At 40.4% G+C, this 55440-nt stretch carries 70 protein-coding genes (1 of these 70 only partly in view); 5 read left to right on the forward strand and 65 right to left on the reverse strand.

The window, feature by feature from the left end:
• Positions 1-2: 2 nt before the first annotated feature.
• Both QEZ38_RS06300 and pbp2a read right to left on the reverse strand, forming a co-directional pair.
• A complete protein-coding gene (locus tag QEZ38_RS06300; protein WP_281335369.1) occupies positions 3-467 on the reverse strand; it encodes a sigma-70 RNA polymerase sigma factor region 4 domain-containing protein in 465 nt (154 codons plus the stop codon).
• A 172-nt stretch (positions 468-639) separates the two neighbouring features.
• Entirely contained in the window at positions 640-2865 is a 2226-nt protein-coding gene (gene pbp2a / locus QEZ38_RS06305; protein WP_153224703.1) for a penicillin-binding protein PBP2A, read from the reverse strand.
• An 88-nt stretch (positions 2866-2953) separates the two neighbouring features.
• On the opposite strand from pbp2a, the gene QEZ38_RS06310 reads away from it, so the two are divergent.
• Positions 2954-3829 (forward strand): RluA family pseudouridine synthase, encoded by an 876-nt coding sequence (locus QEZ38_RS06310; RefSeq protein ID WP_342760440.1) that lies wholly within the window; start codon positions 2954-2956, stop codon positions 3827-3829.
• A gap of 73 nt (positions 3830-3902) precedes the next feature.
• Here QEZ38_RS06310 and gap read toward each other — a convergent pair whose 3' ends face one another.
• The 61 genes from gap to QEZ38_RS06615 form a co-directional block, all read right to left on the reverse strand.
• Positions 3903-4913, reverse strand: coding sequence for a type I glyceraldehyde-3-phosphate dehydrogenase (gene gap, locus QEZ38_RS06315; RefSeq protein ID WP_000260668.1), 1011 nt, complete (start codon positions 4911-4913; stop codon positions 3903-3905).
• Positions 4914-5178: 265 nt separating this feature from the next.
• Positions 5179-7830: a bifunctional acetaldehyde-CoA/alcohol dehydrogenase gene (gene adhE / locus QEZ38_RS06320; RefSeq protein ID WP_281335424.1), complete on the reverse strand. Its 2652-nt coding sequence runs from the start codon at positions 7828-7830 to the stop codon at positions 5179-5181.
• 300 nt (positions 7831-8130) lie between these two features.
• Positions 8131-8544 (reverse strand): MORN repeat-containing protein, encoded by a 414-nt coding sequence (locus tag QEZ38_RS06325; RefSeq protein ID WP_281335370.1) that lies wholly within the window; start codon positions 8542-8544, stop codon positions 8131-8133.
• On the reverse strand, positions 8519-8974 hold the full coding sequence (locus QEZ38_RS06330) for a low molecular weight protein-tyrosine-phosphatase (RefSeq protein ID WP_281335371.1): 456 nt from the start codon (positions 8972-8974) through the stop codon (positions 8519-8521). Before QEZ38_RS06330 ends, QEZ38_RS06325 begins: the two co-directional genes overlap by 26 nt.
• A 48-nt stretch (positions 8975-9022) precedes the next feature.
• Positions 9023-9343: a preprotein translocase subunit YajC gene (gene yajC, locus QEZ38_RS06335; protein ID WP_281335372.1), complete on the reverse strand. Its 321-nt coding sequence runs from the start codon at positions 9341-9343 to the stop codon at positions 9023-9025.
• Positions 9344-9459: 116 nt separating this feature from the next.
• Entirely contained in the window at positions 9460-11436 is a 1977-nt protein-coding gene (gene tkt / locus QEZ38_RS06340; protein WP_281335373.1) for a transketolase, read from the reverse strand.
• 114 nt (positions 11437-11550) lie between these two features.
• Positions 11551-12642: an L-ascorbate 6-phosphate lactonase gene (gene ulaG / locus QEZ38_RS06345; RefSeq protein WP_006153413.1), complete on the reverse strand. Its 1092-nt coding sequence runs from the start codon at positions 12640-12642 to the stop codon at positions 11551-11553.
• A 116-nt stretch (positions 12643-12758) separates the two neighbouring features.
• Positions 12759-14432, reverse strand: a complete 1674-nt coding sequence (locus QEZ38_RS06350; protein WP_281335374.1) for a BglG family transcription antiterminator — start codon at positions 14430-14432, stop codon at positions 12759-12761.
• A 166-nt stretch (positions 14433-14598) separates the two neighbouring features.
• The gene (locus QEZ38_RS06355) at positions 14599-15306 is read right to left on the reverse strand and encodes an L-ribulose-5-phosphate 4-epimerase (protein WP_281335375.1); all 708 of its coding nucleotides are present in this window, start codon (positions 15304-15306) and stop codon (positions 14599-14601) included.
• A gap of 1 nt (position 15307) precedes the next feature.
• Positions 15308-16171, reverse strand: a complete 864-nt coding sequence (locus QEZ38_RS06360) for an L-ribulose-5-phosphate 3-epimerase (RefSeq protein WP_281335376.1) — start codon at positions 16169-16171, stop codon at positions 15308-15310.
• Positions 16172-16174: 3 nt separating this feature from the next.
• The gene (locus QEZ38_RS06365) at positions 16175-16840 is read right to left on the reverse strand and encodes a 3-keto-L-gulonate-6-phosphate decarboxylase UlaD (protein WP_281335377.1); all 666 of its coding nucleotides are present in this window, start codon (positions 16838-16840) and stop codon (positions 16175-16177) included.
• Positions 16841-16856: 16 nt separating this feature from the next.
• Entirely contained in the window at positions 16857-17342 is a 486-nt protein-coding gene (locus QEZ38_RS06370; RefSeq protein ID WP_001049925.1) for a PTS sugar transporter subunit IIA, read from the reverse strand.
• Positions 17343-17417: 75 nt separating this feature from the next.
• Complete coding sequence (locus tag QEZ38_RS06375) at positions 17418-17699, reverse strand: PTS sugar transporter subunit IIB (protein WP_281335378.1); 282 nt, start codon at positions 17697-17699, stop codon at positions 17418-17420.
• A gap of 23 nt (positions 17700-17722) precedes the next feature.
• Positions 17723-19180 carry a PTS ascorbate transporter subunit IIC gene (locus QEZ38_RS06380; protein ID WP_281335379.1) on the reverse strand — a complete coding sequence of 486 codons (1458 nt, stop codon included), beginning with the start codon at positions 19178-19180 and terminating at the stop codon, positions 17723-17725.
• A 130-nt stretch (positions 19181-19310) separates the two neighbouring features.
• A complete protein-coding gene (locus QEZ38_RS06385) occupies positions 19311-19934 on the reverse strand; it encodes an HI_0552 family protein (RefSeq protein WP_281335380.1) in 624 nt (207 codons plus the stop codon).
• Between the two features lie 55 nt (positions 19935-19989).
• Positions 19990-20946, reverse strand: coding sequence for an RNA-binding cell elongation regulator Jag/EloR (jag, locus tag QEZ38_RS06390; RefSeq protein WP_049504883.1), 957 nt, complete (start codon positions 20944-20946; stop codon positions 19990-19992).
• 14 nt (positions 20947-20960) lie between these two features.
• Positions 20961-21788, reverse strand: a complete 828-nt coding sequence (locus QEZ38_RS06395) for a YidC/Oxa1 family membrane protein insertase (RefSeq protein WP_281335381.1) — start codon at positions 21786-21788, stop codon at positions 20961-20963.
• Positions 21763-22134, reverse strand: coding sequence for a ribonuclease P protein component (rnpA, locus tag QEZ38_RS06400; protein WP_153224692.1), 372 nt, complete (start codon positions 22132-22134; stop codon positions 21763-21765). The genes QEZ38_RS06395 and rnpA overlap by 26 nt, the downstream gene beginning before the upstream one ends.
• Before the next feature lie 329 nt (positions 22135-22463).
• The gene (locus QEZ38_RS06405) at positions 22464-23801 is read right to left on the reverse strand and encodes a PFL family protein (protein ID WP_049504880.1); all 1338 of its coding nucleotides are present in this window, start codon (positions 23799-23801) and stop codon (positions 22464-22466) included.
• Positions 23802-23810: 9 nt separating this feature from the next.
• On the reverse strand, positions 23811-24077 hold the full coding sequence (locus QEZ38_RS06410; protein ID WP_000644115.1) for an ACT domain-containing protein: 267 nt from the start codon (positions 24075-24077) through the stop codon (positions 23811-23813).
• A 464-nt stretch (positions 24078-24541) separates the two neighbouring features.
• Positions 24542-24928 (reverse strand): 50S ribosomal protein L17, encoded by a 387-nt coding sequence (gene rplQ / locus QEZ38_RS06415; protein WP_000331493.1) that lies wholly within the window; start codon positions 24926-24928, stop codon positions 24542-24544.
• Between the two features lie 11 nt (positions 24929-24939).
• Positions 24940-25875 (reverse strand): DNA-directed RNA polymerase subunit alpha, encoded by a 936-nt coding sequence (locus QEZ38_RS06420; RefSeq protein WP_000568996.1) that lies wholly within the window; start codon positions 25873-25875, stop codon positions 24940-24942.
• Positions 25876-25917: 42 nt separating this feature from the next.
• Positions 25918-26301, reverse strand: coding sequence for a 30S ribosomal protein S11 (gene rpsK, locus QEZ38_RS06425; protein WP_001118385.1), 384 nt, complete (start codon positions 26299-26301; stop codon positions 25918-25920).
• A 17-nt stretch (positions 26302-26318) separates the two neighbouring features.
• A complete protein-coding gene (gene rpsM / locus QEZ38_RS06430) occupies positions 26319-26684 on the reverse strand; it encodes a 30S ribosomal protein S13 (RefSeq protein ID WP_000090783.1) in 366 nt (121 codons plus the stop codon).
• 17 nt (positions 26685-26701) lie between these two features.
• Positions 26702-26818 (reverse strand): 50S ribosomal protein L36, encoded by a 117-nt coding sequence (gene rpmJ, locus QEZ38_RS06435; protein WP_001808836.1) that lies wholly within the window; start codon positions 26816-26818, stop codon positions 26702-26704.
• A 24-nt stretch (positions 26819-26842) separates the two neighbouring features.
• On the reverse strand, positions 26843-27061 hold the full coding sequence (gene infA / locus QEZ38_RS06440) for a translation initiation factor IF-1 (RefSeq protein WP_001029883.1): 219 nt from the start codon (positions 27059-27061) through the stop codon (positions 26843-26845).
• Positions 27062-27178: 117 nt separating this feature from the next.
• Entirely contained in the window at positions 27179-27817 is a 639-nt protein-coding gene (locus tag QEZ38_RS06445; protein WP_281335382.1) for an adenylate kinase, read from the reverse strand.
• Between the two features lie 155 nt (positions 27818-27972).
• Complete coding sequence (gene secY / locus QEZ38_RS06450; protein WP_281335383.1) at positions 27973-29283, reverse strand: preprotein translocase subunit SecY; 1311 nt, start codon at positions 29281-29283, stop codon at positions 27973-27975.
• Positions 29284-29295: 12 nt separating this feature from the next.
• Complete coding sequence (rplO, locus tag QEZ38_RS06455; RefSeq protein ID WP_000766078.1) at positions 29296-29736, reverse strand: 50S ribosomal protein L15; 441 nt, start codon at positions 29734-29736, stop codon at positions 29296-29298.
• Between the two features lie 146 nt (positions 29737-29882).
• Positions 29883-30065: a 50S ribosomal protein L30 gene (gene rpmD, locus QEZ38_RS06460; RefSeq protein ID WP_000057241.1), complete on the reverse strand. Its 183-nt coding sequence runs from the start codon at positions 30063-30065 to the stop codon at positions 29883-29885.
• 13 nt (positions 30066-30078) lie between these two features.
• Positions 30079-30573, reverse strand: a complete 495-nt coding sequence (gene rpsE, locus QEZ38_RS06465; RefSeq protein ID WP_000874203.1) for a 30S ribosomal protein S5 — start codon at positions 30571-30573, stop codon at positions 30079-30081.
• Between the two features lie 17 nt (positions 30574-30590).
• On the reverse strand, positions 30591-30947 hold the full coding sequence (rplR, locus tag QEZ38_RS06470; RefSeq protein ID WP_000624044.1) for a 50S ribosomal protein L18: 357 nt from the start codon (positions 30945-30947) through the stop codon (positions 30591-30593).
• Between the two features lie 83 nt (positions 30948-31030).
• Positions 31031-31567, reverse strand: coding sequence for a 50S ribosomal protein L6 (gene rplF, locus QEZ38_RS06475; RefSeq protein ID WP_000086625.1), 537 nt, complete (start codon positions 31565-31567; stop codon positions 31031-31033).
• A gap of 187 nt (positions 31568-31754) precedes the next feature.
• Entirely contained in the window at positions 31755-32153 is a 399-nt protein-coding gene (gene rpsH / locus QEZ38_RS06480; RefSeq protein WP_000245504.1) for a 30S ribosomal protein S8, read from the reverse strand.
• A gap of 284 nt (positions 32154-32437) precedes the next feature.
• Positions 32438-32623: a type Z 30S ribosomal protein S14 gene (locus QEZ38_RS06485; RefSeq protein ID WP_001085699.1), complete on the reverse strand. Its 186-nt coding sequence runs from the start codon at positions 32621-32623 to the stop codon at positions 32438-32440.
• A 17-nt stretch (positions 32624-32640) separates the two neighbouring features.
• Positions 32641-33183 carry a 50S ribosomal protein L5 gene (gene rplE, locus QEZ38_RS06490; protein WP_000013542.1) on the reverse strand — a complete coding sequence of 181 codons (543 nt, stop codon included), beginning with the start codon at positions 33181-33183 and terminating at the stop codon, positions 32641-32643.
• A 23-nt stretch (positions 33184-33206) separates the two neighbouring features.
• Complete coding sequence (gene rplX / locus QEZ38_RS06495) at positions 33207-33512, reverse strand: 50S ribosomal protein L24 (RefSeq protein WP_000497691.1); 306 nt, start codon at positions 33510-33512, stop codon at positions 33207-33209.
• Between the two features lie 78 nt (positions 33513-33590).
• Positions 33591-33959 carry a 50S ribosomal protein L14 gene (gene rplN, locus QEZ38_RS06500; protein WP_000616548.1) on the reverse strand — a complete coding sequence of 123 codons (369 nt, stop codon included), beginning with the start codon at positions 33957-33959 and terminating at the stop codon, positions 33591-33593.
• 25 nt (positions 33960-33984) lie between these two features.
• Positions 33985-34245, reverse strand: coding sequence for a 30S ribosomal protein S17 (gene rpsQ, locus QEZ38_RS06505; protein WP_000440801.1), 261 nt, complete (start codon positions 34243-34245; stop codon positions 33985-33987).
• A gap of 24 nt (positions 34246-34269) precedes the next feature.
• Positions 34270-34476, reverse strand: coding sequence for a 50S ribosomal protein L29 (rpmC, locus tag QEZ38_RS06510; RefSeq protein ID WP_000772918.1), 207 nt, complete (start codon positions 34474-34476; stop codon positions 34270-34272).
• A 9-nt stretch (positions 34477-34485) separates the two neighbouring features.
• Positions 34486-34899 (reverse strand): 50S ribosomal protein L16, encoded by a 414-nt coding sequence (gene rplP / locus QEZ38_RS06515; RefSeq protein ID WP_000960948.1) that lies wholly within the window; start codon positions 34897-34899, stop codon positions 34486-34488.
• 3 nt (positions 34900-34902) lie between these two features.
• Positions 34903-35556, reverse strand: a complete 654-nt coding sequence (gene rpsC / locus QEZ38_RS06520) for a 30S ribosomal protein S3 (RefSeq protein ID WP_000529936.1) — start codon at positions 35554-35556, stop codon at positions 34903-34905.
• Between the two features lie 12 nt (positions 35557-35568).
• The gene (rplV, locus tag QEZ38_RS06525; RefSeq protein WP_000818137.1) at positions 35569-35913 is read right to left on the reverse strand and encodes a 50S ribosomal protein L22; all 345 of its coding nucleotides are present in this window, start codon (positions 35911-35913) and stop codon (positions 35569-35571) included.
• Positions 35914-35924: 11 nt separating this feature from the next.
• Entirely contained in the window at positions 35925-36206 is a 282-nt protein-coding gene (gene rpsS, locus QEZ38_RS06530) for a 30S ribosomal protein S19 (protein WP_000533766.1), read from the reverse strand.
• Positions 36207-36310: 104 nt separating this feature from the next.
• On the reverse strand, positions 36311-37144 hold the full coding sequence (rplB, locus tag QEZ38_RS06535; protein ID WP_000512914.1) for a 50S ribosomal protein L2: 834 nt from the start codon (positions 37142-37144) through the stop codon (positions 36311-36313).
• A 17-nt stretch (positions 37145-37161) separates the two neighbouring features.
• Positions 37162-37458: a 50S ribosomal protein L23 gene (locus QEZ38_RS06540; protein ID WP_001055347.1), complete on the reverse strand. Its 297-nt coding sequence runs from the start codon at positions 37456-37458 to the stop codon at positions 37162-37164.
• A complete protein-coding gene (rplD, locus tag QEZ38_RS06545) occupies positions 37458-38081 on the reverse strand; it encodes a 50S ribosomal protein L4 (protein ID WP_000024549.1) in 624 nt (207 codons plus the stop codon). Before rplD ends, QEZ38_RS06540 begins: the two co-directional genes overlap by 1 nt.
• 24 nt (positions 38082-38105) lie before the next feature.
• On the reverse strand, positions 38106-38732 hold the full coding sequence (gene rplC, locus QEZ38_RS06550) for a 50S ribosomal protein L3 (protein WP_000160197.1): 627 nt from the start codon (positions 38730-38732) through the stop codon (positions 38106-38108).
• A gap of 216 nt (positions 38733-38948) precedes the next feature.
• Positions 38949-39257, reverse strand: coding sequence for a 30S ribosomal protein S10 (rpsJ, locus tag QEZ38_RS06555; RefSeq protein WP_001284513.1), 309 nt, complete (start codon positions 39255-39257; stop codon positions 38949-38951).
• 264 nt (positions 39258-39521) lie between these two features.
• Positions 39522-40145, reverse strand: coding sequence for a uridine kinase family protein (locus tag QEZ38_RS06560; RefSeq protein ID WP_281335384.1), 624 nt, complete (start codon positions 40143-40145; stop codon positions 39522-39524).
• Positions 40142-40738 carry an anaerobic ribonucleoside-triphosphate reductase activating protein gene (gene nrdG / locus QEZ38_RS06565; RefSeq protein ID WP_075230997.1) on the reverse strand — a complete coding sequence of 199 codons (597 nt, stop codon included), beginning with the start codon at positions 40736-40738 and terminating at the stop codon, positions 40142-40144. Before nrdG ends, QEZ38_RS06560 begins: the two co-directional genes overlap by 4 nt.
• A 5-nt stretch (positions 40739-40743) precedes the next feature.
• Positions 40744-41244: a GNAT family N-acetyltransferase gene (locus tag QEZ38_RS06570; RefSeq protein WP_281335385.1), complete on the reverse strand. Its 501-nt coding sequence runs from the start codon at positions 41242-41244 to the stop codon at positions 40744-40746.
• A gap of 37 nt (positions 41245-41281) precedes the next feature.
• A complete protein-coding gene (locus QEZ38_RS06575; RefSeq protein ID WP_000521611.1) occupies positions 41282-41422 on the reverse strand; it encodes a hypothetical protein in 141 nt (46 codons plus the stop codon).
• A gap of 11 nt (positions 41423-41433) precedes the next feature.
• On the reverse strand, positions 41434-43641 hold the full coding sequence (gene nrdD, locus QEZ38_RS06580) for an anaerobic ribonucleoside-triphosphate reductase (RefSeq protein WP_281335386.1): 2208 nt from the start codon (positions 43639-43641) through the stop codon (positions 41434-41436).
• 118 nt (positions 43642-43759) lie between these two features.
• Positions 43760-45313 (reverse strand): damage-inducible protein CinA, encoded by a 1554-nt coding sequence (locus QEZ38_RS06585; protein ID WP_281335387.1) that lies wholly within the window; start codon positions 45311-45313, stop codon positions 43760-43762.
• 44 nt (positions 45314-45357) lie between these two features.
• Positions 45358-45492, reverse strand: coding sequence for a hypothetical protein (locus QEZ38_RS06590; RefSeq protein WP_265586415.1), 135 nt, complete (start codon positions 45490-45492; stop codon positions 45358-45360).
• 90 nt (positions 45493-45582) lie between these two features.
• The gene (mnmG, locus tag QEZ38_RS06595) at positions 45583-47499 is read right to left on the reverse strand and encodes a tRNA uridine-5-carboxymethylaminomethyl(34) synthesis enzyme MnmG (RefSeq protein WP_281335388.1); all 1917 of its coding nucleotides are present in this window, start codon (positions 47497-47499) and stop codon (positions 45583-45585) included.
• On the reverse strand, positions 47489-47920 hold the full coding sequence (locus QEZ38_RS06600; RefSeq protein ID WP_153224683.1) for an NUDIX hydrolase: 432 nt from the start codon (positions 47918-47920) through the stop codon (positions 47489-47491). Before QEZ38_RS06600 ends, mnmG begins: the two co-directional genes overlap by 11 nt.
• Before the next feature lie 8 nt (positions 47921-47928).
• Positions 47929-48384 carry an NUDIX hydrolase gene (locus tag QEZ38_RS06605; protein WP_194251812.1) on the reverse strand — a complete coding sequence of 152 codons (456 nt, stop codon included), beginning with the start codon at positions 48382-48384 and terminating at the stop codon, positions 47929-47931.
• Positions 48385-48524: 140 nt separating this feature from the next.
• Complete coding sequence (mnmA, locus tag QEZ38_RS06610) at positions 48525-49646, reverse strand: tRNA 2-thiouridine(34) synthase MnmA (RefSeq protein ID WP_153224681.1); 1122 nt, start codon at positions 49644-49646, stop codon at positions 48525-48527.
• A 378-nt stretch (positions 49647-50024) separates the two neighbouring features.
• On the reverse strand, positions 50025-50231 hold the full coding sequence (locus QEZ38_RS06615) for a hypothetical protein (protein WP_281335425.1): 207 nt from the start codon (positions 50229-50231) through the stop codon (positions 50025-50027).
• Between the two features lie 843 nt (positions 50232-51074).
• On the opposite strand from QEZ38_RS06615, the gene QEZ38_RS06620 reads away from it, so the two are divergent.
• Positions 51075-51938: a helix-turn-helix domain-containing protein gene (locus QEZ38_RS06620; protein ID WP_281335389.1), complete on the forward strand. Its 864-nt coding sequence runs from the start codon at positions 51075-51077 to the stop codon at positions 51936-51938.
• A gap of 52 nt (positions 51939-51990) precedes the next feature.
• On the opposite strand, the gene apf is transcribed toward QEZ38_RS06620, so the two are convergent.
• Positions 51991-52608, reverse strand: a complete 618-nt coding sequence (gene apf, locus QEZ38_RS06625; protein WP_281335390.1) for an aggregation-promoting factor — start codon at positions 52606-52608, stop codon at positions 51991-51993.
• A 241-nt stretch (positions 52609-52849) separates the two neighbouring features.
• Here apf and sdaAB point away from each other — a divergent pair, with 241 nt between their 5' ends.
• The 3 genes from sdaAB to QEZ38_RS06640 are packed head-to-tail and all read left to right on the forward strand — an operon-like array spanning position 52850 to position 55067.
• Positions 52850-53521: an L-serine ammonia-lyase, iron-sulfur-dependent subunit beta gene (sdaAB, locus tag QEZ38_RS06630; RefSeq protein ID WP_001191178.1), complete on the forward strand. Its 672-nt coding sequence runs from the start codon at positions 52850-52852 to the stop codon at positions 53519-53521.
• Positions 53522-53529: 8 nt separating this feature from the next.
• Positions 53530-54402 (forward strand): L-serine ammonia-lyase, iron-sulfur-dependent, subunit alpha, encoded by an 873-nt coding sequence (gene sdaAA, locus QEZ38_RS06635; RefSeq protein ID WP_281335391.1) that lies wholly within the window; start codon positions 53530-53532, stop codon positions 54400-54402.
• A 23-nt stretch (positions 54403-54425) separates the two neighbouring features.
• Positions 54426-55067, forward strand: a complete 642-nt coding sequence (locus QEZ38_RS06640) for an HAD hydrolase-like protein (protein WP_281335392.1) — start codon at positions 54426-54428, stop codon at positions 55065-55067.
• 86 nt (positions 55068-55153) lie between these two features.
• On the opposite strand, the gene QEZ38_RS06645 is transcribed toward QEZ38_RS06640, so the two are convergent.
• On the reverse strand, positions 55154-55440 hold the 3' portion of the coding sequence (locus QEZ38_RS06645) for a DUF805 domain-containing protein (protein WP_281335393.1). 127 nt of this gene lie beyond the right edge of the window; only the last 287 of its 414 coding nucleotides appear in the window; its start codon lies beyond the right edge, outside the window; it ends in the stop codon at positions 55154-55156.

Raw genomic sequence — 55440 nt, forward strand, 5'->3', positions numbered from 1 at the left:
TTTCATTTCTCCTGAATTACTTCCTTCAGCTCTCTGAGAAGGGCTTTGCGGCCTTTAAATCGTTCGTCTGCCCAGAGGCGTTCATAGGCTTCTTGCTTATCTTCTGGTAACTTTCTTCTATAAGTATTCAACAATTCATGGAGGGCGTAGTAATCATCCAGCCACAATCCTCCTTCTGGTAGGCGATGGCTAATCTCCCCTACTTCTTCATAGGCCATCCGGTCTAGGCGACGTTTTTGACTCTCTTGTTTTCTGACGCTATCAAGGATTCGATTGCGAAATTTTGTTTTGAAGTAGACGTAGAGTTTCTTTTCTTTTTCCACTAGTTCTGGATGGTGTTCTAGAAGTTCATGGAGACAGATCATGCCTTCTTGATCCCAATCCTCTTTCTCCCACAGGTGGAGATAATAATCTTTTCGGCATCTATGGACAATTCCTTTTACCTTCTCATAATACTTTTCAAGCATTTGCTTTCCCCCTTTCTCTGCTTGTAGTATAGCAGAGAAAGGGGGAAAGAAGGGCTTTGGTTTCTGTCTTGTGCTTTTTTTACTCTCTAATGTTATGGAAGTTTTGAATGCTGACAAGTGAGAGTGAAAAAAGACAAAGATTTGAATCCTTGTCTTTTAGCTTATAAACGTATTAGTGAAACAGATCTACAATGGTATCCCAAACTGTCTGGGCTTTTTCTTTAATCTTAGCATCTGAAATAGCTTTGCCTGCTTCATCGACCAGATTTTGTGCTCGTCCACGAATATCTGCTAATATATCATCCGACTGCGTACTAGTATCACTTGTAGTTTGTTTCCGTGTGTTTTCTGGTGCAATACCATTCATTTTATAAGCATTTTCAACTGTAAAAGTGCTTCCTGGTGTATAAGGAAGAATTGTTTCTGCCATACTTCTAAAAATGTGAGCAGCACCATTCGAAGTCGAACCTGCCAGATAATGATTTTCGTCCGTAGTCGGGAAACCAAGCCAATGACTTATCACCACATCAGGCGTATATCCGATAACCCACTGGTCACTTGTATATACTGGGTTAAAAGCTGCTTCAGTTGTACCAGTTTTCCCAGCCATAACATAGTCATCTGGCGAGGAGCTTATTCCTGTACCGTTTGTAAAAGTACCTAACATCATACTGGTCATTTTATCGGCTACTGACTTATCTATTATACGTTTTTGAGAATTTTTGTGGGTTGCAATGACTTGGCCGCTCGCATTTTCAATACGAGTAATAAAATGCGCTTCAGGTATCAAACCTTCATTTGCAAACGCTGCATAAGCCTGCGCCATTTGTAGCGGACTTGTCTCCACCCCACCACCTAGAGCTACACCTAACACACGATCAACATTCGTTAAATCAAGTCCGAATCTTTCACCTGATTCAAAAGCCTTATCGATACCAAGTTGCTTGACTGTCGCTACAGCAGGAAGATTTAGAGACTCGGCTAAGGCTTGATACATTGGAACTTCTGGTGATGTCTTGATTCCTGCGTAATTGTCTACTTTATAATCACCATATTGCATGGTATGATTATCCAGCTCCTTATTAAGAGACCAACCCGCTTCGACTGCTGGTGTATAGACTACTAAAGGTTTAATCGTTGAACCTGGACTTCTTTTGGTCTGGGTTGCATAGTTAAAATTTCTGAAACCTGTCTTATCATCCCCTGCCACTCGACCAACAACTCCTCGAACTCCACCCGTTTTTGGCTCCAAAGCGACACTACCAGACTCTGCATGTGTCCCATCTTCAGCTGTCGGAAAGAGCGAAGTATTTTGATAGATAACCTGCATATTTGCTTGGTAATTTTGATCTAGCTCCGTATAAATTCGATAACCGTTATTAACGATTTCTTCCTCTGTTAGATTATACTTTTCAATAGCTTCATTAACAACTGCATCAAAATAAGAAGGATAACGGTAGTCTGATATTTTCCCTTCATAACTATCTTTCAATTGAGAAGCCATATCAACACTTGCTGCTTCTGCTTCCTTATTTTTATCAAGGTAGCCGGCAGCCACCATATTTTGCAAGACAGTATCTCTTCGATTAGTTGAATGCTCAATGGAATTCAGAGGATTGTACAATTCTGGGCCTTTAAGCATGCCTGCTAAAGTGGCAGCTTCATCAAGAGTTAATTCCGATGCCGAAACTCCAAAGTACTTCTTACTAGCATCCTCAACACCCCAAACTCCATTACCGAAGTAGGCATTGTTCAAATACATGGTTAGAATTTCTTTTTTACTGTATTTTTTGGTTAATTCTAAAGCAAGGAAGAATTCTTTGGCCTTTCTCTGAACAGTTTGGTCTTGTGAAAGATAAGCATTTTTCGCTAACTGTTGGGTAATTGTAGAACCACCACCCGAGCGACCAGCTGTTAGGATCGCTAGGAAAAAGCGACCATAGTTAATTCCACTATTTTTATAGAAGCTCCTATCTTCTGTCGCAACAACAGCATTCTGCAAGTCTTCACTAATTTCCGAGAGCTCAACATAGGTTCCTTTTTGGCCTGACAAGGCACCAGCCTCATTCTCTTCTCTATCAAAAATCACCGTTCTTGTTTTCAAAGCATTCTGCAAGTCTGTAACATTTGTCGATTTAGCCAAGGCAAATAGATAGACCCCAACAAACAAGCTTGCACTTAGTCCAAGAATTAGAAAGATTTTGGTCAGATGATAGCGACGCCAAAATTTTCGAATAGGTCCGACTTGCCCAACTTTCTTTCGCCCACCTCTTGACCGTCTTAAATTAGTCGAGGTATTTTCTTCATTATTAGCTTCGTCGATTTCTATTTCTTCCATTTCAGCTTCTTCTTTTTTAAATAAAGAAAGAAACTTTTCAAATAATGTATCTAATTTCATGCGTTTATTTTATCATCTTCCCCATAGGAAGACAAGAATTTAGCTAGATTCTCTATCCAAATAATCTATTTTTTGTTACAATATCTGTATGAAATTTACCTTTGTTATCCCTGATTCTCTTCCTGAAATGACTGTCAAAATCTTCTTGGAGGAGCAACTACTCATTCCGAGAAAAATACGGCATTTCTTGAGAATTAAAAAGCACATTCTCATCAATCAAGAAGAAGTCCACTGGCATCAAACTGTCAAAGTCGGAGATGAATGTCAACTGATTTTCGATGAGGAAGATTATCCTACAAAAGAAATTGTTTGGGGGAATCCTAATCTTGTTCAAGAAGTTTACCAAGACCAACATTTGATTATCGTTAACAAACCTGAAGGTATGAAGACTCACGGCAATCAACCAGATGAGATTGCTCTTCTCAACCATGTCAGCGCCTATGTAGGCCAGACTTGCTATGTCGTTCATAGACTAGACAAAGAAACAAGTGGACTCGTACTATTTGCTAAAAATCCATTTATACTGCCCATCCTCAATCGATTATTGGAGAAAAAAGAAATCTCCCGCGAATACTGGGCTCTGGTTGAGGGAAAAATAAGAACTAAAGAGCTTGTCTTTCGAGACAAAATCGGTCGTGATCGTCACGATCGTAGAAAACGGGTGGTGGATTTCAAAAATGGTCAATATGCTGAAACTCATGTAACTCGATTGAAACAATTTCAAAACAAGACCAGTCTTCTTCGTTGTCGATTAAAAACAGGACGTACTCATCAGATTCGAGTTCAGCTATCTCACCACGGTCATCCAATCCTTGGAGACCCTCTCTACAATCCACATTCAAAAGCTAAGAGACTAATGCTTCATGCATTTAAACTTTCCTTTGTCCATCCTCTGACCTTAAACAAATTAAGCTTTACTGCGCTATCAGATACATTTGAAAGAGAATTAAACCAAAATGGATGACACTATCATCCATTTTTTCTTATAGATACAAAAAAAGCAAGACCAGTTAGCCTTGCTTTTATCAACTCAAGAATTATTTAGCGATTTTAGCGAAGTATTCAAGAGTACGTACAAGTTGTGCAGTGTATGACATTTCGTTGTCGTACCATGAAACAACTTTAACCAATTGTTTACCGTCAACATCAAGAACTTTAGTTTGAGTTGCGTCAAACAATGATCCGTAAGACATACCTACGATATCTGAAGATACGATTGGATCTTCTGTGTAACCGTATGATTCGTTTGAAGCTGCTTTCATAGCTGCGTTCACTTCATCAACAGTAACGTTCTTTTCAAGAACAGCTACCAATTCAGTAACTGATCCAGTTGGAGTTGGAACGCGTTGTGCAGATCCGTCAAGTTTACCGTTCAATTCTGGGATTACAAGACCGATAGCTTTAGCAGCACCAGTTGAGTTAGGAACGATGTTTGCTGCACCAGCGCGAGCACGACGAAGGTCACCACCACGGTGTGGTCCGTCAAGGATCATTTGGTCACCAGTGTAAGCGTGGATAGTAGTCATCAATCCTTCTACAACACCAAAGTTGTCTTGAAGAGCTTTAGCCATTGGAGCCAAGCAGTTTGTAGTACATGAAGCACCTGAGATAACTGTTTCAGTACCATCAAGGACATCGTGGTTAGTGTTGAATACAACTGTTTTAACGTCGTTTCCACCAGGAGCAGTGATAACAACTTTCTTAGCTCCACCTGGGTGCAAGTGTTTTTCAGCAGCTGCTTTCTTAGCAAAGAAACCAGTAGCTTCAAGAACGATTTCTACACCGTCGTTAGCCCAGTCGATTTGTTCTGGATCACGTTCAGCAGAAACACGGATGAATTTACCGTTAACTTCAAATCCACCTTCTTTAACTTCCACAGTTCCGTCGAAACGACCTTGAGTTGTGTCATATTTCAACAAGTGTGCAAGCATAACTGGATCTGTAAGGTCGTTGATGCGAGTAACTTCAACACCTTCTACGTTTTGGATACGGCGGAAAGCAAGACGACCGATACGTCCGAAACCGTTAATACCAACTTTAACTACCATTAGTGATTTCCTCCTTATGAAAATCATGAAAATTTTATTGTGAAAAGAGTAACTTGAATCACTACAAATCACCTTTCAACATACCTATTATATAACTATTTGAGTTTAATTGCAAGCGCTGGCCTTGTTTTTCTGATAAGCTTTGGTAATATTTTCATTTCTTTACTTAGCCTTGCATCTGACTCTCATCCTTGCAATTTTTTATGAAAATACACTCTCTAACCATAAAAAACCGAGGTTCCCCTCGGTTTTGGCTGATAATCAATTATTTACGGCGTCCTGGTCTTTCTTTGTAACCATAGTATGCATCTTCGATGATTTCTTGCATATGGTCAACCATTGGAAGACGTGGGTTTGCAGGTGAACATTGGTCTTCATAAGCAAGGAAGGCCAACTCACGTGAATGTTCTTTCCATTCTTTTTCGTCAACACCTTGTGCTTTGAAGTTCATTTGGATACCTACGCGCTCACCGAGTTCGTAAACAGCTTTTGCAAAAGATTCAACCCCTTCTTCTGGTGTAGAAGCTGGAAGTCCAAGCATACGAGCGATATCTTGATATTTCTCGTCTGCACGGTAGTAGTTGTACTTAGGCCATGTAGCTGTCTTAGCTGGGCGAGTACCGTTGTAACGGATAACATATGGAAGCAAGATTGCATTTGTACGTCCGTGAACTGTGTGGAATTGCGCACCAATCTTGTGAGCCATTGAGTGAGAAATACCTAGGAAGGCATTTGCAAAGGCCATACCAGCGATTGTTGAAGCGTTATGCATTTTCTCACGTGAGTGGAAGTCTGCATTCTTAACTGAACTTTCAAGGTTTTCGAATACAAGTTTGATAGCTTGAAGCGCAAGACCGTCAGTGTAGTCGCTAGCCATTTGTGATACGTATGCTTCCGTTGCGTGAGTCAATACGTCCATACCAGTATCCGCCGCAACAAATCCAGGAACTGTCAATACCAAAGCTGGGTCTACGATTGCCACAGTTGGTGTCAATGAGTAGTCAGCGATTGGGTATTTACGGTTGTTTGCTTTATCAGAGATAACGGCAAATGGAGTTACTTCAGATCCTGTACCAGATGTAGTTGGGATAGCGATGAATTTAGTTTTCTTACCAAGCAATGGGAATTTGAAGGCACGTTTACGGATATCCATGAATTTTTGTACAAGGTCACGGAAGTCTACTTCTGGTTGCTCGTAGAAGAGCCACATTACTTTAGCAGCATCCATTGGTGATCCACCACCAAGAGCGATGATTGTATCTGGTTTGAAAGAGCGCATAATCTCAGTACCACGTTCAACTGTAGTGATATCTGGATCTGGTTCTACATCTGCAAAGATTTGGTAAACAACCTTATTGCGACGAAGGTCAAGTTGTTCGATGATACGATCAAGGAAGCCAAGCTCTACCATAGCGTGGTCAGTAACGATCATGACACGCTCAACGTCACGACATTTTTGAAGGTATTGAATTGAATCACGTTCAAAGTATGTTTTTGAAGGAAGTTTCATCCATTGCATGTTATTTCTCCGTCTTCCGACTTTTTTGATGTTCAAGAGGTTAATGGCGCTAACGTTATCCCCAACTGAGTTACGTCCGTAAGAACCACATCCGAGTGTCAATGATGGCAAGAAGGCATTGTAAACGTCCCCGATACCACCGAAAGTAGAAGGTGAGTTACAGATAACACGAATAGCTTTAACAGCTTTACCAAATTCTTTAGTCAATTCTTCATCGGCAGTATGGATGGCTGCTGAGTGCCCAAGACCGTTAAATTCAACCATTTGACGAGCTTTAGCAATACCATCTTCACGGCTTTCAGCTTTCAAAACTGCGATAACTGGTGACAATTTTTCACGAGTTAATGGCTCGTTTTCACCAACTTCTTTACATTCTGCAGCAAGAATGTTTGTTCCTTCTGGAACAGTAAATCCTGCTTGTTCTGCAATCCAAGTTGCTGGTTTACCAACGATGTCAGCGTTCAATTTTGCACCAGCACAGTTTTTGCTGTTTGCTTTCACGCCGAAGCAGAACTCTTCAAGAAGTGCTTTTTCTTTTTTGTTTACAAAGTAAGTGTGGTAAGATTTGAACTCTGCTACAAATTCATCGTAAATTTCTTTATCAATGATAACCGCTTGTTCAGATGCACAGACCATACCATTGTCAAATGATTTAGACATTACGATATCGTGAGCAGCTTGGCGGATGTTAGCTGATTTTTCAACATAAGCTGGAACGTTTCCGGCACCTACCCCAAGAGCTGGTTTACCACATGAGTATGCAGCTTTAACCATGGCATTACCACCTGTTGCAAGGATTGTTGCAACACCTTCGTGGTTCATCAATGCGCTAGTTGCTTCCATAGATGGTTCAGTAATCCACTGTACACAGTTTTCAGGTGCACCTGCTTTAATCGCTGCATCACGAACGATTTGAGCTGCGTGAGCTGATGATTCTTGAGCTGATGGGTGGAATGCAAAGACAATAGGATTACGAGTCTTCAATGAAATCAACGCTTTAAAGATTGCTGTTGAAGTAGGGTTTGTTGTTGGAGTGATACCACAAACAACACCAACTGGTTCAGCGATAAGAGTCAATCCTGTTACATCATCTTCTTCGATAACACCAACTGTTTTAGTGTGGCGCATGTTATTTACTACGTGCTCACAAGCAAATAGGTTTTTAGTTGCTTTATCTTCAAATACTCCACGTCCTGTTTCTTCAAAGGCATGTAAAGCCAATTCTCCGTGAGCATCAAGTGCTGCAACTGAAGCTTTTGCTACGATATAATCGACTTGATCTTGGTCGAGTTTACGCATTTCTTCAAGAGCAACTAAAGCTTTTTGCACCAAACCATCGACATGCTTTTCAGCAGCGAGTTTCTTTTCTTCTGGTGTTACAGTTTTTTTATCAGCCATATTTTCCTCCATAGCTTTCAAGGATTGTAAGTCCTTTGTTAATTTTTTCACAAGTTTATTATAACTCTTTTTTAAACGTTTGTAAACAGTTTCATATACATTTCACAAACTTTTTTTATTTGTTTGTGAAAACAATTTTAAATATACCCATACATGCACTTTTTCACTTAAAGTTTGTGAATTATTTCATAAAAGTTTTATTTTTCACAAACTTAGTTGTAAAACAGTCTTGTAAGCCGTTTTTATTTCCATGTAAGCGCTTTCTAGCGTTCTGGAAGAATACCTCCTTCTAGGAGGAGGTTATTGTGCTTGTTGAAATAAACCTTGTTTGAAGTCCCCTTCATAGACTACTTCTTGTTCTGTAGTCAGTTTTCCTTTTCCTTCAGCTTGGCCATTTACAAAGTCTCCCTCATATACCCAACCTGCTTTAGCTTGGTAGGTACCTTTACCATTGAAGGCTCCATTACTGAATTCTCCGGTATAGCTATCACCATTTGCAAAGGTAACAGTTCCCTGACCATTCATCTTACCACGAACTAGGCTTCCATCGTAAACAATGGTATCACCATCAAGTTTGAGAACTCCCTGCTTGGGAAGATTTGTCAGAAATACTGACCCTGCGCAGACAATGATGACGATTACTGTCGCGATTTCTAGTCGAGGTCGTGTCAAATGGACACTGTATTTTTCATAGAGTTTCTTTATATTTTCCATTTTCACTCTCATTTTCTAAGCGACTTAACCAAGCCTGGCAACCAGTTAAAACCCGATCGTAAGTTTCTTCAAAATCACCTGTATACCATGGGTCTGGAACGCTTTCAGATGCAAACGCTTGTATCTTATCTTGTTGATCTTGTGGGCACATCTGATATAAGTCAGCGAGGTTAGACTCATCCATACCAATGATATAGTCAAAATACTCAAAGTCATTTTTAGAAATTTGTTGGGAAGTTTTTGAAGTATCATAAGGAACTCCATGGCTTCGAAAAATTCCTTGTGTCCCTTTGTGGATCGGATTGCCATGTTCCCAGGAAGAAGTCGCTCGGCTTTGAATCTCATATTTGTCAGTCAAGGATTTCATCACAAATTCCGCCATAGGACTACGACAAATATTACCAAGACAGACAAAAGCAATTTTTTTCATTACTCTTCCTCTCACTTATAGAAAAACGGGAATGAGATCCACCCCGTTTTATTCTTCAATAGCACTGCCGTCTTCAATAACAGCTCCTTCAGGTGTCACAGCTTCTTTGACTGGCAAAACAGTTCGAATTGCACCTAATTCGAAAGTCAAGTATACTCCGTCTACATCAAGTACAATCGTTTTGTTTTCAGTATCAACTTCGTCGACTGTACCGTAGAGACCACCGATAGTGATGACTTCGTAGCCTTTTTGAAGTTTGTTGAGGCTCTCCATACGTTTTTCAGCTTGTTTTTTTTGAGAACGTTGCATGAAGAACATCAAGCCGAACATCAAAACAAGCATAATCAAGAATGTTAAATTCCCACCCATTATTTTTTCTCCTTTGTAATTCAGATAAAACTACTATATCAAATTTCACTTGTTTTTACAAGATTGCACCTTGATTTTAGGTCAATAAAAAACCAGAGCAAATGCCCTGATTTTTCTTATTTCAAGTTGTTTACAAGTTCTACTAAGTTTTCAACTGTAAATCCATATTCTGCTAAAACTTTTGGTGCTGGGGCAGATGCTCCAAAGGTATCAATACCAAGAACTGCTCCATCAAGACCAACGTATTTATACCAGTTTTGAGTTGCTCCCATTTCAACTGCTACACGGCGACGAACTGCATTTGGTAAGATTTCTTCTTTGTAGGCTGCATCTTGTGCATCAAATACATCTGTAGATGGCATGCTGACTACGCGAACTTTTCCACCTTGACTTGCCAATTCTTTAGCAGCTGCAACAGCAAGATTGACCTCTGAACCTGTCGCAATCAAGATTGTATCAAAGTCTGCTGCATTTTCATAGACAACATAGGCACCTTTTGCAACCTTGTCAAAGTCTGTTCCTTCTTCGACAGTCAAGTTTTGACGTGTCAAGACAAGGGCAGTTGGTGTTTTCTCACTTGTCACTGCAAGGTACCAAGCTGCTTGAGTTTCACGCGCATCTGCTGGGCGGAAAACATTTAGATTTGGCATAGCACGAAGACCTGCTAGGTGTTCAACTGGTTCGTGCGTTGGGCCATCTTCACCAACTGCGATTGAATCGTGGGTGAAGACATAAGTTACAGGAAGACCTTGTAGAGCTGACAATCGAACCGCTGCCTTAAGATAGTCTGAGAATACAAAGAATGTTCCACCATAAACACGAAGTCCACCGTGAAGAGCCATTCCGTTCAAGACAGTACCCATTGCAAATTCACGAACACCAAACTGGATGTTACGATTTAAGCGATTTGCATCATCTTGAAGTCCATCAGTTTTGATGTAAGTCATATTTGAATGAGCAAGGTCAGCTGATCCACCGAGGAAGGTTGGCAATTTAGCAGCCACAACATTCAAGGCATCTTGGCTTGAGTTACGTGTAGCTTGAGAGAAGCCATTTTCTAAAGCTGGGAAGTCTTCTGGAGTCACCTCAACTGGATCGTGCCCTTCGATGATTGCTTCCACTTCTGCAGCAAGTTCTGGGTGAGCTTCTTTGTAATCTGCGACTAGTTTTGTCCATGCTTCGTATGCTGATGCACCACGGTCTGCAACATTTTCTTTGAAATCAGCATAAACTTCTGCCGGGATTTCAAATGGTTCGTATTCCCAACCAAGGGCTTGGCGAGTTGCTGCAGTTTCGTCTGCACCAAGAGGAGCACCGTGTACGGCATTAGTCCCTTGTTTGTTTGGAGAACCATATCCAATAACAGTTTTCACTTCGATCAAAGATGGTTTGCCTGAAGCCTTAGCTTCTTCAATAGCAGCATGAATAGCTTCTAAATCTGTTCCATCTTCTACCAAGGCTGTATGCCAACCGTAGGCATTGTAACGATCGCGAACACTTTCTGTGAATGAATCTTTTGTCTCACCATCCAAGTTGATATCATTTGAATCATAAAGAACAACCAACTTGTCTAGTTTTTGCAAGCCTGCATAAGAAGCAGCTTCACTTGAGACACCTTCCATCAAGTCACCATCTCCACAGATAACGTAAGTATAGTGGTCAAAGATGTTATAACCTTCACGGTTGTACTTAGCTGCAAGGAAACGTTCTGCTTGTGCAAAACCTGTCGCAGTCGCAATCCCTTGTCCTAGAGGACCTGTTGTTGCATCAACCCCTGCTGTATGACCAAATTCTGGGTGACCTGGAGTTTTAGACCCCCATTGACGGAAGTTCTTCACTTCATCCATACTCACATCTTCAAAACCAGAAAGGTGGAGAAGGGCATAAAGAAGCATTGATCCGTGACCAGCTGAAAGAATGAAACGGTCGCGGTTAATCCAGTTTGGTTGAGCTGGATTGATACGAAGTTCTTTAGTGAATAGGCTGTATGCCATCGGTGCAGCTCCCATAACCACCCCTGGGTGACCTGAGTTGGCTTTATTGATAGCGTCAATACCTAGAAAACGAATCGCATTAACAGATAGATTTGACATAGAATTTCCTTTCTCTTTGAGGTGATAGGTCTATCACATATTCTATTTGTACTATTATATGAAAATTATCCGTATCGTGCAACATACGGATAACCTCCAGAAAAAATTTTTATATTAAAGCAAGGCTTTGAATTGGATATTTGAGTCTTGTTCGAAGCAGTCATCAAAACCACGTGGGTGATGATATTCTATTAAGTGTTGGTCTTGAGGATAAGTGTATTTACCACCAACTTCCCAGATAAATGGATGGAAATCGTATTGCAAGCGATCTTTTCTCATTTTCCAAAGTTCTAGGATTTCATTCGTAGAAGCCATGAAGTTAGACCAGATATCATAGTGAACTGGGATAATGACTTTAGCACGTAGATTTTCTGCCATGCGAAGTAGGTCGATAGAGGTCATTTTATCTTGGATACCTACTGGGTTTTCACCATAGTTATTCAAAGCAACATCAATTTTGAAGTCTTTACCATGTTTCGCAAAGTAGTTTGAGAAGTGAGAATCCGCACCATGATAGATGGTTCCACCTGGTGTTTCAAAGACATAGTTAACAGCCTTTTGAGCCATTTCTTCATCTGTAACAGCCAACCCAGCAAGTTCACCACCTGTTTCGTCAGCTCCATTTACTGGTAGAGTTACCAAGCAAGTACGGTCAAATGATTCTACTGCATGAATCTTCATGTCTTTTAGTTCGATAGTATCACCTGGCTTCACAACGATGATTCGTTCTTTTGGAACACCCCAGCCTTCCCAGATTCGACCACAATGGTAAGGACCGATAAACTTAACATGCTCTAACTTAGGATTGTTGAGAATCGCTGCAGCTGTGTATGGGTCGATATGGTCACTGTGGAAGTGTGAAACCAAGTAGTAATCTAGTTCGTTAATTGCAAATGGATCAATAACCATTGGTTGAACACGCAAGTTTGGTTGCAATTTACGAACACCTGCCATATTTGCCATTTGGTGTCCACGAACCATATCTTTCACTTTTTTGGTTGATTTTCCACGGTTTGACCAAAGGTCCATGACAACGTTAGCACCACCTGGTGTCTTAATCCAAGTACCACAGTTACCTAGCCACCACATGGCAAAGTTGCCTTCAGGCACGACTTCTTCTTCGATTTCTTCGTTCAACCATGTTCCCCACTCTGGGAAAGTAGCTAAAATCCATGATTCTCTTGTAATTTCTTTTACGTTTGGCATTTGAAATCCTCCATATTTTGTTCAAGTTTTCATTTCATACTTAGTATAACACCGACCGAAATATTAAAAAAGACCAAGAAAAACACAGGTTTGTGTTCATCATTGGACTGTGATATTTATGATTCATCTAAAAAAGCTTGTATGACTAATTCTTGGTTGATTAAGAGTTGAATTTCTTCCTGTAATTTTGCTGCAACGTGTTTATCAGATATATAGGTGCCGATAATGGTTGATAGATTGTCCTTGAAGGTTCGACCGTCTTTTCTAAGGACCTTATTCTTCATAAAGTCTGTTATGCGTAAAATATCTTCTGCCTCAAGTATAGGATTTACCTTTAATACAGGGAAGCGACTCTCAAGTTCATCGTTTGTTGTGATCAGTAAATCAACCTGAGTAATATCCTCTACGCTTTTGAACTGCTCAGTTGTAAAGACTGCCCCTATCTGTTCATTTGGAAGATAGAATCGACATTGTTTAAGTAAGAGTTTAGAAACGCCCACTCCTTCATCACACACAATATAAATCTTCTTGAAATTGTTTTGAATCGATGGAGTATACTTTAAAAATCCTCCAACGTGAATGGTCAAATAGGCAATCTCATCATCCGTCAATCGAATCTGCCAGGTTTCTTCTAGTACTTCAGCACATTTTTTTGTAATTACGAAAAGTTCACTATACTTGGAACGAATCTGCCGAGTTAAAGGATTTTTTGAGAAAATCCCATAGTTCTTTCTGAATAATAGCGCCTTACAATGAATCACAAGATTCCTCAATAAGTCTTCTTTCTGTTCAATCTCCATTCTGGTTTGGGATTCAAAATACCAAATAAACTCTTCTAAAGCCATTCTCAAATGTTGAAAATCTTTACTTTCTGCATGGATGTCTCGATCTTTTCGATAGGATAACAAAAGAATAGCTAACAGAGATCTATCTAATTCTGAAAACGAGATGCCAAATGTTTCAAACAAGCGTTCTCCTAGTTTATTAGACACCTGGTATTCTATCCTCTTTCGAATCAATGAAAATTCTTGATCAATTTCTTGATGTTTATCTTGATTTCGAGTAACGGTATCACACCCTAGTAGAAGATAGGGAAGGACCTGTAACATAAAGGTGACTTCGTGATGGTTTATTTTTTTCCCCAAATCCTGCTCAACCAATGGAACCTGTTTTTTGAGAAATTGATTGACCTCATCGGAAAGAAGCATCTCACCGTCTAATCGCTCCTTGATTTTTTCCTCTAAAATAGCAACAAAGGCTGGATTTTCCTCCATAAAGATATGATAGAGAAGGGATTGAAGATACTGGATTTTATTAAGAGGGTGCGCATTTAGATAATAGCCTCGAGATTTACTAACTTGAAGCGTTACTTGATACTGCTCCAAGGTTAGTTGGTAACGAATAGTATTTAAATCATTTAGGACCGTATTTCGAGAGACTTCTGTTAATTCCATGAGTTTTTCAAGCGTGATTCTCTCTTTGGAAATACCAATCAGAAGGAGCATCAGCTGCATCCGCTCATTGGCACTCATGATGTAATCATAAGAATCAACTTCGTCTAATAATTGACGACAAGCTTCTCTTTGTTCCTCGGTTAAGTGGATACCAATCCGAGGCAGACTGATGATATGCAACTTCTCATCATCCAAAGCATCATTGATTTTATCAATGTGATAGTAGATTTTTCTTCTAGATTGAGCTAGATCTTTTGAAATGGCCATAATTGTTTTGGACGTTTCTTGATCCATCAAATATTGAAGCAAGTCACAGCTCGCCTTATCTAAAACCATAATTCATACTCCTCTATTTGTCAATCGCTTCCAAAACAACTTTATAATGGTATCACATTCGTACAGACTTTGCAATTATATGCTGTAAACTCTTAACAGTGGATACTGACAACTACAAAAGCGAGGCTTGGATCGAAAGGTCCTAGCCTCTTTTCAATTCAATTTCTTATTTCTTTTGACCGTAATAAGCATTTGGTCCATGTTTACGTTGGTAGTGCTTTTCTAGGATGTACTGAGGAGCAGGTTCAACCCTTGGATTGATTTGCTCTGTAAAGCGATTCATCTTAGATACTTCCTCTAGTACAACAGAGTGATAGACAGCATTCTCTGGGTTTTTGCCCCAAGTGAATGGACCGTGATTTCGTACGACAATTCCTGGTACTTCAACAGGGTTGAGACCACGACGTTCAAACTCTTCTACGATAACTAGCCCAGTATCTTTTTCATAGGCTACTTCTACTTCATCCTTGGTCAAACTACGAGCGCAAGGGATTGATCCGTAGAAATAATCCGCATGGGTTGTTCCATAGAAAGGAATATCACGGCCTGCCTGAGCCCAACCAACGGCTTCCGTCGAATGGGTATGAACCACACTACCAATCGCTGGCCAAGCTTTATATAATTGTACATGAGTTGGAAGATCAGAAGATGGTCTCAAATCTCCTTCTAGAACCTTGCCATCTAGGTCAGTCACCACCATGTTTTCAGGGGTCAATTCGTCATAATCTACACCTGATGGTTTGATAACAATGACACCGAGTTCGCGATTGACTTCCGATACATTGCCCCAGGTAAATTTAACAAGTCCATGTTTTGGCAATGATTGATTGGCATCACAGACTCGTTTACGCATAGTATTAATTACTTGATTCATCTTACATCAAACCTGCTTTCTTAATTAGTGGGTAGAGAAAAGCTTGGGCCTCTTGAATGGCTGCGCGTGTTTCTTCTACAGTTTCACAATTTTCAGACCACATTTCGATTAGGAAAGGTCCATTATAATTGGTTTGCTTTAAAATATCGAAAGCTTCTTCCCATTTGACACAACCTTGCCCAAAAGGTACGTCTCGGAACTGGCCCTTTGAACTTTCTGTAACTGCATAAGTATCCTTGAGATGGAGAGCTGCGATGGCATGATGGCCGAGATAAAATTCACTGTAGACATCATTATGCCAGGCAGACACATTCCCAATATCTGGATATACAAAGAGGTATGGAGAGTCAATTTCTTTCTCTATAGCCAAGTATTTTTCGATGCTATTGATGAAAGGATCATCCATAATTTCGATGGCAAGTACCACCTGAGCTTCTTCAGCCCAGTCACAAGCTTTTCTCAAATTTTTGATAAAACGTTGGCGTGTCTGGGGTGACTTTTCCTCATAGTAAACGTCGTAACCAGCTAATTGAATCGTACGAACTCCCAAATCTTGAGCTAATTCGATACATTTTTTCATGAGTTCCAGAGATTTTTCCTCTAGAACTGGATCATTCGATCCCAATGGGTAACGACGATGGCCTGAAAAACAGATAGAGGGAATACGAACACCAGTCTCATAGATTGCTTTGATAATATCCAAGCGCTCTTCCTTGCTCCAGTCAAGTCTTGCTAAGCGCTCATCACGTTCGTCAATAGACATCTCGACAAAATCAAAGCCTAACTCCTTGGCAAAATTTAAACGTTCTAGCCAGGTAAAGTGTATCGGGGTTGCCTTTTCATAAATTCCAATTGGACGTGCCATGGTTTACCCCCAAATTCGTTTGATTTCATCCTTAAAGGCACGCGCTGCTCCTGCTGGATCGGCAGCCTCTGTAATTCCACGACCTGCGATAAAGGTAAAGACATCAACGCCTTCAAAGAGTTTGAGAGTATCTACATCTAGACCACCTGTTACAGAAACACGGAAGCCCATGTCAATGAGTTTTTTAACCTTATTAAGGTCTTTTTCACCCCAAGTTTCACCAGCAAGAAGGGCATCACGAGATTGGTGATAGATAGCTTGTGAGATACCTGCATCTAGCCAAAGCTGAGCTTGTTCAAAAGTCCAATCACCATAAAGCTCGATCTGGATTTCTCCTCGGTCTCCACGTTCAGCCTTGATAGCCTTTAGAGCTGCTTCCATAGTAGGGATGGTTGCACAACAGATACAAGTCATCCAATCTGCTCCACGAACGGCATTATTTTTGGCAACTGTTCCACCAGCATCGGCACATTTTGTGTCTGCCACAATCATCTTATCTGGGAAAAGGCTACGTAAAACTTCAACCAATTCACTTCCAACTTGAAGCAAGCAAACAGTTCCAGCTTCGATAATATCTACTTCGTGACCAACAGAAACAGCTGCTTTAATCGCTCCTTGCAAGTCTGAATGGTCTAATGCAACTTGTAAATTAGGTATTCTTTTTGTCATTTCTTTATTCCTCTTTCTAACTTTCCAAATCCAATCCTTCAAGATAAGGGCTATCCTTAGATTCTTCAATCATCGCCAAGACATCTTCTTTAGTCTGGCAAGCCTGTAAACGTGCGATAGAATCTTCTAATTCAAACAAGGCAATGATTTGTGGAATGGCTACACTTGTGTGAATTTTTGAGCTTGTTGCTGCTAATGCAAGCAAAACAGAGACCTCTTTCCCATCTGAAAATACAACAGGATTTTGTAAGGTAATCAATGAAAAGGCATCTCTTTGCACCCCAGCTTCTGGTCTAGCATGGGGCATAGCCATACCTGGCATTAAGATATAGTAAGGGCCATACTCTTCAGTTGATTCGATGATAGCATCGTAATACTCTGGCAAAATTGCCCCACTTTCAATCAAGGGATCTACTGCTACCTTGACTGCTTCCTTCCAATCTTTAGCCTCTAACCCTAGTCGGATCGAGTCATTGTCAATTAAAGCTTGTTTTAAATTCATATCTGCCTCCTTTATTTAAAGAGGGGAAGGACAGAAACGATAACTCTCAGTTTCTGTCCAGCCCCCTCCAACCTTTTACTGTAGTGCTTGACTGAGTTTTTCAGTGATTTCTTTATCATCCATCAAATTGTCAAGTCCAATTAACTTCCCATTAGTCCGACCTTCCAATTCTTGAATCAAATGAAGAGAAGCGATTATGATGTCATAGCCTGCTGCTAAACCTTTTGCTTCACCAACACTGCATGAATTGACTGTAAAGTCTGTTTGATTAAGCTTACGGAGGGCATTTTCAACCTTCATCTTAATAACCATAGATGAACCCATTCCATTTCCGCACGCTGCTAATACTTTAACCATTTTATTTTCTCCTTTTCTAGATACTAAGCTTCTTCTTGAACTTCACCGTTATAGTATTTTTCTTTATCTTTTGCTTTGGCAAATTGAAGTTGAGGAATAACGAGCAAGAAGAGACATACAAGTACATAACCAACAATACCGAGGTATTTGAAGATATAGCCAAATCCAAGCCATGGGAATTCAAAGTCGATATTTCCATGGTAACCACCGTAAGATGCTAAGTCGAGAAGGGCTACACATAGAGCTCCTAGGGCAACTTGAAGGACACCTGAAATGAAGGATAGGATAACGGCTGCTTTCCATCCGCCACGCTTATCAGCATAGACCGCGATGGCTGCATTATCAAAGAACACTGGTACAAATCCTGTAATAATAAGGACAGGGTTTTTAAAGACGATGAGCAAGACAATTGTAATCAATTGACCAATCAAACCAAAGGCAAATCCAGACAAGACAGCGTTTGGAGAACCAAATCCATAAGAAGCTGCAACGTCAACTGCTGGGAATGAACCTGGCAACAATTTGTTTGAAATACCTTGGAAGGCATTTGTCAACTCAGATACGAACATACGGACACCTTGCATCAAAACGAACAAGTAAACTGAGAAGGTGAAGGCTGTTTGGATAATGTACATGAAGAAATCTTGTTTTGCAGGATTGAATAGAGTTCCTGAAGTGATGACTTCTTTATTAGACATAATATCTGGACCCAAGATTAACAGAATGGCTCCAAAGAATACGAGCATCAAGGTAGCAGATGCAACAACTGTATCATGGAAGATTGAGAGGAACTTAGGCAATTTAAGATTGTCTAGACTTTCTTCTTTCTTACCAAAGCGTCCTGCCACTTTATCTACAAACCAGATTGCAAATTGTTGTTGGTGACCAATCGCAAATCCGCCACCACCAGTCAGACGTTGAGTTGCCTCAACAGTCATATTTGAACTAATTGCCCAGTAAAGGCCACAGATGATACCGATTGCTGCTGTACCATAAGCATTGCGCAATTGTGGGACTAAGAATAGAACCATAAGAGATACAGTCGCAGCTTGTTGTACCATGATGTGACCAGTAATAAAGAGGGTTCTTACTTTCGTAATCTTGCGTAGAGCTACAAGCAAGATATTTACTCCAAAACCGATCAATAGAGCTGTAGTTGCAGTTCCGACGAAATCTGGAAATTCAGCTGCTATTTTGTTGTTTGCTGCAGCAAGTCCAAAGTAAGGGTCGATAACTGCTGCACCAATTTGGAATTTGTAGTTAAGGGCTGCCAAGATTGGACGGAAGGTTGTAACCAAACCACCAGCACCCACGTTGAGCAACATATAGCCTACTGTTGCTTTAACGAAACCTGAGAAAACGTCATGAGCAGGTTTTTTCAAAAGTGCATATCCTATCAACACCAATAAACCTACGAAAAATGCGGGATTCTGCAAAATATTGCTAGAAAACCAATTTAGAACACTTGAAATGACTTCCATAATTGTTCTCCTTTTGAATTGTTTTTGTAAGTTTATTATATAATGTGAAAACGGAAACAAAAAGACCAAGAATTACACAGCGGACTGTTCACTCTTGGACTGTATGATTTATGATATTTTACGGCTTATCTTATTTTCTCGTAGCTAGATAATAAGGAAGAATTATATTATAAGATTCCAGTAGGGCTTCTAGGATTTCTTCTTCAGATAAATTTTCTGTCACTGGAACATCTATCTTCACCAAAACTTTTCGGACTTCCTGATGGGATAGTTTTTCTCTTAAAATTTGACGATTTTCCTCAGTAGCCTCCATCTTGTGACTTTCTCCATTTGAGTAGACTAGATAGTAAATTCCGTCTAATACTGGAACTTCTAGGACCTTGGCCTGTTTGCCTAATGTTCGCTCATCCTTCTTACGTTCGATAAAACTAACTTCAAGCGAAACTCCAAAATCAGAAGGACTTCCATACAAACGAAGGGCCAACATAGGCTCTGTCACTTCTCCCTCACGCTGTAGATAGGCCCAGAAATGCGGTCGCAAACGTTGGGCTTGATTCATCCACTGACTCGTCCCTTGGAGATCCCATTCTGGATGTCTTTCTTGAAAAGCCTTGGCTAAGTGTGTAAAGACCTTTCTGGCCTCCTGCCCCTTGCTTCTCAAATAAAGCATATTTTCAGCTTCTTGACCTGCCTTCTCGGGTTTTTGATACTGTAAACCAGAGTAAGCTAGATATTCTCTCATTGTATTCAACATAGGATCAACCTCCCTTAGCTAGCAAAAAATCAGGGTGCCCCTGATTTTGCTTTGATTATTCTGTATCAACCACAACGTAACGATTTGGTTCATCACCTTCTGAATAACTAGTGACACCCTCCATACGTGAAATAATACGATGGATGATTTTACGTTCGCTACTAGACATTGGATCAGTCACCTGACTACGCCCCTCTTCTAGGACACGTGTAGCTAACTTCTGTGCATAGCTCTGCAAGACTTCTGCACGGTGCTCTACATAATCATTAACATTGATGGTAATATAGAAGGTTCTTGAATAGCGGTTATAAAGATAATTTTGCGCTAAAAGCTGGAGAGATTTCAAAACCTTACCATGGTAACCGATAATACGGCCTGGTTCATTAGTATCAATTTGCATATTGATAGAACGGCGATTTGAGGTACTTGAAATTGCTCCCTCAACATCCATATCATCAATAATACCTTGAACATAGTTGGTCACTTCTTCGACCACCTGGTCAATATCATAGGTCGGTTCAATCTTCAAACCTAGATTTTCTAAATCATCATTCTGCTCGACTTCTTCCTGCTCTTTAGATTCTTCAGGCAGTAAATCTTTTAGAATGGCAATATGACCAGTCTCCTCTAAAATTGTACTAGCTTCTTTCTCATTTTTTAAAATTTCGGCCTTAACTTCTTCAGAGATCCCTTGTCCTTCTTCCTCGATTTTCTTGATTGCTTCAACAACATGGCCTAAGTCTACTGTTGCTTCACTAACAGTCTTAACGGGTTCGTTCTTAGCATTAACTTCCTTTGGAACTCCCTTAACTGCTTGCTGATTTGCCTTCACAACAGTTGTCTCACTAATTGCTTCGATATCAACTTGCGCTGGTTTCTTCCCAAAAAGGCCAAAGAATCCTTTTTTCTCCCTTGAGACAACCTTGATATGCGCCTTCATTCTAGGAATCCCCAATTCCTTCAATCCCGTTTGGATTGCTTCCTCAACAGTTGAACCTGTAAATAATACCATTACAAGATTCCTCCTTACTTTTTCTTTTTCTGTGCTTTCTTGAGAGCTTTTCTCTTCTTGATTTCTAAATCCTTCTTAGCCTGTACTCCCGCCTCACGCTCTGCAATAATCTTGAATGGATTGTTGAGCAGATAGGTTTGGAGCACCTGATAAGCATTGGATACCGCCCAGTATAAGGCAACCCCACTTGGTGAATACATGGCAAAGAAGAAAATCATGACTGGCATTGCATACATCATCCCTGTCATGGCGCCATTTTTCTCAACCATGGCCTTATTGGATAACCAGGTGCTAAGGAAAGTAAAGATAGCTGCCAGAATAGGCAAAACAAAAGTCGTATCAACACCACCAAGGTTAATCCATAAGAAATGACCCGTTTTTAGAAATTCTACCCTACTCAAAGCTTGGAACAAGGCCAACAAGACTGGCATTTGGATTAAGATTGGCCAAAGAGAAGCTGACTGTTTGACACCATGTTGCTTGAACAACTGACGCATTTCTTGGTCTAACTTGGTACGGCTCTCCATATCCCGTCCCGGATAACGTTCTCGCAACTCCTTAACCAGTGGTTGTACTTCTTGCATCTTTCTAGATGCCACCATTTGTATCTGAAAGACTGGTAAAAGAATGGTTCTGATTAGAAGGGTAAATAAAATAATCCCCAGACCAATACTTGTATCAAATGATAAAAAGCGAATGGTTTCAGCAAAAAAATAAACAAATTTACTCCAAAAACCTGTTGATTCAGCTGTAATCTCACTCGTCGTACCATTAGCCGTGCAGGCGCTCATCACAAATAAAGCAAGCACCACTAAGCTAGTCAACTGTAATTTCTTTTTCACTCCCATTTCCTTCCTGGTAAATCTTTGATAACTTTAATACGTGAAGTAGATTTTTTTTCATTTCCGCGTAGTCCAAGATTTCAACACCTTTTCGAGCAATCACAACAAAATCTACATTTTCAACCAGCTGATTTTTATGTTCAATCAGAATATGTCGAATTCTTCTCTTGATCTGATTCCTCGTGACAGCGTTTCCTAATTTTTTACTGACAGATAGGCCAACTCGAAAATGCTGTTCATTATTTTCTAATCGATAAATAACAAATTTACGATTAGCAAAACTCTCCCCTTTTTTAAATATTGCACTAAAATCTTTCTCTTTTTTTACACGAAAGCGTTTTTTCAAAATTCAACTCCATCTATTAAAACTACTACTATTATACCATAATTTTTCAAAAAGCCAATCATAGCAAGGTTTTAGCCCATTTTACAGAATGAAAAAACTGGTTTTATCCTTTAAATCATCTTATTTTTGAACAAATTTACAAATTTGAACATGCTACTTTCTTTATTTTCTCTTGAGATAAAACAAAAGTCACCCTTTGGAGTGACTTTTGTAGGAGATTATTATGAAAAAGTTAGGATTTTAATTAAATAAAGTTAGGAGGTCTTTATTTAATGATAGTAGTATACAGGTCTATCCTTAAACCCAACTTAAACAGATTCAATTTCTTTTTAATTTTTAAAACTATGGATTGGAGCTGGGATTTGCCCTCCACGTGCAATGAAATCAACAGATGATGCACCGTTGACCTTCATGACTGGAGCTGTTCCTAAAAGACCACCAAATTCAATCATATCGCCTTCTTTTCCTTTTGGAATAATACGTACAGCAGTTGTTTTCATATTGATGACTCCGATAGCAGCTTCATCCGCAATCATTGCTGCAATCGTTTCTGCAGGTGTATCTTCAGGAATGGCAATCATATCCAAACCAACTGAACAGATAGCCGTCATAGCTTCTAGCTTTTCCAAATTAAGGGAGCCATTTTGCACAGCAGCAATCATCCCCTCGTCCTCAGAAACTGGGATAAAGGCACCAGACAAACCACCAACTTGGTTGCAAGCCATCACTCCGCCTTTTTTAACTTGGTCGTTCAAGAGAGCCAAGGCAGCAGTCGTTCCATGAGTCCCAACTGTCTCTAACCCCATTTCCTCAAGGACACGGGCTACAGAATCACCCACTGCTGGAGTTGGAGCCAAACTCAGATCGACAATTCCAAAATCAACTCCAAGTCGCTCACTAGCCATTTGACCGACTAATTGACCAATGCGGGTAATCTTGAAGGCTGTCTTTTTAACAGTTTCAGCAACAACATCAAAGCTCTGACCACGAACCTTTTCCAAGGCACGTTTAACAACACCTGGACCAGAAACACCGACATTGATGATGACATCTGCTTCACCAACACCATGAAAAGCGCCTGCCATAAAAGGATTGTCCTCTACCGCGTTGGCAAATACAACCAATTTAGCCGCCCCCATATCAGATAAAGAAGCTGTTTCCTTGATAATGCGTCCCATATCCGCTACTGCAGTCATATTGATGCCCGATTTGGTAGAACCGATATTTACTGATGAACAAACCTTATCCGTTTCTGCCAAAGCACGAGGAATGGAGTTGATAAGGATTTCATCACCTTTTTGATAACCCTTTTGTACCAAGGCTGAAAAACCACCAATGAAGTCAACACCAATTTCTTTCGCAGCTTTATCCAGTGCTTTAGCCAAGACTACATAATCCGTCGCATCGGTAGCAGCACCAATCAAGGAAATTGGAGTAACTGATACCCGTTTATTTACGATGGGAATGCCCAACTCAGCCGCAATTTCATCCCCAACAGCTACTAAATTAGCTGCTTTTGTAGTAATCTTTTCATATATTTTTTCTGCAGCACGATTGATATCTGGATCGATACAGTCCAAAAGGGAAATCCCCATGGTAATGGTTCTAATGTCAAAGTTTTGCTCCTCAATCATGGCGATTGTTTCGGTAACTTGTCTAATATCCATAAATACCTCCTAGATATTGTACATAGCATCAAAAATAGCTGCACTTTGAATATTGATTTTGACATTCAAAGTCTGACCAAAAACCTCAAATTCGTTTCTAAGATGTGTAAAATCTTGTTTTTCATCACTAGATACCACAGCCATCATAGTAAAGAATTCGTCTAAGACTGTTTGTGAGATATCATCAATATTTAAGCCTAATTCAGCAATTTTTGTCGCAACACCTGCAACAATTCCAGATTTATCTTTACCAACAACAGTAATAATAGCTTTCATGATTAAACTCCATTTCTAACACAGAACGATATCCATTTTGGACAAAAATAAAATGAAAAAGGAGGATAGAATAACTAAATCACTTAATAGTGAACAATTATCCAAGTTGAAATCCTAAAAAAATCTCTTAGTTGATCTTGTACCAGGCTAGTATTTTTTACCAAGTCGCTAGTTTAGAACTTGAAACTGATAATATATTGGCTCATAACCTCTTTATAGAATATTTTTGAAAAAATGAACATTGTCGATTTTCTTTTTCAATAGTATAGCATATTTCTTAATAAAATACTCAAAAACGCCTGCTTACGAAATTGTTCTTAAGTAAAAAACAATTTCGTAAACAAGCGTCTACCTTATCATCTTATGATGAGTGTTCCCGCTAGGACATAAGTCCTAGCGGTAGACCAGAGCTAGACTAAGAGCACAAGACTCCATCATCATAACACTCAACAAAATTGATGATTTTATACTAATTCGATGATCGCCATTGGCGCTGCATCACCACGACGTGGTTCAGTTTTAAGGATACGAGTGTATCCACCGTTACGCTCAGCATAACGAGGTGCGATTTCTGAGAACAATTTTTGAAGTGCTGTAGTAGAAGTGTACTTATCAGTTGCTTCATCATAGTTTTCAGATGCGATTTCATTACGTACGAAAGCAGCTGCTTGACGACGTGCATGCAAATCACCACGTTTACCTAGAGTAATCATTTTTTCAACAGTTTTACGGATTTCTTTAGCACGAGCTTCAGTTGTCACGATTGATTCGTTGATCAAAAGGTCAGTTGTCAAATCGCGAAGCATTGCTTTACGTTGTGAGCTAGTGCGTCCTAGTTTACGGTAAGCCATTTATTCCTCCTTTATTTATCTTTTAATCCAAGACCCAAATCAATGAGTTTGACTTTCACTTCTTCCAAACTCTTGCGTCCAAGATTTCTTACTTTCATCATCTCTGCTTCAGATTTTTCTGTCAAATCATGCACAGTGTTAATACCGGCACGTTTCAAACAGTTATATGAACGCACAGACAAGTCAAGTTCCTCAATCGTACGTTCCAAGATACGGTCGTCCGATTCAGTATCAGCTTCTTTCATCACTTCTGCTGACTTAGCAATCTCTGTAAGATTTGTAAACAAATCAAGGTGCTCTGTCAAGATACGTGCTGAAAGCCCTAAAGCATCTTCTGGAATAATTGTTCCATTAGTCAAGATTTCAAGGGTTAATTTGTCGAAACCATCATTGCTACCTACACGAGCAGGTTCAACTTGATAGTTGACTTTTGTAACTGGTGTATAAATAGAATCTACAGCAAGTGTTCCAACTGGTGCATTATCTTTTTTATTTTCATCAGCAGGTACATATCCACGACCACTGTTAACAGTCATTGTCGCTTTTAGAGAAGAACCTTCACCGATTGTAAAGAGATAATGATCTGGATTTACAATTTCAATGTCGCTATCTGTCAAGATATCTCCAGCTGTAATTTCAGCAGGACCTTGCACATCTAGTTCAATGATCTTTTCGTCTTTAACGTAAGATTTTACTGCAATACCTTTGATGTTCAGAATGATTTGCATCACGTCTTCGCGAACACCCGGAACTGTATCAAATTCATGCAATACACCTTCGATATTGATAGATGTTACAGCAGCCCCTGGAAGAGAAGCTAGAAGTACACGACGAAGAGAGTTACCAAGTGTTGTACCGTAACCACGTTCAAGCGGTTCGATTACAAACTTGCCATAATCTTTATTTTCATCAATTTTTGTTATATTTGGTTTTTCAAACTCGATCATTTAGTTACTCCCTCTTAAACGAAAAGCAGTGTAAGGTTATGATTATACACGGCGACGTTTTGGAGGACGAGCACCATTGTGTGGCACTGGAGTCACATCACGAATTGCTGTTACTTCAAGACCAGCGGCAGCAAGAGCACGAATAGCTGACTCACGACCAGAACCTGGACCTTTAACAGTAACTTCAACTGACTTAAGACCGTGTTCTTGTGCAGATTTAGCAGCAGCTTCAGAAGCCATTTGAGCAGCAAATGGTGTAGATTTACGAGAACCTTTGAAACCAAGAGCACCAGCTGATGACCAAGCAATTGCATTACCATGCACATCAGTAATCATAACAATAGTGTTATTAAATGTAGCGTGAATATGAGCAATACCAGATTCGATATTCTTTTTCACACGACGTTTACGTGTTGGTTTAGCCAAGACTTTTACCTCCTATATTATTTTTTCTTACCAGCAATCGCAACAGCTTTACCTTTACGAGTGCGAGCGTTGTTTTTAGTGTTTTGTCCACGGACAGGAAGTCCACGACGGTGACGGATACCACGGTATGAACCGATTTCCATCAAACGTTTGATGTTCAAGTTAACTTCACGACGAAGGTCACCTTCAACTTTAATTGCATCCACTTCACGACGGATAGCATCTTCTTGATCTGGTGTAAGATCGCGAACACGTACATCTTCTGAAATTCCAGCAGCTGCCAAGATTTTCTTAGATGTTGGAAGTCCGATACCGTACACATAAGTCAATGAAATTACTACGCGTTTGTCATTTGGAATGTCAACTCCAGCAATACGAGCCATGTTTTCTCCTTTCTATCTTATCCTTGACGTTGTTTGTGTTTTGGATTTGCTGGGCAAATTACCATAACACGACCATTACGACGAATTACTTTACAGTATTCGCAAATTGGTTTGACCGATGGTCTTACTTTCATTTCTTATCCCTCCAAGTTTTTCGATTATTTAAAGCGGTAAGTGATACGTCCACGTGTCAAGTCATATGGACTCATTTCGACAGTAACACGATCTCCCGCTAAAATACGAATATAGTTTTTACGAATTTTACCAGAAACTGTTGCTAAAATCTGATGTCCATTTTCAAGTTCAACCGTAAACATTGCATTCGGCATGGTATCAACTACTTTGCCTTCAACTTCAATCACATCGTCTTTTGCCACGCAAAAGTACCTCCATAAATTTCGATTTGATGCCTCTAGACACAGAGACAACAATTATAAGTCAGACTAACTCAGTATAACATTTGTAGAGACATTTTGCAAGCATGAAAAACGCTTTTATTTCAAATTTGTCAATACTTTTTCGATATCTGCAAATACATCATTGATATCTTGATTACCTTCGATATCATGTACCAAACCTTTAGCACGATAGTGGGCAATAATCGGTTCACCTTGGGCAATATTGACATCCAAACGACGTTTTACTGTTTCTGGTTTGTCATCTTCACGTTGATAGTAGTCTTCTTCTTTGTAATCAACTGGTGGATTGAAAACTTTGTGGAAAGTTTCGCCAGTTTCACGGTGAATGATACGACCACTCAAACGTTCGAGTAGGCATGATGGATCTACTTCAATATTAATTACACCCTCAAGTTCTAGACCAAGGTCTACCAAAATTTGATCCAAAGCGTGGGCTTGTTCAATGGTACGAGGGAAACCGTCTAAGAGGAATCCTTTTTCCTTAATGTCACCTTGAGCCAAACGTTCTTTAACGATTCCGTTTGTAACTTCATCTGGAACCAACTCACCCTTATCAATGTAAGACTTGGCTAGAACACCCATTTCAGTTTGGTTAGCCATCGCAGCTCGGAACATATCTCCTGTTGAGATATGAGCTACATGAAATTGTTCCACAATTCTAGCTGCTTGTGTTCCCTTACCTGCACCAGGCAATCCCATAATCAAAAGATTCATGATTCAAACTCCTTTTTTGTTTTTAAATAGAAGCAAAAATTCATTTCAACTCCTATTTAAGAACAAAATAGAAGAGAGGAGTAAAAAATCTGACAAGGTCTTTGATTTTTACACTCCACTCTCTGAGCAATAGTGAATTTTATTTTCTATTACAATTATTCTGTTGTATTCATGAAACCAACATATTTACGTTTCAATAGATAACCTTCCAATTGTTTGATTCCTTCAATACCTGTTGAGATAATGATCAAGAGACTGGTACCTCCAAAAGCAACGACTTCTGAAAGACCAAAGACATCCTTAGCCACAATCGGTAAAATAGAAATCACACCAAGGAAGAGTGAGCCGACTGTGGCAAGACGACGAAGAAGTTTTGACATATATTCTTCAGTCCCTTTACCAGGACGGACACCGTGAATGTAAGCACCGCTCTTTTGTAAATTCTCTGCTGCTTTCTCAGGATTAATCTGTACAAATGTATAGAAGAATGTAAAGAGAATAATCAACAAAGCATATAGAGCAATACCTGTTGGCGCTGTTGTCGACAACAACTCCTGAGCGGTACGAACCCAAGCCCAGTCCAGTCCAGATGCACTAACAAATTGCAAAATTGCTGCTGGTGCTGCTGTGATGGAACTTGCAAAGATAACCGGGATAACTCCAGCAGGGTTAATCTTCAAAGGCAGATATGAACTAGATGGAGCACCTTGCGCTACCTTGGTATACTGAATTGGAATCTTATATTCTGCTTGTTGCACATATGTTGTGAAATAGATAATCAACAAGACAGCTACGATTAAAATTCCTACAAAAATGAGAGATGAGTTCAAGCGGTCACTTGGTACGTTGACAAAATAGTCTACATAGATGCCCTTGATCATATCAGGAATTGAAGCAACAATCCCTGCAAAGATGATCATAGAAACACCATTCCCATATCCCTTATCAGTAATCTGTTCACCTAACCAAGTAACAATCATACTACCTGCTGTTAGGATCCCTCCAATCACAAGGAAAACTTGTGGTGTTAGAGGAACAGTCAAGAGTTTAGCTCCAGATAAAGCATTAAAACCAGCTGTAATCCCGATAGATTGCACAAATGCAAGTACAAGGGCAATGTAACGAGTTGCTTGATTCAATTTTCTACGACCAACTTCCCCTTGTTTGCCCCATTCCACAAACTTTGGTAATAAATCCATTTGTAAGAGCTGGACAACGATAGAAGCGGTAATGTATGGACTAACACCAAGTGCAAAAACTGAGAAGTTTTTCATGGCATTACCAGACACCAAGCTCAACATATTTAGAAAAGATAGACCACTCAAAGCATTCAAGCTGTTGGCATTGACCCATGGAACTGTAATACTAGTCCCGATACGGAAGACCAAAACGATAAAAATTGTAAAAAGAATTTTTGATCGAACCTGCTTAACCTTGAGAGCTTCTCTCAATAATTTAAAAAACATAGGTCACCTCTCTTAGATGACTTCTACTGAACCACCTTTAGCAGTGATAGCTTCTTCAGCTGATTTAGAGAATTTAGCTGCTTTCACAGACAATTTCTTAGTCAACTCACCGTTACCAAGGATTTTGATACCTGATTTTTCAGCTTTAACAATTCCTGCTTCGATAAGAACAACTGGAGTTACTTCTGCACCATCTTCAAAGACGTTCAATTGGTCAAGGTTAACAATTGCGTATTCTTTAGCGTTGATGTTAGTAAATCCACGTTTTGGAAGACGACGGAACAATGGAGTTTGTCCACCTTCAAAACCAAGGCGAACTCCGCCACCGCTACGAGCTTTTTGACCTTTTTGACCACGTCCAGATGTTTTACCGTTACCTGATGAAGTACCACGACCAACACGGTTACGAGTTTTACGAGAACCTTCTGCAGGTTTCAATTCATGAAGTTTCATTATATATTTTCTCCTCTTTTGTAAAATGCTAGCGCCGATAAGAGAGAAAAGGTTGTCTCTCCTATCAACTCGCCTATACCTTTGTCATCAAAGATGACTATATCTAGTTTTAGGGGATGGTATACTGCACATCCCCTAAAATTTCATTAGTTTACTTCTTCAACTGTTACCAAGTGAGATACTGCAGTGATCATACCACGAATTGCAGCGTTATCTTCTTTAATAACAGAGCTGTTCAATTTGCCAAGTCCAAGTGCTACAACAGTTTTACGTTGTGATGGAATGCGTCCGATTGGAGACTTAGTCAAAGTAATTTTAATTTGAGCCATTTTATCCCCTTTCTTATGCCAAATCAGAAACTGAGATACCACGAAGGGCAGCAACTTCTTCAGCGCGTTTCAATTGTTTCAAACCTTCAACAGTTGCGCGAACAATGTTGATTGGAGTATTTGAGCCAAGAGATTTAGATGTAACATCAGCTACACCTGCCAACTCGATAACGGCACGAACAGCACCACCAGCGGCAACTCCAGAACCTTCTACAGCTGGTTTCAACAATACTTTAGCTCCACCGAATTCTGAAATAACTTCGTGTGGGATTGTTGTTCCAACCATAGGAACTTCGATCAAGTTTTTCTTAGCATCTTCTACTGCTTTGCGGATTGCTTCTGGAACTTCTTGAGCTTTACCAGTACCAAATCCTACGCGACCGTTGTGGTCACCAACGACTACAAGAGCTGCAAAACGAAGACGACGTCCACCTTTAACAACTTTAGTAACACGGTTAACAGCAACTACGCGTTCTTCTAATTCAACTGCATTGTCTTTAAATGCCATTTTCTAGTGTCCTCCTATTAGAATTTCAATCCGTTTTCACGAGCTGCATCAGCCAAAGCTTTCACACGTCCGTGATATAGATATCCACCGCGGTCGAACACCACTTCTGAAATACCTTTAGCGTTTGCACGTTCTGCAACGAGTTTACCGACAGCAACGGCTTGTTCAGTTTTTGTTCCTTTTGAAACTTCTTTGTCAAGAGTTGAAGCACTTGCGAGCGTTACACCCGCTACGTCATCAATAACTTGAGCGTAGATGCCTGTATTAGAACGGAATACGTTCAAACGTGGGCGATCAGCAGTTCCAGAGAGTTTTCCGCGAACGCGACGGTGGCGTTTTTGGCGGAGTTTGTTTTTATCTGGTTTAGAAATCACAGTTTTCACCTCTTTAGTTTTAAATCGTGTGCTATGCACAAAGTTGGAAATGATATTGGTGGCTGAAAATCAACCACTCAATATTATTTACCTGTTTTACCTTCTTTAAGACGAACATATTCGCCAACGTAACGGATACCTTTACCTTTGTATGGTTCTGGTGAACGAAGGCTACGTACGTAAGCAGCTGTTTGACCAACTACTTCTTTTGAAATTCCGCTAACAACGATTGTTGTTGGGTTTGGAAGTTCAAAAGTAATTCCTTCTGGAGCTTCAACTTCGTCTGGATGTGATTTACCAACAGCCAAAACAAGTTTTGATCCTTGAAGTTGTGCACGGTAACCAACCCCACGCATTTCAAGTTGTTTCTTGAATCCTTCTGATACACCAATAACCATGTTGTTCAAAAGAGCACGAGTAGTTCCGTGGATAGTTTTCATTTCTTTTGAATCGTTTGGACGGTGAAGAGTTACTTCAGTACCTTCCACACGAATTTCAATATCTTTTGAGAACTCACGAGTAAGTTCTCCTTTAGGTCCTTTTACAGTTACAACGTTGTCATTGTTAGTGATTTCAACACCAGCAGGCAACACGATAACTTTATTACCAATACGTGACATGTTTTTATTCTCCTGTTAAATTGTCAGGCCATGTTGGCCAGTTTTCACGGGGTTAAATCGATTTCTCGATTTAAAGGAATATTTAGGTTTCAATTTCAAAGTGAATCTAGGCATAGTCTAGCAGACATAACTTTGGGTTAGGCAAGAGACGATAACGACGAGTCACAAAGAAATTGGGAGCTAAATATTACCAAACGTAAGCGATAACCTCACCACCAACGTTCTTTTGGCGTGCTTCTTTATCAGTAAGCAAACCTTCAGAAGTTGAAAGGATAGCAATTCCAAGACCGTTAAGTACTTTTGGAAGGTCTTCACGTTTTTTGTAGACACGAAGTCCTGGTTTAGAAACACGTTTCAAGTTTGTGATAACTTTTTCACCGTTTGGTCCGTATTTAAGGAATACACGGATGATGCCTTGTTTGTCATCTTCGATGATTTCTACGTTCTTAACAAAACCTTCGCGTTTAAGGATTTCTGCAATCCCTTTTTTGATGTTTGATGCAGGTACTTCAAGTACTTCGTGTTTTGCTTGGTTAGCGTTACGAATACGAGTTAGGAAGTCTGCGATTGGGTCAGTCATAACCATTTTATTTTTCTCCTCTTACTAGTAGTTTGCAAGTTGCACTTGCTAGTTAATACATGATACAAAGAGCGTAACAGCAAGAGCAAAAATAGGCAATTTGATGCAGGAGCGATGCTCCAAAGCAAATTGGTCTTTTTTGCCAAAGCTGTAGCTCGTGTTCAAATTGGCAAGCCCAACTGAACCCGGGCTAAACTCTGTGTGAAAAAGATAAACTTTCCTAGAAACTTCAGTTTCTTCGTCAAGTTTCCTATTTTCACTTGGAGTTTTGACGCCCTTGATATCTTAAATTACCAAGATGCTTTTGTTACACCAGGGATTTGACCTTTATATGCCAATTCACGGAAGCAAACACGGCAAAGTTTAAACTTGCGGTAAACTGAGTGTGGACGTCCACAACGTTCACAGCGAGTGTATGCTTGAGTAGAGAACTTCGCTGGGCGTTTGTTCTTAGCAATCATAGATTTTTTAGCCATTAGTTATACCTCCTATATTATTTTGCAAAAGGCATTCCAAGGCCTGTAAGCAATGCACGTGACTCTTCGTCAGTGTTAGCAGTAGTTACGATAACGATGTCAAGACCACGAGTTTTGTCAACGTCATCAAAGTTGATTTCTGGGAAGATCAATTGTTCTTTCACACCAAGTGTGTAGTTTCCGCGTCCATCAAATGATTTTGTTGGAACACCATGGAAGTCACGCACACGTGGAAGTGAAACTGAAACCAATTTATCCAAGAATTCGTACATACGTTCACCACGAAGGGTAACTTTTGCACCGATCGCAACACCTTCACGAAGACGGAAGCCGGCGATTGATTTTTTAGCTTTAGTGATAAGTGGTTTTTGACCTGAGATAAGCGCCAATTCTTCAGCAGCTTTTTCAAGGCTTTTAGCGTTTGATACAGCTTCACCAACACCCATGTTCAAAACGATCTTATCTACTTTAGGCACAGCCATCACTGATGAGTAGTTGAATTGTTCTGTCAAAGCAGGAACTACTTCATTAAGATATTTTTCTTTTAAACGATTTGCCATTATACTTCTCCTTTCCTTCGTGATTAATCAAGCACTTCGCCTGATTTTTTGTTGTAGCGAACTTTTTTACCGTCTACAAATTTGTAACCAACACGACCAGCTACACCGTTTTTGTCCAAAACTTGAACGTTTGATACGTGGATAGCCGCTTCCTTCTCGATGATACCACCTTGAGGAAGTTCGTTAGTTGGACGTTGGTGTTTCTTAACGATATTAACACCTTCAACGATAACTTTGTTTACTTTTGGAAGGGCAGTAAGGACAACAGCTTCTGTTCCCTTATCTTTACCAGCGATTACGCGAACTTTGTCGCCTTTTTTTACAAACATTAGGTTTCTCCTTGATTTTTCTTACGCCCATAAGGGCACCCTGGAGGTAAATCCAGGGGACTAGTTTGTTTCTAAAAATTAAAGTACTTCTGGAGCAAGTGACACGATCTTCATGAAGCCACCTTCACGCAATTCACGTGCAACTGGGCCAAAGATACGTGTTCCGCGAGGAGTTTTATCTTCACGGATGATAACTGCTGCGTTTTCGTCAAATTTGATGTATGAACCATCAGCACGACGAGCACCTGATTTAGTACGAACGATAACTGCTTTAACAACGTCACCTTTTTTAACCGCACCACCAGGAGTAGCTTGTTTTACAGATGCCACAATAACATCACCGATGTTCGCAAATTTACGTTTAGAACCACCAAGAACTTTGATAGTCAAGATTTCGCGTGCACCGCTGTTGTCTGCGACTTTCAAACGAGTTTCTGTTTGAATCATTTCAGTTTTCTCCTTTCAGGTTTGATTAAATGATAACCGCTTCTTCAACGACTTCTACAAGACGGAAACGTTTTGTAGCTGAAAGCGGACGAGTTTCCATGATACGTACGATATCGCCTTCTTTGGCAACATTGTTTTCATCATGTGCTTTGTATTTTTTAGAGTAGTTAATACGTTTACCATAGACTGGGTGGTTACGTTTTGTTTCAACTACAACTGTGATTGTCTTGTCCATTTTGTCAGATACAACACGTCCAACAAGAACTTTACGATTATTGCGTTCCATTGAAATTTCTCCTTCCCTAGTCTATTATTTCGCTTCAGATTGAACTGTTTTGATACGAGCGATTTGTTTTTTAACTTCTTTCAAGCGAGCTGTTTGTTCTAATTGACCAGTAGCAGCTTGGAAACGAAGTTCAAACAATTCTTTTTTCAATTCGTTTTCGCGCTTCGCGAGTTCTTCTTGAGAAAGACCACGAAGTTCTTTAACAAATTCTTTTACTTCATTAAGTTTCATGCCTTCTCCTTATTCTGCTTCACGTTTTACGAATTTACATTTAACTGGCAATTTGTGGCTTGCAAGACGAAGCGCTTCGCGAGCGATCTCTTCAGAAACACCAGCAACTTCAAACATTACTTTACCACGTTTAACTGGTGCTACCCAACCTTCAGGTGCCCCTTTACCAGATCCCATACGAACCCCGATAGCTTTAGCTGTGTATGATTTGTGTGGGAAGATTTTAATCCAAACTTTACCACCACGTTTCATGTAACGAGTCATGGCGATACGAGCAGCTTCGATTTGGCGGTTAGTGATCCAGTGGCTAGTTGTAGCTTGAAGACCGTATTCACCGAATGCTACTTCTTTTCCACCTTTAGCTTCACCACGCATTTTACCACGGAATTCACGACGGTGTTTAACACGTTTAGGTACTAACATTGGTTATTTACCTCCTTTAGTGTTTTTACGAGCTGGAAGAACTTCACCACGGTAGATCCATACTTTAACACCAAGTTTACCGTATGTAGTGTCTGCTTCTTCCCAAGCGTAATCGATATCTGCACGAAGTGTGTGAAGTGGAACAGTTCCTTCAGAGTATCCTTCAGCACGGGCGATATCTGCACCGTTCAAACGACCTGATACTTGAGTTTTGATTCCTTTAGCTCCAGCACGCATAGCACGTTGGATTGCTTGTTTTTGTGCACGACGGAAAGCAACACGTTGCTCCAATTGACGAGCAATTCCTTCACCAACAAGGTGAGCATCCAAATCAGGTTGTTTGATTTCGATGATGTTGATGTGTACTTGTTTTCCAGTCAATTTGTTAAGTTTAGCACGGAGTGCATCAACGTTAGCACCACCTTTACCGATAACCATACCTGGTTTAGCAGTGTGAAGTGAAACGTTAACTTTGTTTACTGCGCGTTCAATTTCAATAGTTGAAACAGCTGCGTCAGCAAGTTCTTTTTGAACGAATTTACGGATTGCAAGATCTTCATGAAGGTAATCCGCGTATTCTTTTTCAGCATACCATTTGGCATCCCAATCACGGATGATGCCGACACGCATACCAATTGGATGTACTTTTTGACCCACGATTTTACCTCCTTATTTTTCTGCAACAGCTACAGTGATGTGAGCTGTACGTTTGTTGATTGGTGAAGCTGAACCTTTCGCACGTGGACGGAAACGTTTCATAGTTGGTCCTTCGTTTGCGAATGCTTCAGATACTACCAAGTTAGCTTTATCCAAACCAAAGTTGTTTTCAGCGTTAGCTACAGCTGAGTTCAAAACTTTCAAGATGATTTCAGCAGCTTTGTTTGGAGTGAATGTCAAAATTGCGATTGCATCGGCTACGCTTTTACCACGGATGTTGTCAAGAACAAGACGTGATTTACGAGGTGAAACACGTACTGTGCGAGCCATTGCTTTAGCTGAAGTAATTTCTGCCATTTATGTTCTCCTTATTTTCTACGTGTCTTCTTGTCGTCTGCGGCGTGACCTTTGTAAGTACGAGTTGGTGCAAATTCACCAAGTTTGTGACCTACCATGTCTTCTTGGATGTAAACAGGTACGTGTTTACGTCCATCATAAACTGCGATTGTGTAACCAATGAAACTTGGGAAGATCGTTGAACGACGTGACCAAGTTTTGATAACTTTTTTCTTTTCGTCGTTAGCTTGAGCTTCAACTTTTTTCATCAAATGCTCATCGACGAAAGGTCCTTTTTTAAGACTGCGTCCCATTTTTATATTTTCTCCTTTAAATTTTGTACCACAGCGGCTTGCGCTCACAAGGAGCGCTACCGAGCTGGCGGAATTTCCTAGTTGCTTAAGCGACTAGTTTTAAATTATTTCTCGTTGCGACGACGAACGATAAGTTTGTCAGATTTCGCTTTCTTGTTACGAGTTTTAAGACCAAGAGCAGGTTTGCCCCATGGAGTAGATGGTGCTTTACGACCAACTGGTGCTTTACCTTCACCACCACCGTGTGGGTGATCGTTAGGGTTCATTACAGAACCACGAACTGTTGGGCGGATACCTTTCCAGCGGCTACGTCCTGCTTTACCAAGGTTTACAAGTCCATGTTGTTCGTTTCCGACAACACCAACTGTAGCACGACAAGTTCCAAGAATCATACGAACTTCGCCTGATTGAAGACGAACAAGAACGTATTTACCTTCTTGTCCCAATACTTGAGCAGAAGCTCCAGCAGCACGAACCAATTCACCACCACGACCTGGTTTCAACTCAATGTTGTGGACCAAAGTACCAACTGGGATATTAGCAAGTGGAAGAGCGTTACCTACTTTGATATCTGCTTCAGGACCTGAAACGATACGTTGACCAACTTCAAGACCTTTTGGAGCGATGATGTATGCTTTCACACCGTCAGTGTAGTGTACAAGAGCGATGTTTGCAGAACGGTTTGGATCGTACTCGATAGTTTTAACAACTGCTTCAACGTTATCTTTGTTACGTTTAAAGTCAACCAAACGGTAGAAACGTTTGTGTCCACCACCTTGGTGACGAACTGTGATACGACCGTTGTTGTTACGACCAGCCTTGTTCTTCAAAGCAACAAGCAAAGTTTTTTCAGGTGTGCTTGTTGTGATTTCAGCGAAATCCAAAGAAGTCATATTACGGCGACCGTTTGTTGTTGGTTTATAAACACGAATTCCCACGATATTTCCTCCTTAGATTATTCAGCTTCAGCAGCAAACAACTCGATTGCTTTTGAATCAGCTGTAAGAGTGATGATAGCTTTTTTAGTTTTGTTAGTAAAACCAGTGTAACGTCCAACACGTTTAGCTTTAGGTTTTACGTTAATTGTGTTAACATTTGCAACTTTAACACCTTCGAAAGCAGCTTCAACAGCTTGCTTGATCAAAAGTTTGTGCGCACGAGTGTCAACTTCAAATACATATTTGCCTGCTTCAAGTTGAGCCATTGAGCTTTCAGTGATAACAGGTTTTTTGATAACATCATACAAATTCATTATGCAAGAACCTCCTCGATTTTAGAGATAGCTGCTTGAGTAACAAGAAGTTTGTCACTATTTGCGATGTCAAGAACACTTGCAGTTGTAGCAGTCGCAACTTTCACGTTTGGAAGGTTACGAGCTGAAAGAGCTGCGAATTCGTTTCCTTCTTCAAGAATAACAAGGACTTTAGAATCGATGCTCAAAGCTGCAAGAACTTTTGCAAATTCAGCAGTTTTTGGAGCTGTAAATTCAAGAGAATCAACGGCTACAAATTTGTTTTCAGCAACTTTTTCTGAGTAAACAGATTTTAGTGCAAGGCGACGAACTTTTTGAGGAAGTTTGTACGCATAGCTACGTGGAGTTGGTCCGAAGACAATTCCACCACCACGCCATTGTGGAGAGCGGATAGAACCTTGACGAGCACGTCCAGTTCCTTTTTGACGCCATGGTTTGCGTCCGCCACCTGAAACGGCTGAACGGTTTTTAACAGCGTGAGTTCCTTGACGAAGGCTAGCACGTTGGCTGATGATGACATCAAACACAACAGATTGGTTTGGTTCGATACCAAAGATTGCATCGTTAAGAACAACTTCGCCCGCTTGTTTACCAGTTTGGTCGAATAATGTTACATTTGCCATTTTGACTGTATTCCCCTTTCCTTATTATTTACCAGCTTTAACTGCTGATTTGATAGTGATAAGAGATTTCTTAGCACCTGGTACGTTACCTTTGATAAGGATAACGTTCTTTTCTGGAACAACTTGTACAACTTCAAGGTTTTGAATTGTTACACGGTCGCCACCCATACGTCCTGCAAGGTTTTTACCTTTGAATACGCGGTTAGGTGCAACAGGTCCCATAGAACCTGGACGACGGTGGTAACGAGAACCGTGAGCCATAGGTCCACGTGATTGTCCGTGGCGTTTGATAACACCTTGGAAACCTTTACCTTTAGAAGTACCAGTTACGTCAACAACATCTCCAGCTGCGAAAGTTTCAACTGTGATTTCAGCACCAACTTCCAAGCCTTCAACGTTTTTGAATTCACGAATGAAGCGCTTAGGAGCCGTGTTAGCTTTTGCTACATGTCCTTTAGCAGGTTTGTTGCTCAATACTTCGCGTTTGTCATCGAAACCAACTTGGATAGCGTTGTATCCGTCTGTTTCAACAGTTTTAACTTGAAGAACAACGTTTGGAGTTGCTTCAATAACTGTTACAGGGATCAATTCGCCAGCTTCAGTGAAGATTTGAGTCATTCCCACTTTTTTCCCTAAGATTCCTTTTGTCATGAGAAAATAGTTCCTTTTCTATATTTTTTATTCAAAAAGTTTTTAACGAGCGTTTTTTATGCTCAAGTCTAAGATACAAAGGGCGTCAAACTCAAAGTGAAAATAGGAAACTGACGCAGTGTCTTGCAGACACTGGGAGGTTTATCTTTTTCACACCGAGTTTAGCCCGTGTTCAATTAAATTGAAACACCAGCTTCTGCTCTTTTATATTTTAGATTAAAGTTTGATTTCTACGTTTACACCACTTGGAAGATCCAATTTCATCAAAGCGTCAACTGTTTTTTGAGTTGGGTTAACGATATCGATCAAACGTTTGTGTGTACGCATTTCAAATTGTTCGCGAGAGTCTTTGTATTTGTGAGTCGCACGAATAATTGTGTAGAGGCTACGCTCAGTTGGAAGTGGGATTGGACCCGCAACTTGTGCACCTGTACGAGTAGCTGATTCTACGATTTTTGCAGCCGCTGTGTCAAGCGTACGGTGTTCGTAAGCTTTCAAACGGATACGGATTTTTTTGTTTGCCATCTTTTTCTCCTTTTCGTCTATTTAAGATAATAGGCTAGCTCCACAAGAAAACCGACGCGCGTTGCGTGGCAATGCAACCGAGCGTGTCGCAACCTCTTGCATCAAAGCTAAAGCTGTAATTTACAGCACCATAATAGAATAACACAAAGCCCCTGCGATTGCAAGGGATTTGACAGGTTTTTTTAAATTTTTTAGATGAAACTGTTTTCTTATTCCATTTTAATAAATTTTCATATTTAAGTGCTAGATTATCTGTCTTTTCTTCTATATAATGTTAGTTTTAATTTGAAATTTATCATCTGATTGATCTACCAAGATATCAGCTCTTGACTCGGTTTCTTTATAGTATTGTAGATACTGCTCTCGTCTCATCTGCTGACTAGCCAATATAATGGATGCATCGCCATTTCTCACAGTCGTATCTCGAGCTAGACGTCTCTTTAATTCGGTCTCCTCATCTGTGTAGAAACAAATGATTTTGTCAAAGAGTTCCTTGGGTAGAAAACCCACAGACATCCCTTCGACTATCAGAATTGGTTTTGCTCCAGATAAGATCTCGCTAGCCTTCCAAGGTTCCTCAATTGTCAAGATGTCCATACCCGCTTGCAGAGCAAGAATATCTCTTTGTAAACTTGCCAGCTCATGCGCTACCGGTAAACATGCTGTCACCTTTTGGTCTGGTGTCTCTTTAGGTACTACTAAATGTCGTCCCGAAGTAATATAGGGATCTGTCTCTAGTAAATTTACCTTTTCAGCATCCAATATTTGGTACAATTCTTGAGCAAAAGTTGATTTTCCTGAAGCGCCGTGACCGTAGATACCCAGCGTTTTTACTTTTCCCGACTCTATTTCTGATACTAGTCTTTCTATTAATTCTTTTTTCTTCATTCTCTCTTCACCTGTTCATAGCTTTCTTTTCCATCGTTAAGCTTGTCCCAAATGACTACCTTTCCACTTTGGAGAGACTTTTGTACATCGATAATTCGTTGATTGGAAGAGCCGCGGAATTGAAGCATAAGATTTCTCTTGCTCCGATCATAGCGACCATCGACCAGGATATCAATCATAGATAAAAGCTCTAGCTTATCTGGAGTTTCCAGCATCATTTCTTCCCAAGTGTAGCCTGTCCAAGACCAGATGTCTTTTTCTGGCAATTCCTTTCGAATGCGTTTTACAAGGGGCAAAAGAATACCTGTATTGAGGAATGGCTCTCCTCCTAGCAAAGTCAAGCCTTGAACATAAGGCTGGGCTAAGTCTGCCATGATTTGTTCTTCCAACTCTGGCGTATAAGGAATTCCTGCATTGAAAGACCAGGTCGCTACATTGTAACAGCCCTCACAGTGAAACATGCAGCCGGCTACATAAAGGGAGTTGCGCACCCCTTCTCCATCCACAAAGTTAAAAGCCTTATAGTCAATGATACGCCCTTGACTAAGCTCCTCACTCTTCCACTCGCCTGGTTTTGGTGTATTCCATGTCATGCTTTCTACTCCAAGTCTATCCAATAGCGCTCCGTTCCGTTTCGAACATCCTCCAACTCCCCACCATTAGCTAAGATAACAGCTCGGCTTGCTGGATTTTCTGTGCTACAAGTCACCAGAGCACGATGGATGTTCTTTCCTTTAGCAATTTTTAGACCTTGACGGAGAGCTTCCTTGGCATATCCTTTGCCTCTTTCGGAAGGGCGGATAGAATAGCCAATATGGCCAGCATAATTCAGCAACCCCTCATTTAGTCTCAACCGTAAATTTAGAAAACCTAAAGCATGGCCTGTTTCATCAAACAATACGAACTGTATCGATGGAACGCGATTTTCAGGCAGCCCTATTCCCATTTCTTTATTACGGTTAGTTTCTAGCCAATTCTCATAATCAAAGTTCTCAGCATCCCAAAATCCGCCATCGTGGGCTGATTGAGTCTGTTCAAACTCTGCCATCATCTCTAAAATTGTTTCTTTATCTGCCAATGTTGGTCTGCGTAGTATCATTTTTACCTCCAGCTAAGAGAAAAGCGAGAGCGGACTCTCACTTTTTCTTATTCTTATTTAAAAATTGCTCTCTTAGGCTAGCCACTCGGTCTTTTTTATTGACTCCACCCTTTGAATGTTTCTCGTGAAACCGTTGAACCAAGGCCTTGCCCTTATCGTCTAATTGATATTTTCCCATTCTATTTCTTTCTAATTTCTTACTTCATGTCCTGCTGTTTTGATAGTAGAACCGTTCATGTGTTTGACACGCGCAGCAATTTCTTTGTGACGCCCATTAACCATCGGACGGGCTTGTGGGTTCCCAAGATAGCCACAGGTCCGTTTAACCACATCTACTGTTTTAGGATCGTTATTCCCACAGTTAGGACAAGCAAATCCTCTCTCAGTAGGTTCAAAATCTCCTTCAAAATCACACTTGTAGCAACGGTCAATCGGAGTATTGGTTCCGAGATAACCTACACGGTCATAAGCATAATCCCAAACAGCTTCCAAAGCCTTTGGATTTTGTTGGAGAACTGGGTACTCGCAGTAGTGGATAAAGCCACCAGATGCACCCGCTTCTGGGTAGACTTTCTCAAAGTCCAATTTTTCAAAAGGTGTTGGATTTTTGCGGACATCATAATGGAAGGAATTTGTGTAGTATTCTTTATCTGTGATATCTGGAATAGAGCCGAATTTCTCCGTATCCAAGCGACAGAAACGGTCTGTCAAACTTTCAGATGGTGTCGAATAGATAGAAAAGTGATATCCATATTGGTCAGACCACTCTTCCACTCGATGTTTCATATCTCGAATGATATCAAGGGTTAATTCTTTAGCTTCTGGATTGGTTTCCCAATTATTATCAAAGAAGACAGTCGCTACTTCATAAAGTCCAATGTAGCCAAGCGAAACAGTAGCACGGCGATTCTTAAAGAGCTCGTCAACACTTTCTTCCTTACCAAGACGACGGCCAAAAGCTCCGTATTGATAAAGGATAGGAGCATTAGCTGGAGTGGCTTCCTTGGTTCTTTCCACACGATAAACTAGAGCATCTTCTGCGATATTCATACGTTCGTTGAAAAGTTCCCAGAACTTATTCAAGTCGCCTTCTGATTCGAGGGCAATACGAGGGAGATTGACCGTCACGACACCTAGATTCATACGGCCAGAGTTAACTTCAACTCCATTTTCATCCTTCCATCCTTGAAGGAATGAACGACATCCCATCGGAACCTTGAAGGAACCTGTCAATTCGATAATCTTATCGTAAGACAAAACATCTGGATACATGCGCTTAGTTGCGCATTCAAGGGCCAACTGCTTGATATCGTAGTTAGGTGAGCCTTCCTCTAAGTTAAGACCTCTTTTAAGAGTAAAGATAAGTTTCGGGAAGATGGCTGTACGGTGTTCTGAACCAAGACCCTTGATACGAATGGTCAAGATAGCTTTTTGAATTTCTCGTTCAAAACGATTGGTTCCTAGACCGAAACCAAGGGAAGTAAAGGGTGTTTGTCCATTTGATGTAAAGAGGGTATTAATCTCGTACTCTAGAGATTGCATGGCATCATAGATGTCTTTTTGGGTTTTCTTCCAAGCATATTCTTCGCGCTTGTCAGGCAGTACCCATTCCTCTGCATCTTTGAGGTGTTTTTGGTAATTTTTTTCTGCATAAGGAGCCAAGACTTCATCAATACGGTCAGCTGAACATCCCCCGTACTGGCTAGAAGCAACGTTGGCAATGATTTGGGAAATCTGAGCTGTCGCAGTCTGGATAGACTTGGGACTTTCTACCTCTGCATTCCCAATCTTAAAACCATTTTCCAACATCCCCTTGAAATCAATCAAACAACAGTTGGTCATAGGGGTGTAGGGGCTATAGTCCAAATCGTGATAGTGGATATCTCCCTTTTGGTGGGCATTGGCTACATGCTTAGGCAGCATTTGAAGACCGATTGATTTCCCAACAATCCCCGCCGTCAAATCACGCTGGGTATTAAAAACATCACTATCTTTATTAGCATTCTCATTGACAACTGCCTGGTCTTTGTTGAGAAGTTTATGGATACTGAAGTTGATATCTGTTGCTTTTGAGCGCTCAAAATCCCTTTGAGTTCGGTAAGTGATATATTCCTCTGCCAAGGCATATTCTTTAGCTTCCAATAACTCATGTTCTACGATATTTTGGATTTCATAGATTTTTACACCTTGAGGAAAGCGACTATGAATCTCTTCTACAATACGTTCAACTAGAGTATTAAGACGCTTTTCGACCAAGGGGGTTACATCCATGACTTTTTCCGCAGCCTTGTGCAAGGCTTTATCAATCTTATCTACATCAAAAATGACGCGTCTACCGTCACGCTTTTCGACGAATAAGGTTGGATCAGGGTTTGTTTTCTCTTCTAATACAATCATATCCAGGCTCTTTTCTTAAATTTTCTTTCTTAAAGTATTATATCACTATAAAAATAAAAATCAATATCTAGTATTAAAATTCCTATTTTCATAAAATTTACACTAGATATTGATTATTTTATTTTAATTTGTAAAGTTTAAAGTCTTTGAATTCACTTTGAACTGGTTGATAACTTTCTGCCAGAAGCTGTTCTACTTCCGTCCAAAGAGCTGTTTTGGTATTGACCACAATCACTTTAGGCTGGTTATCACGTAAATCATTGACAAGTTTGCTACGATTTGCATCAAGGCCAGTATATAATTTTGGTGATAGCAACTGACTAGCTGCTAAACGTTCACTAGTCTTATAACCATTAGTAAGATCATCCCATATATAAATACGATCTGTTGCCTGTGTTTGTCCTTTAACCGTAGTTTCTATACGAGTTCGTTCTAGATATTGTTCTGAGTGAAGAACATAACGGGCTACCAGAGGAGCCAAAAATAGGTAGGCCAAAGCTAACACTGGCAAATAGACATTACCCTGAAGAAATATTGCCCATATTGAGGGTACTTCTCGATGTCTTCTACGGCGATTGACTCCTTCTAATTCCCCAGTTCGAATGTGAGTCAATAGAAGAATGGACAAGAACGGAAGAAAAGTAGCTAGACGACTACCGTGAATCGGTTCTGTAGAGAAAATTTCCAATCCTAGTAACAATAAGATAGCTACTGAAGCAAAAATAGATAAGACATATTGCTTACTTGGTTTAGACTGGAAAAGTCCTGTAAATACGAATCTTAATCCTCCAAGACCAATTGTTAATAATCCATAAAAAAGGAGGTTGTCCAGCAAGGCTGGATTGGACATAAACTTCAAACTATCTACTGGATAGAGAATTTGACTGATAGCACTTCCGAAACTCCCATTATAAGCCGTATAGTAACCAATTGAATAAAAGAAAAGTGAGAACCCAAGACCAGCTGCAAAAAATTGATAGAGCCCATGAACTAAGCGACCACGCCCAATATTAAAGGCTAACAATGCAAAGAATAAGACTAGAGCATATAGAGCTGTAACTAGAGGGGCAAAGAAAAATGCTAGAGCCAGGCTAATCCCAATACGCACGAAACCTTTGTCATGATTATACTCTACCAAATACCTTGTTACTAAACTAAGAGCGTAAAACAGGAATGGAAGGGCCAAAATGGTGGCATAACCACCGCCAAAGCTAAGTCCTCCAGCAAGAAGATAAAAGATGGTCAACACTTGTTGCGACTGCTTGTTCTCCTCCGTCAAGGCATAAGTTGAACGGAAAAGAAAAATACCAGCACCCACTAGAGCAAACCAAGTAAAGACTGCAAACAAAATACTACCCTTGCTTAGATACTGTAAAAAGTAATAGAGAAGGCCACTCGTTCCAAAATAGTCTGTGTAGATATCTCCCCCCTGGTGCATCGCCCATCCCATATAAAAATCTTGTGCCTGCTCTGGGCTAGTTAGTCCTAGCAAGAAAGGAAGAACTACAGATACAAGTACAACTAAAGTGCTCCAGATTAGGATCTTAAATAATGGTAAGGGAGCAAATGAACTTGGTTCATCCTCGAAGCGCTCCTCTCTCCCAACTAAATCATCCTGAATTCCCGTCCAAGATGGAGTTGGTTCCTCTTCTAATCTGCCATATACGTTCATTCATTCTCTCCTATGTTTTAATTTGTTCTAGTATATCAAAAAGTCTAAAGCTTGTCAGCCTGTGGTGGCCATTTGTCTAACTTTTGACAGAGACTAGTGAAGCGCTCAATCTCATAAAAACGATGATAGGAAGCATTTTTATAGTGATCTAAAAAATTTTTTTCTTCTACCGTCAGCATAATCATTCCTCCTTTTCTCTTTATTCGAAAATAAAGGACGATTCTATCAAAAAAGCTGAATTCCCTAAAAGAGAATTCAGCACTTTGTCTTTAGTCAGCCTTTTTTTCTAGATTTTTTGAAATGCTTCGATTTTTACCTTCCAGATACACCATCAGAATAGAAATATCTGCCGGGTTAACCCCAGAAATACGGCTAGCTTGCCCGATGGTTTCTGGATTGATGAGCTTGAACTTCTGGCGAGCCTCTGTCGCAATGGAGTCAATATCATCCCAATCAATATTCGCTGGAATACGTTTTTCTTCCATACGTTTCATCTTGGCAACCTGATCCATGGCTTTTGAAATGTAACCTTCGTACTTGATTTCTGTTTCAATCAATTCGATAATCTTGTCATCTAACTCTTCAGCGGCAGGTCCGATAAAGGCAACCACATCTTGGTAAGAGACTTCTGGACGACGGAGGAACTCCTTGGCAGTGACTGCATCAGTCAATGGTTTGAATCCCATCGCTTCGACCTTGGCGTTAGTTTCCTTGACCGGCTTGAGTTTGATGCTGTCTAGGCGCTTCATCTCATTGTCAAATTGATTTTTCTTGATCTCAAAGCGTACCCAACGTTCATCATCCACAAGACCAATCTCGCGTCCCATCTCTGTCAAACGCATATCGGCATTGTCATGACGGAGGATGAGACGGTATTCCGCACGACTGGTCAAGAGACGGTAGGGTTCAATGGTCCCCTTGGTCACCAAGTCATCAATCATCACTCCAATATAACCGTCGCTTCGTTTCAGAATCAACTCAGGCTTGCCTTGGATCTTCAGAGCCGCATTGATACCAGCGATAATCCCTTGACCAGCAGCCTCTTCGTAACCTGACGTTCCATTTGTCTGACCCGCTGTGAAAAGTCCTGAGATTTTCTTGGTTTCCAGAGTCGCACGCAACTGATGCGGCAAGACCATGTCGTACTCAATAGCATAACCAGTACGCATCATCTCTGCATTTTCCAAACCTTTGATGGAATGTACCAAGTCACGTTGTACATCTTCAGGAAGACTGGTTGAGAGACCTTGGACATAAACTTCTTCTGTATTGCGTCCTTCTGGCTCTAGGAAAAGTTGGTGGCGTTCCTTGTCCGCAAAGCGCACAATCTTGTCCTCAATCGACGGACAGTAACGAGGCCCCACTCCCTTAACCACACCTGTAAACATAGGAGCACGGTGGAGATTGTTTTGGATAATCTCATGGCTGGTACCATTGGTGTAAGTCAACCAACATGGCACCTGATCTTTGACATAATCCTCATCACGTGAAGTATATGAGAAGTGATTAGGTGCTTCGTCTCCTGGCTGAATCTCTGTCACATCGTAGTTGATAGAAGAAGCCTTGACACGTGGAGGCGTTCCTGTCTTGAAACGACCAATTTCGAGTCCCAGTTCCTTGAGATTGTCAGCTAGGTTAATCGAAGCTAAACTGTGATTTGGTCCTGACGAGTACTTGAGGTCTCCGATGATGATTTCCCCACGGAGGGCAGTCCCTGTGGTCACAATAACAGCCTTAGCAGCATACTCTTGATGGGTCGCAGTACGCACACCGACAACCTTGCCATCTTCCACCAAAATCTCATCAATCATGGTTTGACGAAGAGTGAGATTCTCTTGATTTTCAACGGTTTTTCGCATCTCTTTAGAGTAAAGTTCCTTGTCAGCCTGCGCACGAAGAGCACGAACAGCTGGACCTTTCCCAGTGTTGAGCATCTTCATCTGGATGTAAGTCTTGTCAATGGTCTTGGCCATTTCCCCACCGAGAGCGTCGACTTCACGCACGACAATTCCCTTGGCAGAACCACCGATAGAGGGATTACATGGCATGAAAGCCAACATTTCAATGTTGATAGTCGCAAGCAAGACCTTGCAACCCATACGGCTAGCAGCTAGGGAAGCTTCCACCCCGGCATGCCCAGCACCGATAACTATAATATCGTATTCTTCTATAAAATTATAAGTCATTTCTTAACCTTTCAAAAATTTCTCGCAAATAGGGAACTAGCTTCTCCTCCTCTAGAGCTTGATCCATGGTAACCCATTTAAAGTGCGTATGCTCTTCAGGATCTAATCTGATAATTGGCTTCTCCCCAACCCACTCTGCTTTATAAACTAAGCGAGTAAAGACAATATCCTTTGAGGTATCCAGTTGACTATCTTCGTGAAGAAGTTTGAGCGAACTGCTGTCTAGCCTAATTCCCGCTTCTTCAATACATTCTCTAAGAGCTCCATCTCGCGGAAGTTCACCCTTTTCAACCCCGCCACCAGGAATATCCCAGTAAGTCGGATAAACGTTGGGTTGTCCTCTTTTAATTTCCGAACGCTGAATGAGTAAATAATCACCACCACTATGAACAAGTACATGGGCAATAAGCTTAACCATCATTTTCTCTCCTATTCGTTAAGATGGATGTGTCGTAATTGTCCGTCCCAATCTGGTAGGGCTGTCTTTAAAAAGGCTGGAACCAGCTGAATATCCTCAAACTTGTCCAAGTCAATCCACTCACAGGGTTGCGTTTTCTCATCTTCCTGCATGGTCAACGGGGCATCTTCAAGTAAATCCACTAGATAATGAAACTCGATATTGTGATAATAGACACCGTCTTGTTCAAAACGATTTTCAACTACAAAAGCTAGTTGCCCAGCTTGAGCTTTGACACCCAGTTCTTCCTTCACTTCACGGACTACCGCATCTTCCGTTCTCTCATTGACTTGAATCGCACCACCAATAGTGTAATACTTGCCCTTGTCTTTGGTAACTAGAAGCTTGTGATTTTGGACAATCAAGGCTGTCGCCCGAACTCCAAAAACCGTATTTTCTACTTTTGTCCGAAAGTCTTGTTGAATCATCTTTTTCCTTTCCTCTAAACGACACAAAAACAGTCAAAACTCCAAAGAAGTGCAGGACAAAAAAGCCTGCAACATCCATGAGCTTTGACCATCATTTCTATTGCTTTTATTATTGTAGCAAATTGAGAAAATTTGTCAATCTAAATGTACTGACAAACCTTACCATCGCGGTAGGCATTGTCAATCAAACCACCACCGAGACATTCTTCACCATCGTAAAAGACAACTGCCTGTCCTGGTGTGATCGCACGCTGTGGCTCCGCAAAGATGACCTCTGCCTTGTCTCCTTTGACATGTACTGTCACCTTAGAATCAGGCTGACGATAGCGGAATTTGGCTGTGCATTCTAGCGTAAATTCCTCTGGCATGTCACGGGTAAAGTGGACTTGACTAGCCTCAAGGCTGGTTGACATGAGCGAATCATGGTAGAATCCTTGGCCGACATAGAGGATATTCTTGCTCAGATCTTTTCCGACAACGAACCAAGGGGCATTGTCACCACCGTGTTGACCACCGATACCGAGTCCCCCACGCTGACCAATCGTATAATACATCAGACCAGCATGCTCACCCATATCGCGACCATCCACAGTCATCATTCGACCAGGTTGAGCTGGCAGGTAGTTGCTGAGAAATTCTTTAAAGTTCTTTTCTCCGATAAAGCAAATCCCTGTCGAGTCTTTCTTCTTAGCCGTCGCAAGTCCTGCTTCTTCAGCTATTTTTCGTACTTCAGGTTTTTCCAAATGTCCCAGTGGGAACATGGTTTTTTGGAGTTGTTCTTGCGAAAGTTGACTGAGGAAATAGGTCTGATCCTTGCCATTGTCCACACCACGAAGCATGTGAACGATGCCATCCTCATCACGCACAACTCGAGCATAATGCCCAGTCGCTACATAGTCTGCGCCTAAGGTCATAGCATAGTCCAAAAAGGCCTTGAACTTGATTTCCTTGTTACACATAACATCTGGATTTGGCGTGCGCCCTGCACGGTATTCCGCTAGGAAATACTCAAAGACGCGGTCCCAGTACTCTTTTTCAAAATTAACAGAGTAGTAAGGAATGCCGATCTGGTCTGCCACCGCAGCCACATCCTTGTAATCCTCGGTCGCCGTACAGACGCCGTTTTCATCTGTGTCGTCCCAGTTCTTCATGAAGATACCGATCACATCGTAGCCCTGCTCCTTGAGCAAGAGAGCCGTCACCGACGAATCAACACCACCACTCATCCCCACGACAACACGTGTTTTAGAGTTATCACTCATGGTAAGTCTCCCATCTATTCGTTTATTCATACCCTTCAAAATTCTATTCATTATGACTTTCAATAGAATTTCTTTGAGTATAGTCTTTTCGTTTTCTTTTAGGACTAGGCAACGAGTCGCAGGCATAACTTGAGTTCGCTCAATCAGTCTGGGAGACTGATTGAGATTATAAATCAGACAAGCTCAGCTTGCATCTCATTTCGAGTTAACGACGTAATAAAAGATAAACGAAATGACTAGTTCACGATTGAAGGTCGTGTTTGCTTAACGATTGAAGGTCGTTTGAGCAGTTTTCATTATAACATGCTTGGTTGGAGAAGACAAGAAAGAGGCTGATAATCTACCAACCTCTGGTTTTAAATACATTTCAAGTCCAAACTATTCTTTATAGAAAAAAGTCCTATAAATTCGAGCAATAGTTAAAATACAAACAAATATAATTCCCAAAATAGATAATACTGTTTTCACAAAACTCATTTCAGAACCTATAACATATATATGAAAAAGAGGGGCTAGTCCTACACATAGAGACAATAGATAACTAATAAATCTTATCTCACCAATTCCTGCAAAAAAATGTTTCATTTTAAATATTCCAATTTTACCTTTCATCTTTATAATCCACAAGCAAATCTATTGACTTCTCTTTTTTTGAAAAATCTTAACAATAAATTTACTCCACTTAATGCCACTAAGATTTCAAGCGTCAGAATTTCTCCAAGAAAAAATGCAAACTGACAAAATTCCTGCTAAAATACTATCCTCCCAGCAAATAGAGAGTCAGCAAAAATAAAATAACCGAAATTGGCAGGAAAGCAGCTCGATTTGTTTTACAAAAAATGGCATAACAAAGACTACCTATCGAAAACGACAGAATAACTTCAATAGTTATCTTTAGAACAGGATAATATATATTTTTAATAAAAAGAATTAAAAGGATAAACAATACCAATGAACAAAGAACGGATTTGATATAAAATTTTAAATGAGTCATAATTTTTTTAGATTCTACCTACTATAGATAAAATCACCTTTCTTATTTTCTTCTCATGATATCCACTTTACTTTCTTGACTAGAATTTCTATGAATATAAATATGGTAAATGAAAAATCGGACTTCTAACTAAAAGAAATTGATGAAACATGTAAAGATTTGAGATCCTAATGAATCTACTCAATGCAGATTTTATTTTGACAGTAGTTCTATAACAACTCTAAATAACACTGGGGTTGCTAGAATCAACATAACCCCTACCACAAAGACAATGATTACCCGAAATAGATCTTTATTTTTACGCATTGAAACAACCTCCAATCTTTATTTTCTAGCTACATGATACCCCATATTTACTTTCTATATTCTTATGATACAATATGTTTAATAGAATTCAATTTATTGTTAACTTTTTTCACGAAGAGGAGGAAATCATGCGCTATGATTTCGGGAAAGTATATAAAGACATACGCGAGTCAAAAGGATTGACCCAAGAAGAGGTCTGTGGAAAGGTCCTTTCAAGAACCAGCCTTTCCAAGTTTGAAAGTGGCAAGGCAACTCCCAAATATGAAAACATGGAGTTTCTTCTCCGTCAAATCAATATGAGTTTTGAAGAGTTTGAATACATCTGCCATCTCTACCAGCCAAGCCAGCGAACAGAAATCATGCAAACCTATCTCAATACGAGTTCCATCTTTGGTACCAGTAGTCTAGTCAATTTATTTGAAACATGCCAAGACTATCTCAAGATCTATCACGATCTCCCTATAAAGGAAATCAGAGATATGCTGGAAGTTGTCATTTATATCCGTCAACATGGAACAGGACAACTTTCAATCCAAGTGGAACAAACGGTCAAAAAGCTTTGGGAAAAAATTGAAAAACAAGATACATGGTATGAAAACGACCTAAAAATCCTCAACACCATACTTTTTAACTTTCCCATCGAACACCTCCACCTCATCACTGAAAAGATCTTGCAGCGCTTGGAAGAATATAAAAACTATCGACATTTATATGAATTACGAATGGCAATCCTACTCAATCTGTCCACCATTTACTTGTACAACCAAGATAAAAATACCTGTCAACAAATCTGCTACACCTTACTAGAGGACTCTAAGAAAAAGAAAAGATACGATATTTTGGCAATCACTTATGTTCGAATAGGTATTTGTACTAGTAATGAACATCTTATTCAAAAGGGCTTCTCCCTTCTGGAGTTAACTGATGAAACCTCAATGCTATCTCACCTCAAAAAGGAAGTAGAGAACTGTTATCAAGCAAAGGAAATATAAAAAAAGTCGAGGAAATCCCTCGACTTTTGCATCTTATTTTGTTCGTCAGTTCTTAGTACCAACCGTTGTTAAGCCAGAAGTTCTTAGCTGCAGTCCATGAACCGTAACGTCCTGCAACGTAAGCGTCTGCTACACGTTCTTGGTTTTCTGCTGAATAGTCACCGTTCAAGTATGAATCTGTCAATTGGTAACGTCCGATGTAACGTCCGTTTGTAGCTGTGTAGCTACCGCCTGATTCTTTTTGAGCGATCCATTCTTTAGCTTCTGCTTCAGAACCGCTCACAGTTGAAGTTGATGCTGAAGTTTCTGTTGTAGCAACAATTTCTTCTGCTACGGTTACGCTTGCTGCTGGTGCTTCATAAGTTGTTGTTTCAGTAGCTGCAGGTGCTGCTACTGGAGCTTCTGCTGTCGCAGTTGAAGTTGCTGGTGCTTCACCATCAATCACCAATACTTGGTCTACATAGATCAAATGAATATCTTTAATCTTATTTTTTTCTGCCAATTTTTCAACAGTTGTATTGTATTTTTCAGCGATTCCTGATAGAGTGTCACCTGATTTTACTGTGTAAGTTGTTGTTTCTTGTGCAAAAGTAAGTGATGGTGCAAGGAAAGCAAGCGCTGCTGCTACTCCTACAAGTCCTGTTTTAATTTTGTTAGTTGTTGATTTCATATTAAAAGATTCTCCTTCTTTCTTATATTTCCATCATACCCTACTATTATTACTGTTTCTTGACGGTTTTATGTAGAAATGTTACAAGACTATGTTTTATTTCACTTAAACAGCCTCTTTTTGTTACAAAAGGCTTGATTTTATAGGCTTTATGGGGATTTTAGATATTTTATCATGGAATTGAGCGCTTGCATCTAATCTTTGATATAATAGAGTTAAGAATCTTTTTAAGGGGAAACAGATGCAATCACTTCGTTTTCAATCTGTCTTTGATATCATTGGGCCAGTCATGATTGGCCCATCTAGTAGTCACACGGCAGGAGCTGTTCGTATCGGTAAAATCGTCTCTTCTATCTTTGACGATACTCCAACCGAAGTCGAGTTCCAGCTTTTTAATTCTTTTGCAAAAACCTATCGAGGGCACGGAACTGATCTCGCCCTGGTCGCTGGAATCTTAGGAATGGATACAGATGATCCAGAAATTCCAAATAGTTTAGAAATTGCCCACAAGCGTGGCATCAAAATTGTCTGGACCATCCAGAAAGACAGTAACGCCCCTCACCCAAATACTACGAAAATCACTGTCAAGAATGAGCACAAGACCATCAGTGTGACAGGAATTTCAATCGGTGGTGGAAATATCCAGGTGACAGAGCTCAATGGCTTTGCCGTATCCCTCAACATGAACACTCCTACCATTATCATCGTTCATCAGGATGTTCCTGGTATGATTGCTCATGTAACAGAGGCCCTCTCTCGCTTTGACATTAACATCGCTCAGATGAATGTAACTCGCGAAAAAGCTGGTGAGAAAGCCATTATGATTATCGAAGTTGATAGTCGCAACTGTGATGAATCTATCGAAGAGATTCGTAAAATTCCTCATTTGCATAATGTCAATTTCTTTCAATAGGAGAAAATATGTTTTACTCTATCAAAGAATTAGTCCAACAAGCCGAACTTGATTTTCAAGGCAATGTTGCTGAACTCATGATTACGACTGAGTTTGAGCTAACCGGTCGTGAACGCGAAGAAGTTCTCCTCCTCATGGAACGCAATCTTGAGGTTATGAAAGCTTCTGTTGAACTTGGTCTTAGTGAAAAGAAATCTCGTAGCGGTTTGACAGGTGGTGATGCTGCCAAGCTCGACCACTACATCAAAAAAGGAAAGACGCTGTCTGACTTCACTGTCTTGTCTGCAGCCCGTAACGCTATCGCCGTTAATGAGCACAATGCCAAAATGGGATTGGTCTGTGCAACTCCTACGGCTGGTAGTGCCGGTTGTCTTCCCGCTGTCCTCACAGCTGCTATTCAAAAGTTGAGTCTAACTCATGAACAACAACTAGACTTCTTATTTGCTGCGGGTGCTTTTGGCCTCGTCATTGCGAACAATGCTTCTATCTCAGGTGCCGAAGGTGGTTGTCAAGCCGAAGTTGGTTCAGCTTCAGCCATGAGCGCCGCTGCCTTAACCCTAGCTGCAGGCGGAACGCCTTATCAAGCGAGCCAAGCCATCGCCTTCGTTATCAAAAACATGCTCGGTCTTATCTGTGACCCAGTTGCAGGTTTAGTTGAAGTTCCTTGCGTCAAGCGGAACGCTATGGGAGCCAGCTTTGCCTTCATCGCAGCCGATATGGCCTTAGCTGGTATCGAATCAAAAATTCCAGTTGATGAGGTCATTGACGCCATGTATCAAGTAGGATCTAGCTTACCAACTGCCTTTCGTGAAACTGCTGAAGGGGGGCTCGCTGCCACACCTACAGGTCGTCGCCTTCAAAAAGAAATCTTCGGCGAATAATTTCATCATTATGAGGAGAATCAATGTCATCTATATCTGCTATCTTTTTTGACTTAGATGGAACACTAGTTGATAGTTCTATCGGTATCCATAATGGTTTCACCTATACCTTTGATCAACTTGGAGTTTCTAGTCCTAGTGCCAAAACCATTCGAGGTTTTATGGGGCCCCCACTAGAAACCAGCTTTGCTAGTTGTTTGCCAGCTGAGCAAATAGAGGAAGCCATCCAGCTCTATCGTTCTTATTATAAGGAAAAGGGTGTGTACGAAGCCCAACTCTTTCCACATATCAAAGATTTACTCGTAGAACTAGCTGAGCATTATCCTCTTTATATCACTACTACGAAGAATACACCAACCGCAGTTGATATGACTAGCAATTTTGGGATTGACCACTTCTTTGATGGCATTTATGGTTCAAGCCCTCAAGCCCTACACAAGGCAGATGTTATTCGTCAGGCTCTGGAAACTCATCATCTAACTCCCGAAAAAGTGGTTATTATCGGAGATACCAAGTTTGATATGATTGGCGCCCAAGAAACTGGCATTAAAAAATTAGCGGTAACCTGGGGATTCGGTGAGGAGAAAGACCTCATGGACTATAATCCTGACTGGATTGCTCACCACCCAACAGACATTTTACAGCATCTACAATTAAAACGTTAAACAAAAGACTCCCAGCCTAAAAGTTAGGTTTGGGAGCTTTTTGTCTGATCATAATGAGGAGAATGACATTCCCCATATTCGTCCAATTATTCAAAAGGGGAAACTTCTTCGATTTCAACCTCTTTAGATCTATTGATTGTTACTATTTCTACTTCTTTACTTGGCATAGCTAGCAGAACTAATAGAGCAATACCACCCATTGGAACGAAGTAAAGGAAGATGAGAGCCCAGTGAAGGCCTGCATCTCTTAGCCGACGAACTTTTACAGCAAGACTTGGTGTAAAGAACACTATACCTAAAATCATATAAATACTTATGATTGCTACTCCTAAAATAGGATCTGTTTCTCCAGCATCATTCCAGGCCATTTGAA

It is taken from the genome of Streptococcus taonis, from assembly GCF_029948085.1.
GTDB classification, from domain to species: Bacteria; Bacillota; Bacilli; order Lactobacillales; family Streptococcaceae; genus Streptococcus; species Streptococcus taonis.

Excerpts from the sequence above, each read along its gene's own strand:
- QEZ38_RS06590 (WP_265586415.1), bottom strand. The coding sequence starts at position 45,492 with ATGCTGACGGTAGAAGAAAAAAATTTTTTAGATCACTATAAAAATGCT.
- mnmG (WP_281335388.1), bottom strand. The coding sequence starts at position 47,499 with ATGACTTATAATTTTATAGAAGAATACGATATTATAGTTATCGGTGCT.
- nrdD (WP_281335386.1), bottom strand. The coding sequence starts at position 43,641 with ATGATTGTATTAGAAGAGAAAACAAACCCTGATCCAACCTTATTCGTC.
- QEZ38_RS06380 (WP_281335379.1), bottom strand. The coding sequence starts at position 19,180 with ATGGAAGTCATTTCAAGTGTTCTAAATTGGTTTTCTAGCAATATTTTG.
- QEZ38_RS06355 (WP_281335375.1), bottom strand. The coding sequence starts at position 15,306 with ATGAATCAAGTAATTAATACTATGCGTAAACGAGTCTGTGATGCCAAT.
- rpmD (WP_000057241.1), bottom strand. The coding sequence starts at position 30,065 with ATGGCTCAAATTAAAATTACTTTGACTAAGTCTCCAATCGGACGCATT.
- QEZ38_RS06420 (WP_000568996.1), bottom strand. The coding sequence starts at position 25,875 with ATGATCGAGTTTGAAAAACCAAATATAACAAAAATTGATGAAAATAAA.
- QEZ38_RS06600 (WP_153224683.1), bottom strand. The coding sequence starts at position 47,920 with ATGATGGTTAAGCTTATTGCCCATGTACTTGTTCATAGTGGTGGTGAT.
- rplQ (WP_000331493.1), bottom strand. The coding sequence starts at position 24,928 with ATGGCTTACCGTAAACTAGGACGCACTAGCTCACAACGTAAAGCAATG.
- QEZ38_RS06375 (WP_281335378.1), bottom strand. The coding sequence starts at position 17,699 with ATGGTTAAAGTATTAGCAGCGTGCGGAAATGGAATGGGTTCATCTATG.
- tkt (WP_281335373.1), bottom strand. The coding sequence starts at position 11,436 with ATGTCAAATCTATCTGTTAATGCGATTCGTTTTCTAGGTATTGACGCT.
- QEZ38_RS06360 (WP_281335376.1), bottom strand. The coding sequence starts at position 16,171 with ATGGCACGTCCAATTGGAATTTATGAAAAGGCAACCCCGATACACTTT.
- QEZ38_RS06540 (WP_001055347.1), bottom strand. The coding sequence starts at position 37,458 with ATGAATTTGTATGATGTTATCAAAAAACCTGTTATCACTGAAAGCTCA.
- rpsE (WP_000874203.1), bottom strand. The coding sequence starts at position 30,573 with ATGGCATTTAAAGACAATGCAGTTGAATTAGAAGAACGCGTAGTTGCT.
- rplD (WP_000024549.1), bottom strand. The coding sequence starts at position 38,081 with ATGGCAAATGTAACATTATTCGACCAAACTGGTAAACAAGCGGGCGAA.
- rpsH (WP_000245504.1), bottom strand. The coding sequence starts at position 32,153 with ATGGTTATGACTGACCCAATCGCAGACTTCCTAACTCGTATTCGTAAC.
- yajC (WP_281335372.1), bottom strand. The coding sequence starts at position 9,343 with ATGGGTGGGAATTTAACATTCTTGATTATGCTTGTTTTGATGTTCGGC.
- nrdG (WP_075230997.1), bottom strand. The coding sequence starts at position 40,738 with ATGACATGGAATACACCAAAACCAGGCGAGTGGAAGAGTGAGGAGCTT.
- rplO (WP_000766078.1), bottom strand. The coding sequence starts at position 29,736 with ATGAAACTTCATGAATTGAAACCTGCAGAAGGTTCTCGTAAAACTCGT.
- QEZ38_RS06300 (WP_281335369.1), bottom strand. The coding sequence starts at position 467 with ATGCTTGAAAAGTATTATGAGAAGGTAAAAGGAATTGTCCATAGATGC.
- sdaAB (WP_001191178.1), top strand. The coding sequence starts at position 52,850 with ATGCAATCACTTCGTTTTCAATCTGTCTTTGATATCATTGGGCCAGTC.
- rplF (WP_000086625.1), bottom strand. The coding sequence starts at position 31,567 with ATGTCACGTATTGGTAATAAAGTTATCGTGTTGCCTGCTGGTGTTGAA.
- rpsM (WP_000090783.1), bottom strand. The coding sequence starts at position 26,684 with ATGGCTCGTATTGCTGGAGTTGACATTCCAAATGACAAACGCGTAGTA.
- QEZ38_RS06445 (WP_281335382.1), bottom strand. The coding sequence starts at position 27,817 with ATGAATCTTTTGATTATGGGATTGCCTGGTGCAGGTAAGGGAACACAA.
- ulaG (WP_006153413.1), bottom strand. The coding sequence starts at position 12,642 with ATGCCAAACGTAAAAGAAATTACAAGAGAATCATGGATTTTAGCTACT.
- QEZ38_RS06330 (WP_281335371.1), bottom strand. The coding sequence starts at position 8,974 with ATGAAAAAAATTGCTTTTGTCTGTCTTGGTAATATTTGTCGTAGTCCT.
- gap (WP_000260668.1), bottom strand. The coding sequence starts at position 4,913 with ATGGTAGTTAAAGTTGGTATTAACGGTTTCGGACGTATCGGTCGTCTT.
- QEZ38_RS06575 (WP_000521611.1), bottom strand. The coding sequence starts at position 41,422 with ATGGGAAAATATCAATTAGACGATAAGGGCAAGGCCTTGGTTCAACGG.
- QEZ38_RS06370 (WP_001049925.1), bottom strand. The coding sequence starts at position 17,342 with ATGAATTTAAAACAAGCTTTAATTGACAATGACTCGATCCGACTAGGG.
- QEZ38_RS06350 (WP_281335374.1), bottom strand. The coding sequence starts at position 14,432 with ATGGTTTTAGATAAGGCGAGCTGTGACTTGCTTCAATATTTGATGGAT.
- rplP (WP_000960948.1), bottom strand. The coding sequence starts at position 34,899 with ATGTTAGTACCTAAACGTGTTAAACACCGTCGTGAATTCCGTGGTAAA.
- QEZ38_RS06620 (WP_281335389.1), top strand. The coding sequence starts at position 51,075 with ATGCGCTATGATTTCGGGAAAGTATATAAAGACATACGCGAGTCAAAA.
- QEZ38_RS06485 (WP_001085699.1), bottom strand. The coding sequence starts at position 32,623 with ATGGCTAAAAAATCTATGATTGCTAAGAACAAACGCCCAGCGAAGTTC.
- QEZ38_RS06385 (WP_281335380.1), bottom strand. The coding sequence starts at position 19,934 with ATGTTGAATACAATGAGAGAATATCTAGCTTACTCTGGTTTACAGTAT.
- QEZ38_RS06570 (WP_281335385.1), bottom strand. The coding sequence starts at position 41,244 with ATGATACTACGCAGACCAACATTGGCAGATAAAGAAACAATTTTAGAG.
- apf (WP_281335390.1), bottom strand. The coding sequence starts at position 52,608 with ATGAAATCAACAACTAACAAAATTAAAACAGGACTTGTAGGAGTAGCA.
- rplX (WP_000497691.1), bottom strand. The coding sequence starts at position 33,512 with ATGTTTGTAAAAAAAGGCGACAAAGTTCGCGTAATCGCTGGTAAAGAT.
- sdaAA (WP_281335391.1), top strand. The coding sequence starts at position 53,530 with ATGTTTTACTCTATCAAAGAATTAGTCCAACAAGCCGAACTTGATTTT.
- QEZ38_RS06410 (WP_000644115.1), bottom strand. The coding sequence starts at position 24,077 with ATGAAAGCTATTATTACTGTTGTTGGTAAAGATAAATCTGGAATTGTT.
- jag (WP_049504883.1), bottom strand. The coding sequence starts at position 20,946 with ATGGTATTATTTACAGGTTCAACTGTTGAGGAAGCAATCCAAACGGGA.
- rpsJ (WP_001284513.1), bottom strand. The coding sequence starts at position 39,257 with ATGGCAAACAAAAAAATCCGTATCCGTTTGAAAGCTTACGAACACCGT.
- QEZ38_RS06405 (WP_049504880.1), bottom strand. The coding sequence starts at position 23,801 with ATGGATATTAGACAAGTTACCGAAACAATCGCCATGATTGAGGAGCAA.
- rpmC (WP_000772918.1), bottom strand. The coding sequence starts at position 34,476 with ATGAAACTTAATGAAGTAAAAGAATTTGTTAAAGAACTTCGTGGTCTT.
- QEZ38_RS06325 (WP_281335370.1), bottom strand. The coding sequence starts at position 8,544 with ATGGAAAATATAAAGAAACTCTATGAAAAATACAGTGTCCATTTGACA.
- QEZ38_RS06605 (WP_194251812.1), bottom strand. The coding sequence starts at position 48,384 with ATGATTCAACAAGACTTTCGGACAAAAGTAGAAAATACGGTTTTTGGA.
- QEZ38_RS06310 (WP_342760440.1), top strand. The coding sequence starts at position 2,954 with ATGAAATTTACCTTTGTTATCCCTGATTCTCTTCCTGAAATGACTGTC.
- QEZ38_RS06365 (WP_281335377.1), bottom strand. The coding sequence starts at position 16,840 with ATGACAAAAAGAATACCTAATTTACAAGTTGCATTAGACCATTCAGAC.
- rplC (WP_000160197.1), bottom strand. The coding sequence starts at position 38,732 with ATGACAAAAGGAATCTTAGGGAAAAAAGTGGGAATGACTCAAATCTTC.
- QEZ38_RS06640 (WP_281335392.1), top strand. The coding sequence starts at position 54,426 with ATGTCATCTATATCTGCTATCTTTTTTGACTTAGATGGAACACTAGTT.
- rplN (WP_000616548.1), bottom strand. The coding sequence starts at position 33,959 with ATGATTCAAACAGAAACTCGTTTGAAAGTCGCAGACAACAGCGGTGCA.
- QEZ38_RS06560 (WP_281335384.1), bottom strand. The coding sequence starts at position 40,145 with ATGAAGAAAAAAGAATTAATAGAAAGACTAGTATCAGAAATAGAGTCG.
- QEZ38_RS06615 (WP_281335425.1), bottom strand. The coding sequence starts at position 50,231 with ATGAAACATTTTTTTGCAGGAATTGGTGAGATAAGATTTATTAGTTAT.
- QEZ38_RS06585 (WP_281335387.1), bottom strand. The coding sequence starts at position 45,313 with ATGAACGTATATGGCAGATTAGAAGAGGAACCAACTCCATCTTGGACG.
- rpmJ (WP_001808836.1), bottom strand. The coding sequence starts at position 26,818 with ATGAAAGTAAGACCATCGGTCAAACCAATTTGCGAATACTGTAAAGTA.
- rplV (WP_000818137.1), bottom strand. The coding sequence starts at position 35,913 with ATGGCAGAAATTACTTCAGCTAAAGCAATGGCTCGCACAGTACGTGTT.
- adhE (WP_281335424.1), bottom strand. The coding sequence starts at position 7,830 with ATGGCTGATAAAAAAACTGTAACACCAGAAGAAAAGAAACTCGCTGCT.
- rpsS (WP_000533766.1), bottom strand. The coding sequence starts at position 36,206 with ATGGGACGCAGTCTTAAAAAAGGACCTTTCGTCGATGAGCATTTGATG.
- rpsQ (WP_000440801.1), bottom strand. The coding sequence starts at position 34,245 with ATGGAACGCAATAATCGTAAAGTTCTTGTTGGACGTGTTGTATCTGAC.
- pbp2a (WP_153224703.1), bottom strand. The coding sequence starts at position 2,865 with ATGAAATTAGATACATTATTTGAAAAGTTTCTTTCTTTATTTAAAAAA.
- secY (WP_281335383.1), bottom strand. The coding sequence starts at position 29,283 with ATGTTTTTTAAATTATTGAGAGAAGCTCTCAAGGTTAAGCAGGTTCGA.
- rplE (WP_000013542.1), bottom strand. The coding sequence starts at position 33,183 with ATGGCAAATCGTTTAAAAGAAAAATATCTTAATGAAGTAGTTCCTGCT.
- mnmA (WP_153224681.1), bottom strand. The coding sequence starts at position 49,646 with ATGAGTGATAACTCTAAAACACGTGTTGTCGTGGGGATGAGTGGTGGT.